Consider the following 56,301-nt stretch of genomic DNA (forward strand, 5'->3'; position numbering starts at 1 on the left):
GAGCGCGGCCGTCAGGCCGGCTTCCACGACTATGTCGCCAAGTTCGACCGTCCCGGCCTGATCGCGGCGCTGAAGGAGCAGACCGCGGGCGCCGCCGGCGCTTCCGAGCTGAGCCGGGCCGCGGCTTAAGAGCATGATCCGGAAAAGTGTGAAGCGGTTTTCCGACAAGATCATGCTCAACCAAAACGCAGGATCAGGAGACAAGCGATGACCAGCAAGACGCAAGTAAGCGAAGGCGCCATGGTGGAATACGTCACCGCGATGATCGGCGGCCAGCTGTTCGGCCTGCCGATCTCCCGCGTCCAGGACGTGTTCATGCCCGAGCGCGTCACCCGCGTTCCCCTGTCCTCGCGCGAGATCGCGGGCGTGTTGAACCTGCGCGGCCGCATCGTCACCGTGGTCGACATGCGCGCCCGTCTCGGCCTGCCCAGGGCCGAGGACGGCAAGGTGCCGATGGCGGTCGGCGTCGACCTGCGCGGCGAATCCTATGGCCTCTTGATCGACCAGATCGGCGAGGTGCTGCGCCTGCCCGAGGACGGCAAGGAGGAGAACCCGGTCAACCTCGACCCCCGCATGGCCAAGCTCGCCGGCGGCGTCCACCGCCTCGACGGCCAGCTCATGGTCGTCCTCGACGTCGATCGCGTCCTCGAGCTCGCACCCGAGATGATGGCGGCCTGATAGGGCGGCGCTGCCGCCGACGGACTTGCAACTGGAAGTGCCCCCGCAAAGGGGAGGAAGCAGAGGTTCACATGCGAACTTGTCTCGTCGTTGACGATTCCAGCGTCATCCGCAAGGTTGCGCGCCGGATCCTGGAGGGCCTCGACTTTCAGATCCTCGAAGCCGAAGATGGTGAGAAGGCGCTGGAGGCTTGCAAGCGCGGGCTGCCCGATGCGGTGCTGCTCGACTGGAACATGCCGGTGATGGACGGCTACGAATTCCTCGGCCATCTCAGGCGCATGCCCGGCGGCGACCAGCCCAAGGTGGTGTTCTGCACCACAGAGAACGACGTCGCGCATATCGCGCGCGCGCTGCACGCCGGCGCCAACGAATACATCATGAAGCCGTTCGACAAGGACATCGTGACGGCGAAATTCCAGGAAGTCGGCCTGATCTGAGCGATCGTCCGGAGGGCGAACGGATCCTTCGGAGCTAGTTTTCAACTGAACCGTTTCAGTCTGTGTTGGTGAGTAATGAGTGTTGCGTTCGCAGGTAATTCGACCACGGGCTCGCCGCGCGAAGCCGGGCCTCTGCGGGTGATGATCGTCGACGACTCCGTCGTCATCCGCGGTCTGATCTCGCGCTGGGTCGGTGCCGAGCACGACATGGAGGTCGCGGCCTCCTTGCGCACCGGGCTCGAGGCGGTCAACCAGCTCGAGCGCATCAACCCCGACGTTGCCGTGCTCGACATCGAAATGCCCGATCTCGACGGCCTTTCGGCGCTGCCGCAGCTGCTGGCGAAGAAGCGCGATCTCGTCATCATCATGGCCTCGACGCTGACCCGCCGCAACGCGGAGATCAGCTTCAAGGCGCTGTCCCTCGGCGCGGCCGACTACATCCCGAAGCCGGAGTCGACGCGCGAGGCATCGGCCGCCGATATCTTTCACCACGACTTGATTCAGAAGATCCGCCATCTCGGCGCGCGGCTGCGTCGCAAAGCTGCGGTTGCGAGCCCGCCGCTGGCGCCCGCAAGCCCGGCTCCGGCCGCGCGCGGTCCTGTTGCGCGGCCTGCCGTACCTGTGCCCGCTCCAGCCGTGCATGCCCCGTCAGGATCGCTGTCGACGCGTCCGTTCTCGACCCAGGCGCCGAAGGTGCTGTTGATCGGTTCCTCGACAGGCGGTCCTCAGGCGCTGATGTCGCTCGTCACCGAGCTCGGCCCGGTCATCGACCGCTTCCCGGTGCTGATCACCCAGCACATGCCGCCGACCTTCACCACCATCCTTGCCGAGCATCTGGCCCGCTCGAGCCGCCGGCCGGCGAGCGAGGCAGTCGACGGCGAGCCGGTGAAGGCGGGACGGATCTACCTGGCGCCCGGCGGCAAGCACATGCGCGTCGTGCGCAGCGGCGCGGATGTCGCGATCTCGCTCGATGACGGGCCGGCCGTCAATTTCTGCAAGCCCGCGGTCGATCCGCTCTTCACCTCGGCCATCGACGTCTGGCATGGCAATATCCTCTCCGTGATCCTGACGGGCATGGGCTCGGACGGCATGCGCGGCGGCAAGGACATCGTCGCCGCCGGTGGCAGCGTCATCGCACAGGACGAAGCCTCCAGCGTGGTCTGGGGCATGCCGGGGGCGGCGGCCAATGCCGGCATCTGCGCGGCGATCCTGCCGCTCAACCAGATCGGCGCCAAGGTCAACCGTCTGTTCGCGGGAGACCGCTCGTGACGCCGACGGATTACGACTATCTGCGCAAGTTCCTGAAGGAGCGCTCCGGCCTCGATCTCTCGGCCGACAAGCAGTACCTGGTCGAAAGCCGGCTGCTGCCGCTCGCCCGAAAGGCAAGCCTATCAGGCATCCCCGATCTCGTGCTGAAGATCAGGAACGGCGACGGCCGGCTTGCGACCGACGTGGTCGAAGCGATGACCACGAACGAGACTTTCTTCTACCGCGACAAGATTCCGTTCGACCATCTGCGCGAGACCATCCTGCCGGGCCTGATCCAGGCCCGCGCGGCGCGCAAGAGCTTGCGGATCTGGTCGGCGGCGTCGTCGACGGGGCAGGAGCCTTATTCGATCGCAATGTGCGTGAAGGAGATGGGCGCGGCCCTCGCCGGCTGGCGCATCGAGATCGTCGCCACCGATCTGTCGCAGGAGGTGCTGGAGAAGTCCAAGGCCGGCGTTTACAGCCAGTTCGAGGTGCAGCGCGGCCTGCCGATCCAGCACCTGATGAAGTACTTCACGCAAGTCGGCGAGCTCTGGCAGCTCAATGCCGACATTCGCGCGATGGTGCAGTTCCGCCAGCTCAACCTGTTGCAGGACTTCTCGCATCTCGGCACGTTCGACGTGATCTTCTGCCGCAACGTGCTGATCTATTTCGATCAGGACACCAAGGCGGTGATCTTCGAGCGGATGGCGAAGGCGATGGAGCCCGACGGCGCGCTGCTGCTTGGCGCTGCCGAGTCCGTCGTCGGCATCACTGATGCGTTCCGCCCCATGACCGACCGTCGCGGTCTCTATCAGCTCAATACCGCGCGCTCGGGCCGGCCGATGGGCGGATTGATGCCGCCGATATTGAAGGTGGCAGCGGCGAGGTGAGCTCTCCATCATTCCGGGCTCGCGACTTTGTCGCGCCCGGAACGACGAGCCCTCACAAAATCGCATGTGGCAGAAACCGCGAACCGTTTCCCGTGATCGGACTTTCGTCCTCGCGGATCGAGAGGCCGCACGGCTCGTGGTTCACCAGCCAGCTTCCCACCACCGGATAGAAGCCGGAGAAGTTCGGAAGCGGTGACAATGACTGGCGCACGAAACCTTCGGCGCCATAGGGACCCGCTTGCTCGTCGAGCGGCATTCCGCCGGACACCAGCGTGACGTTGGCGCCTTCGCGCGACAGCAGAGGCTTGCGGACGTAGGACGTTCCGAGCTCCGCGGCGCGCGGATCGTCCTCGAAGAAGGCCGGCAGCAGATTGGGATGGTTCGGAAACATCTCCCAGAGCAGCGGCAGGATGCCCTTGTTGGAGAGCACCGCCTTCCACGGCGGCTCGATCCAGCGCGTGGTTGCGTCCTTGAGCTTGGCACCGAACGCGTCCTGGAACATCCACTCCCAGGGATAGAGCTTGAAGGCGAGCGCAATGTCGCCATCGTCGAGATCGACGAAGCCGCCAGTCTCGTCGCGCCAGCCGACGTGCTCGATGTCAAGCAGCGTGGTCGAGAGCCCCGCCTGGCGCGCGGCGTCTTCGAGATAGGCGAGCGTGCCGGCGTCCTCGTCGTTGCCGGTGGTGCCGGTGAGGTGGACGTGACGGCCGGCCGCGATCTCCTTCCATGCCGCGATCAGCCGCTCGTGGATGGAGTTGAACTGATCGGCGCGGGCCGGGATGATGCGGCGTTCGATCGCCTGTTCGAGCCAGGTCCATTGAAACACCGCGGCCTCGAAGATCGAGGTCGGCGTGTCCGCGTTGTATTCGAGCAGCTTTGCCGGCGCCTTGCCGTCGAACTTCAGATCGAGCCGGCCGTAAAGGCTGCGGTCGTCGCGTTCCCAGCTCTCTGCGATCAGGCTCCAGAACGCTTCCGGGATCTTCAAGCGCCGCAACTGGCGCTCGTCGCCGATGACACGGCCGGCAAGCTCCAGACACATCGCCTCGATCTCGCCGGTCGGCGTCTCGATGCCGCGCTCGATCTCGTCGAGCGTGAAGCCGTAATAGGCGCTTTCGTCCCAATAGCGCTCGCCGTCGATGGTGTGGAAGGAAAAGCCGCATTGCTCGGCGGTCTGCCGCCAGTCGTCGCGCTCGGGGCAGGTGATGCGCTGCATGTTATTGCCTGCGCACGATCTCCGCGCAAACGCGTTTCGCGTTCGTCGCGATGGAAAACCGGTGGCCACTTTTCCGGATCATGCGCTAGCCGCCGCCGGAGAAGCCATGGCCGAACGAGCCGAAGCCGCCGCGGCTCACGCTATGGGAGCCCGAGTCGGACGACGTTCCCGTCGAGGAGTGGCTCGAGGAATCGCTGCTGAAGAAGCTCGATCGTGACGACCAGCGCGAGCTGCTGCCGCCTGACGAACTGCTGCTGCATGTCGTCGTCGTCTGGCCCGGTACGGCGCCGGGAGAAGGCTCGCAGGTCTGCCGCGGCATCAGCGTGTAGGCGGTGGTGCCCACCGCGATCGTGCCCATCACGAGGAGGGCGACATGGCCGGAGCGCTTCACCGGAGGCCGCGGCGGCGGCTCGGCCACCGGCCGGCGCTTGCCGAACTCCTTTTTGGCAGGTTTGTCGGCCATCTCAGTAGATCATGCTGGCGGCGTTGAGGAGCCCCGCGGCGAGCGAGGACAGGCCGAGCCAGATCGCCGGGGCAAGCTCGCCGGCGGAGATCCGCTCCGACAGGCTGGGGACCGGGACCTTGACGAGGAAGAACACGATGACCTGCACGACCAGCGCGATCGTCGCCCAGATCAGGCAGTCCAGCACGTTGGCCGAATGCGCGATGGCGCTCACCAGCGGTGCCACGAAGCCGAGAAGGCTGAGGCCGAGCGCGATGGCCGCGGCCGGTTCGTTGTCGCGGATGAGCTGGAACTCGTTATGTGCCGTGATGCGGGTGTAGACGAACAGATAGGCCACGATCGCGATCAGCCCGGTGCAGAAATAGACCAAGAAGGCGGGCAGGCCGGCGAGTGATTGCAGGATCATCGTTCCCCCATTGTGCAGCGACCATTCGTCGGCAGGGGAAGGGTAGTGGTTCAAACGTTAGAGAGGGATGAAGTCGTATCAGCAGCGGCTGCCGCACCGATTTCGCAAGCAAGCGGGAGAGGGAGAATACGCCCCAAAAACAAAAACCCCGCCATTCGCGGCGGGGTCCAGGCTGGGAGGAGCGAGCCTCATGGGCTCGCGACGTAACCCAGGAGATCAGGCGGGAATGCGCTCTTCGTGCTCGTGCGGCTCGCGCAGCACGTAGCCGCGGCCCCACACGGTTTCGATGAAGTTGCGGCCTTCGGAGGCGTTCGCCAGCTTCTTGCGCAGCTTGCAGATGAAGACGTCGATGATCTTCAGCTCCGGCTCGTCCATGCCGCCATAGAGGTGGTTGAGGAACATTTCCTTGGTGAGGGTCGTGCCCTTGCGGAGCGAGAGGAGCTCCAGCATCTGATATTCCTTGCCGGTCAGATGCACGCGCTGGCCGCCGACTTCCACCGTCTTGGTGTCGAGGTTGACGACGAGGTCGCCGGTCTGGATGACCGACTGGGCGTGGCCCTTGGAGCGGCGCACGATCGCGTGGATGCGGGCCACCAGCTCGTCCTTGTGGAAGGGCTTGGTCATGTAGTCGTCGGCGCCGACGCCGAGACCCTTGACCTTGTCCTCGATGCCGGCGAGGCCGGAGAGGATCAGAATCGGTGTCTTGATCTTGGAGACCCGGAGCTGCTTGAGCACGTCATAGCCGGACATGTCGGGCAGGTTGAGGTCGAGAAGAATAATGTCGTAATCGTATAGTTTACCGAGATCGACGCCTTCTTCCCCCAAATCGGTCGTGTAGACGTTGAAGCTCTCCGACTTCAGCATCAGCTCGATCGACTGCGCGACGGCGCTGTCATCTTCAATCAGCAAAACGCGCATGCCAGTTCCCCATAGTCGCCGCTCCTGGGCGTCAGGTCGGCCGCATTCGCGGCACTCAACAAAACGCCTTTGAACAACTGATTCGGATCCTGACGACAGATGGTTAACAAACTCTGATTCTGGAACGCAAGTCCCTACGGTGCAATTTTTGTCGAATCGCCCTAAGGTCTTGCGTATGAAGCAGCTTTCGTTACCCGATTCCGTTCAAGCTCCACTTTAAGAGACGGGCCTAACCGACTCCCGCGACTCAGCCTTCTTCTGAAGGGGAGTCACGCTCAGTCACAAAGACAGTGACGCAATGATTAATGATGCGGGTAAACACGAGGTTAAGCGCCGTTCAGAAATGTGGCGAAACTTAAGGCTTTCACCGTGAAGAAGGCGACCACGTCATGAAGGCCCCTCACATGAAGGCGCGCTCCCGATGAAGGCTCTTGCCGAACAGATCGGCGACATCGACGGCGTCAATATCTATGGCCGCGTGGTTGGCGTCCGCGGACTGATGGTCGAGGTGGCCGGTCCGATTCACGCGATGTCGGTCGGTGCGCGGCTCGTGATCGAGACCGGCGCCAACCGCACCATTCCCTGTGAGGTGATCGGCTTCTCCGGCAACAATGCTGTCGTGATGCCGTTCGCGGGTCTCGACGGTGTGCGCCGCGGCTGCAAGGCGGTGATTGCCAATGCCGCCAACCAAGTGCGGCCGTCCGCAGCCTGGCTCGGCCGCGTCGTCAACGCGCTGGGCGAGCCGATCGACGGCAAGGGGCCGCTGCCGCAGGGTTCTTCGCCGATGCCGTTCCGCAATACGCCGCCGCCGGCGCATTCGCGCAAGCGCGTCGGCGCCCCGCTCGATCTCGGCGTGCGGGCGATGAACACCTTTCTCACCTGCTGCCGCGGCCAGCGCATGGGCATCTTCGCAGGGTCCGGCGTCGGCAAGTCGGTGCTGCTGTCGATGCTCGCGCGCAACGTCGATGCCGATGTCAGTGTCATCGGCCTGATCGGCGAACGCGGCCGTGAGGTGCAGGAATTCCTGCAGGACGATCTCGGCGAGGAGGGCCTCGCGCGTTCGGTCGTAGTGGTCGCGACCTCCGACGAGCCCGCGCTGATGCGCCGCCAGGCGGCCTATCTGACGCTCGCGGTCGCCGAATATTTTCGCGACGAGGACAAGGACGTGCTCTGTCTGATGGACTCGGTGACGCGCTTTGCCATGGCCCAGCGCGAGATCGGCCTGTCCGCCGGCGAGCCGCCGACCGCCAAGGGTTACACGCCGACCGTCTTCACCGAGTTGCCGAAGCTCTTGGAGCGTGCCGGGCCGGGCCTGGGGGAGGGGGCCATCACCGCGATCTTCACGGTGCTGGTCGACGGCGACGACCACAATGAGCCGATCGCGGATGCCGTCCGCGGCATCCTGGACGGCCATATCGTGATGCAGCGCTCGATCGCCGAGCGTGGCCGCTATCCTGCGATCAACATCCTCAAATCCGTCTCGCGCACCATGCCGAAATCGGCGGATCCGCAGTTCTGGCCCGTCATCCAGCGGGCGCGCCAGGTGATGGCGACCTATGCCGACATGGAGGAATTGATCCGTCTCGGAGCCTACCGGGCCGGCTCCAGCCCCGAGGTCGACGAGGCGATCCGCCTGCATGAGCCCTTGGAGGCCTTCCTGCGCCAGCGCAAGGACGAAAATGCCTCGCTCGCGGACGGCTACGGCCAATTGGCGCAGATCCTCGGTAATTTGGAAACGGAACGCTAACTTTGTCAGGTCATCATCCGTTCCCACAGAGTAGCAGAGCCGGTCTTGGCCTCAATCGGGCCTCTGGGGCGACCGGTGCCGTCCCACGTGCAGCGAGGGGACTTCTGGGGAGTACGAGTCGATGAAGTCACGAGATACCCTCATCCGCCTGAAGAAGTTTCAGGTCGACGAGAAGCGCCGCCGGGTCACCCAGATCGAGACAATGATCGCCGATTTCCAGCGAATGTCGGTCGATCTCGAACGCGAGATCCAGACCGAGCAGGAGCGTGCCGGGATCAACGATCCCTCCCACTTCGCCTATCCGACCTATGCCAAAGCCGCGATCCAGCGCCGCGAGAACCTGACCCGCTCGGCCGACGAGCTGAAGGGCCAGCTCGACGAAGCCAAGGCCGCACTGGCCGAGGCCTTCGAGGAGCTGAAGAAGGTCGAGCTCCTGGACGAGCGCGACCAGGCTCGCGAGCGCGCCGAAGAAAACGCCCGTGAGCAGGCCGACCTCGACAGCATCGGCCTGATGCGTGCCCGCATCGGCGCGGTTGCCTGAGCCCCTCGCAGCCGGACCACATTGGAATGCGCCAAGCCCGGACCTGCAAGGTCCGGGTTTTCGTATGTGCTGTCCACAGCGTGGCGCCGCGCCCCTTGGTGGTCGGCTTTGCCGCGCGCTATGGTGGCAGCAATGAATGCTGTGCCAGCGAGGGCGGTGCCCACCTCTCCCTTGGGAGAGGTCGGCGTGGAGCGCCGGGTGAGGGGTGACGGTCCTCGTTGCCCTGCGCCCCTCCCCCGATTTGCTGCGCAAATCGACCTCTCCCCGTCGGGGAGAGGCGAAGACGGGGCCGCGCGTTGGGGGGCTGAATGCTGACGCCAGCAGAGCTGGTCGGGTTGATCGAGGCGGTGGCGAAGGGCGATCAGGCCGCGTTCGAACGCCTCTACGCCGCCACGCGCGCGAAACTCTATGGCGTCGTGCTCCGTATCTTGCGCCGACAGGATCTCGCAGAGGAGGTCATTCAGGAGACCTACGTCAAGATCTGGAACCGCGCCGGCCAGTTCAATTCCGCCTTGTCGTCGCCGATCACGTGGATGGCCTCGATCGCGCGCAACCGTGCAATCGACATCGTGCGCAAGAAGTCGGAAGTCTCCATCGAGGAAGAGCCTCAGGCGATGGAGGTCGCGGCCGAGAGTCCCGATCCGCTGGCGCGCCGCGAGATGACCGAGGAGCTGAAGCGGCTCCTGGAATGTATCGGCCGGCTCGAGCCGGACCGCCAGAGGCTCGTGCTTCTCGCCTATTACAACGGCTGGAGCCGCGAGCAATTGGCGGAGAAATTCGCCGCGCCCGTCAACACGGTGAAGACGTGGCTCCGGCGCAGTATGCTGGATATACGGGAGTGCCTCGGGCTTTAGAGGATGATGAGAGCGGCACGAACCAGGGCGGCAACGACAGTCCACCTCTCCCCGTTGGCGAGAGGTGAAGGAGCGTGATGGCCTACACGGAGGACCATATCGCGCTCGCCGCGGAATACGCGCTCGGTACGCTCGACGCCGATGAGCGTGCGCAGGTCGAGGCCATGATGGCGGAGGACGAGGCGTTCGCCGATATCGTGCAATCCTGGTCCTATCGACTCGGCGCGCTAAACCAGATGGTCGGCTCGGTCGAGCCCCGTCCGGTCGTGTGGGAGAACATCAAGTCCGAAATCGCGCGCACCGCGCTTGCGCAGGAGCCGCCTGCACCTGCCGAAGCTTCGCCGCCGCCTGCGCCCATGCCGGACCTGCCCGCGGAGGAAGCTGCGACGTCGGAATCTCCCGTGGAGAACGGGCCCCCGCAGACATCGCATCCCGCCGCGGAGCAGCCCGGGTCGTCGCGCCCCGAACCCGATGCCATCCCGGACATCGCGCCGCAATTCATTCCGCAGGTCCATGCTCCGGATATCAGTGTTTTGCGCGCACAGCTGACGCCGGTCGTCGATGGTGACGTGATCCGCCTCGAAGGGCGCGTGAAGCGCTGGCGCTATATTGCGTCCGGCGTCGGCGCGCTCGCGGCCGCGCTGCTCGTGACGCTGTCGCTTCAGATATTCCAGCCCGATGCGCTGCCGGGCGCCTTGCGTCCTGCGCCCCGCATCCAGACGGTGGAGGTGAAGACGCCGGCCGCCCCGCTCACCGCCTCCGCGCAATATGTCGCGCTGCTGCAGGGCCAGGGCGGCGGCCCCGCCTTCATCCTCACCATCGACGGCGCGACACGGAATTTCACGGTGCGGAAAGTCGGCGCAACCCCGGAGCCGGGCAAGAGTTTCGAGCTCTGGCTGATCTCGGACAAGCTGCCGCGTCCGCGCTCGCTCGGCGTCATCGGCGCGAGCGATTTCACCGCGCGTCCGCTGCTTGCCTCCTACGATGCCGAGGTCGTCAATGGCGCAACCTTCGCCGTCACCGTCGAGCAGGCCGGTGGCTCGCCGAATGGCGAGCCCACCTCGGCCCCGGTATTTTCCGGCAAGCTGATCGAGACCGTGCCGCCCACGCAGCCGCAGGCGCCCGCGACGAAGTAAGCATCGAAGCATCGTACCGGATGGAGCTGCGCTCCATTCGGTCAGGAAGGGCGCGCCTTGTCGCCGCGGTCCATCCGGTCGTCGCATTTCGACAAGTCTCCCCGAATCCGCCCTCGATTTGAACCTCTCCGCAATTCGCCGCGTCAAATCCCCAGAATTTGAAGTCGGCGATGCCGGAGAGGGCGAGAGAATCAGATGGATGCAGCGAGAACGCCGGGCATCTTCGTTCATCAATATGCCGGGCTGCCGCACGGCCCGGCGTTCGAAGATTGGCGCGAGCGGGCCTTTGGTCGCTGCGGCCTCGACATCGGGCCGAGCCATGGCGACAGCATCGATTGCCGGCTCCAGATCAGCGTCATCGACAACATCGTGCTCGCCATTCCCGAAGGCGCCTCCGCGCAATATTCCCGTACCCAGAGTCATCTTGCCGACGGCAGCGACGACTTCGTCCTGATCGCGGCACATGCGGGGCTCGTTCGCGTCGGACAGAACGGGCATACCGTGGAGCTCACGCCTGCCCAGATGGTGCTCGTCGACATGGGCATCACCGGCACCGTCGGCCACACCGACGAGAACCGCTTCACCAGCATTCGCATGCCGCGCCGTGCGCTGCTCGACATCAATCCGCGCGCCGAGGAGAAGCTCTCGCAGGTGCTCTCCGACGGCGCGATCGCCGAGACCATCTTCCGCTACCATGCGCTCGCCGCCAACCACGCGCCGCATCTCGATGCGGTGGGCCAGCGCCTGACCGCGCAGCATATGGTCGATCTCGTCGGTCTCCTGCTCGGTACCGATGCGGAGCATGCAAGCCGCGCACGCGGCCGCGGGCAGGCGGCGGCTCGCCTCGATCTGATGCGCGCCGACGTGATGGCCTCGCTCGGCCGCAACGATCTCTGCCTGTCCGAGGTCGCGACGCGCTCAGGACTGAGTCCGCGCCAGGCACAGCGCCTGTTCGAGCAGGCCGGCACGACCTTTACCGAATTCGTGCTGGAGCAGCGCCTGCTCCAGGCGCGCAAGCTGCTCAGTGATCCCCGCGCCAGGGCGCGCAAGATCAGCGACATCGCGCATTCCTCCGGCTTCTCCGATCTGTCCTATTTCAATCGCGCCTTTCGCAAGCGCTTCGGGGCGACGCCGTCGGAGCTGCGCGAGGCGTAAGTCGCGATTTCGTGCGGCGGCGCGGGCGCTGCCCCATTTGGTCGAGACCGGCCGTTGAGCTAGTCTGTCCAGGCGGGGAGGCCGCAGGATCCTCTGGAAGGTGCGCAGGCAGACATGGCGCGTATCGTCGTGCTCGGTGCCGGATTTGCAGGCCTGTGGGCGGCCATCGGCGCTGCGCGCAAGCGAGACGAGATCGGCGCGAGCGACCGCGACATCGAGATCCGTGTCATCGACCGCAACCCCTATCACAATATCCGCGTGCGCAACTACGAGGCCGATCTCGGGGAGGTCGCGCTGCCGCTGCCGCGACTGCTCGATCCGGTCGGTGTCAGCCACGGCCTCGGCGAGGTCGAAGCCATCGATCCGGCCCGGCGCGAAATCTCGCTCGTCACCAGCGCCGGTGCGGAGACGCTGCACTACGACCGCCTCGTGCTGGCGCTCGGCAGCGAGGTGATGCGCCCCGACATTCCCGGCCTTGCCGCGCACGCCTTCGACGTCGACACCTATGCCGCGGCGCTCCGCCTCGAGGATCATCTGGTTTCGCTCGGACGCAGTGCGTCGTCTCCGGGGCGTTCAACGGTGGCGGTGGTCGGCGCCGGCTTCACCGGCATCGAGGTCGCAACCGAGATGCCTGACCGGTTGGCGCGTGCGGGCATCACCGGCAGCCACCGCATCATCCTGGTCGATCCCAACCCAGCGGTCGGCGCCACCATCGGCGCGCACGCGCGTCCCGTCATAGAGACAGCGCTGGCTTCGCTCGATGTGGAGACCCGGCTCGGCGTGCGCGTCGCCTCGGTCGAGGCGGCCGGCGTGCATCTGAACTCGGGCGAGTTCGTTGCGGCGCAGACGGTGATCTGGTGTGCCGGCATGCGTGCAAGCCCCTTAGCCGCGAACTTTCCGGGCGGACGCGATCGCCTCGGGCGGCTCCTGGTCGATCCCTACATGCGGGTTGCGGATGTCGGCGGCGTGTTCGCGGCCGGCGACGTTGCCTCGAGCGTGATCGACGGGTTGCATCCGACCGTGATGTCCTGTCAGTTCGCCCGCCCCATGGGCCGCTTCGCCGGCCACAACGTGGTGGCCGATCTCGTCGGCCTGCCGATGCTGCCGCTACGGATCGACTGGTACGTCACCGTGCTCGATCTCGGCGGCTGGGGCGCGCTCTATACGGAAGGCTGGGATCGCGAGGTGAGGACGACCGGCGCGGCTGCCAAGGCGACGAAAGCGACCATCAACCGCAAGCGCATCTATCCGCCGCTGACCGGCAGCAGGGACGAGCTGTTCGCTGCCGCAGCGCCGACCGTGCAGGCACCGCCGCCGACTTATGGGGGGCGGTAGCTGCCAAAGATACGGTGTCATCGCCGGCGAAAGCGAGCGATCCAGTATTCCGGGGACGATAGTGGGATACGGAGAGGCCGCAGCGTACTGGATTCCCGCTGGAGCCTGTCATCGGGCTCGCCGAAGGCGAGACCGCGGTGGCGGGGCATGACAGCGGAATTTGTAGGACTGCTGGCCCCACACCGGCCACGCAAACACTATTCCAGACATGAGAAAGCGCCCGTGGGGGGCGGGCGCTTTCTGTAGTCGACTTGGGGTTGGGGTCGTCTACATATCCACGTGGCGACTTTGGGGGGCTGGTAAAGAGCCGCGTGAATTCCTGAAACTCTAGATCTCCTTATCGAACAAGGGATGCGTCCGAACTGGTGACAACGACCGGCTTGCCGGCCTTGATGACGCGGGCGGTCTGGGTCAAACCTTCATCGGAGCCCGAACGCGCCGTAATGCCGAGGCCTGCCACCGCGATCCCCGCGACGAGGGCTACGACCACGATTTTCAAATGGGTCGAGCGATCTGCGCTGTAGATCGAGTGGTTCATGGAAGCCTCCTGCCGCCATCTACCCGAAGTAGTCGCCAGCCAGTTCAGGCAGGTTCATGCTTCCGGTGCCCAACAACGTAGTATTGGCGGGATTCGTTCCCAAGGGGCGATCACAAGGGCGTGACGCGACGTGAAAGCTCGCGAGCAAGAATGATCGTCGATCGTTAAATCACTTAATTATTTCAAGTGCTTGGCCTGCAATTCGGGTGCCGCGCCAGCATTGGGTCGACAAGGCGCCAGGAACTCAAAAACCATTTGCCTGTGGCTGAAAAACACACGGCTTCTTAAGGCAAATCAGATGCTTCCGACCGTTTTCAGCCTCGCCCTGGGGTGGATTTCTGCCTGCGACAGCACGGTCGTCTGGGCCCTGAAGCGCTCCACCAGAGAGCGGACGAACGGACGAATTGCCGCAGACGTGACCAGCACCGGGGCCTCGCCTTCGCGGGCGGCGCGCTCGAACGCCTCGCGCACAGCGGTCATGAACTCCGACAGTTTCGAGGGCTGCATCGCGAGGCTGCGCTCCTCGCCCTGGCCGATGATGGATTCGGCAAAGGCCTGCTCCCACCGCGCCGACAGCGCGATCAGCGGCAGATAGCCGTTGTAGGAGGTGTTCTGCGCGCAGATTTGCCGCGCCAGGCGGGCGCGGACGTGCTCGACCATGGTGGCGGGGTTGCGCGAGAAGGCGAGCGAATCGGCGATGCCTTCGAGGATGGTCGAGAGATCGCGGATCGAGATGCGCTCGGCGAGCAGCAGTTGCAGCACGCGCTGGATGCCGGAGACCGTGACCTGTCCGGGGACGATGTCCTTGACCAGCTCGCTCTGCTCCTTCGGCAACTCCTTGAGCAGCTTCTGCACCTCGCCATAGGAGAGCAGGTCCGACATGTTGGCCTTGAGCAACTCGGTGAGGTGGGTCGAGAGCACGGTCGCTGCGTCGACCACGGTGTAGCCCTTGAGAGAGGCTTCTTCCTTGAGGCTGGCGTCGACCCAGGTCGCGGGCAGGCCGAAGGTCGGCTCGGTGGTGTGGATGCCGGGCACCTGCACCTGGCTGCCGCCGGGATCCATGACCATGAACTGGTTCGGCCAGATCTTGCCGGTGCCGGCGTCGACCTCCTTGATCTTGATGATGTAGGTGTTGGCCTCGAGCTGGACGTTGTCGAGGATGCGCACCGCCGGCATCACGAAACCCATTTCGATCGCGAGCGAACGGCGCAGCGCCTTGATCTGCTCGGTGAGACGGTCGGTGCCGTCGGGACCGTTGACGAGCTGCAGCAGTGCATAGCCAAGCTCGATCTTGAGGTCGTCGATCTTGAGCGCTGCCGAGATCGGCTCTTCGGTCGCAGCGGCCCCCGGTGCACCGGGCTGACCTGGCGCGGGCGCGGCCTTGGCGGCTGCCTCGGCCTTGGCGGTGACCCGGTTGCGGTTGCGGGCGTTCCAGGCCAGCGCGCCGGCGCCGGCGCCGAGCGCCAGGAAGGGTAGGGTCGGAATGCCCGGCAGCGCCGCCAGCACCAGCATCACCGCCGAGGACATCGCGAGCGCCTGCGGATAGCCGGAGAACTGCTTCATCAGCGCCTTGTCGGCGGCGCCGGACACACCGGCCTTGGAGACGAGCAGGCCGGCCGCGGTCGAGACGATCAGCGCCGGCACCTGGGTGACGAGACCGTCGCCGACCGTCAGGAGCGTGTAGGTGCGGCCGGCGTCGGCGAAGGACATGCCCTGCTGCGCCACGCCGATGATCATGCCGCCGACGACATTGATGAAGACGACCAGCAGGCCGGCGATGGCGTCGCCCCGGACGAACTTGGAGGCACCGTCCATGGCGCCGAAGAAGCCGCTCTCGTCCTCCAGCTCCTTGCGTCGCTCCTTGGCGACCTTCTCGTCGATCAGGCCGGCGGAGAGGTCGGCGTCAATCGCCATCTGCTTGCCGGGCATGGCGTCGAGGTGGAAGCGCGCGGCGACCTCGGCGATGCGGCCCGAACCTTTGGTGATGACGACGAAGTTGACGATGATCAGGATGGCAAAGACGATGATGCCGATGACGAAATTGCCGCCCATCACGAAGTTGCCGAAGGCTTCGATGACGTGGCCGGCAGCGGCCGTGCCCTCGTGCCCATGCGACAGGATCAGGCGGGTCGAGGCCATGTTGAGCGACAGGCGCAGCATGGTCGAGATCAGCAGGACGGTTGGGAAGGCCGAGAATTCCAATGGCGCCTGGATGAACAACGATGTCATCAGGATCAGGATCGAGAGCGTGATCGAGATCGCCAGGAACAGATCCAGCACGATCGCGGGCAGCGGCAGGATCAGCACCACCAGGATGGTGAGGACGCCGAGCGCCAGCGCGATATCTCCGCGCTTGAGGATGGTGACGATCTCGTTGAGGGAGGGAATGCCGGGCTTCGCGCTGCCTACGCCCTGTCCCGCCGTGACGTCGACCATGGTAGCTGCCTCCCCGCGGGACTGCCGTCCGCGCGCCCCAAACGTCTGCGCGGCGGCCGATGGGCCGCCGTTCCGAAAGTGAGGCACCGCACTGGCGTCCACGGGAGCTCCCGTTCTAAACGCGGCCGACGACACTCGACTTCACCCGGCAATTCTTGCCGGGTGTATGGTTAGCAAAGGGTTAACGGAGGGGGTGGGAAGGGGAGCTGGCGTTTTGCCCGTCATTCCGGGGCGGTGCGAAGCACCGAACTACGGTGCGCAATTGCGCACCTGAGAATCTCGAGATTCCGGGTCTGGTCCTGCGGACCATCCCGGAATGACGGGGCAGGGGGCAAGGCCCTACTTCGCCTTCTGCATCTTGGTCACGGTGTACCCCGACGCCGCTTCCTCGGCCTCGAAGGTGATCTTGTCGCCGACCTTCACCTGCTTGAGCATGGCGGGATCCTTGACGCGATAGACCATGGTCATCGGCTCCTCCATGCCGAGGCTCTTCGCCGGTCCGTGCTTGAGCGTGATCTTGCCGGCGCCCTCGTCGATCTTCTTGACCTCGCCGCTGATCACGGCGCCCTCGGCTGCGAGCGTTACGGTCGCAAGGCCAATGCTCAGTGCCAGTGCAGCAACGATACCAATGATGCGGTTCATGAGAGTCTCCATTGCTTACTTCACGGTGACCTGGCCGACCATGCCGTATTCGCGATGGTCGGGAATGAGGCACGAATATTCGAAGGTGCCGCGCTTGCTGAACTTCCAGAGGATCTCGGCCGTCTTTTTTGGAGCAAGCCGCGCCGCATTGGGCTCGTCGTGCTCCATGTGCGGATGCTTCTTCATCTGATCCGCATGCGCGAGGTTCTCCTTGGTCGTGGCCAGCAGGAATTCGTGGTCCTCCTTGCCGACGTTGCGCAGCACGAATCGGATCTGCTCGCCGCGCTTCACCTCGATTTTCGCGGGCGTGTAGTCCATCTCATTCATCAGAATTTCGATGGTGCGTGCGGGCTTCTTGGGATCGCCGGGCTCGCCGGCCGAAAAGGTCGCGTGCCCGTGCTTGTCATGGGCAAGGGCCGGCGCGGTCGAAAGCGCAGCCAGTGCGAGGCCGAGCGTGATAGTGGTCTTCATCCTGGTCTCCGGTTGTTCGTTCATTGAAACGCTCACATCTTCATGTTCTTCATCGGCGCTCCCGGCTTCTGCCGAGCCGGCTCGATGGCGGGTGCGGCCACTTCGTAGGCGACGGTGCCTCGCGGGAATTTGTACGGCCCGGGATCGCGGTAATCGTCGCGCGCGAGGTCCTCGCGGATCTTCATCACCGTGAACATGCCGCCCATCTCGATCGGCCCGAACTGGCCGGTGCCGGTCATCATCGGCAGCGTGTTGTCGGGCGCAGGCATCTCCATGTTGCCCATGGCCATGCCGGTCGAGCCCATGGCCATGCCGTCAGGCGCAAGCTTGCCGACGGCCTTGGCGAGGTCTTTGCGCGACACGCCGATGAGATTGCGCACATCGTGTCCCATCGCGTTCATGGTGTGGTGCGACTTGTGGCAGTGGAACGCCCAATCGCCGGGATTGTCGGCGAGCACGTCGAACACCCTGACAGCGCCGACCGGCACGTCGGTGGTCGTTTCGGGGATCTGTGCGCTCTCCGGGATCCAGCCGCCGTCGGTGCAGGTCACCGCAAAGCTGTGGCCATGCAGATGGATCGGATGGTTGGTCATGCTGAGATTGCCGATGCGCACGCGCACCTTGTCGCCGAGCCGGACCGGCAGGGAATCGATGCCGGGAAATACCCGCGCATTCCAGGTCCACATGTTGAAGTCGGTCATCTCGTTGACATGCGGCAGATAGGTGCCGGGGTCGACGCGGTAGGTGCTCATCACGAAGACGAAGTCTCTGTCGACCGGTCGGAAGCTCTGGTCGCGCGGATGCACGACGACCATGCCCATCATGCCCATCGCCATCTGCACCATCTCGTCGGAATGCGGGTGGTACATGAAGGTTCCGCTTTTCTTCATCTCGAATTCGTAGACGAAGGTCTTGCCCGGCTGGATGTGCGGCTGGGTCAGTCCGCCGACACCGTCCATGCCGCTCGGAATGATCATGCCGTGCCAGTGCACGGTGGTGTATTCGGGCAGTCTGTTGGTGACGAAGATGCGGAGCTTGTCGCCCTCGACCGCTTCGATGGTCGGGCCCGGCGACTGGCCATTGTAGCCCCACAGATTCACCTTCATGCCCTCGGCGAATTCCCGCACCACCGGTTCGGCGACGAGATGGAATTCCTTCCAGTCGCCGTTCATGCGGAACGGCAACGACCAGCCGTTCAGCGTGACCACTGGCCGGTAGTCGGGCCCGCTGATCGGATGCAGCGGCGGCTGCATCACCACCTTGTCCATGGTGGGCGCTTCCGGAATCGAAGCGGCTTGCACACGGCCGCTGATGGCCGACGCGCCGGCAAGCGCCGCGCTGCCTAAGAATCCTCGCCGGGAAAACATGCTGGCCTCCATCTCAGTGGCCGCCGGCGGCAGGCGCTGCCGCGGCGATGGTGGTTGGACTGTCGCCGCCGGCCGTCGGCACGCCGCCGCCGTTGACGGCAGTCTGCAAATCGGCCTGGGCGAGAAAGAACCGTTGCCTGGCATCGATCGCGCCGCGCAGCGACGCCAGGCGCTGTCGCGCCTCGGTGAGGAGCGCGAAAATGTCGACCTGCATGCTGGAGAAGCGCAGCTGCATCTCCTCGGTGATGATCTTCCGCAAGGGGATGATCTCGCGCTGGTAATGGCCGGCGATGTCGTAGGTGGAGCGATAGACACGATAGGCATCGCGCGCTTCGGAGCGAACATTCACCGCGCGCTCGGTCAGGCGGTTGAAGGCGAGATTGTAGGTTTCGGCGGCCTGCCGCACCCGCACCTCGCCGCCGTCGAAGATCGGGATCTGGAACTGCACGTCGAAGCCGCGTTCGCGGAACGGCGGCCCTTCCGGATCCTGGGTGCGCCGGGAGATGCCGGCGAGATCGAGCAGTGTCACGAAGCGCGTCGCCTCGGTGAGGTTCAGGGCTTTCGCCAGCGCCGCCAGCTCAAGCCGTGCAATCTGCAGGTCGATGCGGTGCGCCACGGCATCGACCTCGATCGAGGGCAAGGCCTGCGGCCGACGCGGCAGCGGCGGCATTTGATCGGGGAGGCGGAAGTCGAGACCGTCGTCCCACAGCCCCATCAGGCGCGCCAGCCTTTCGCGCGCGCTCGTCGCCGCCTGACGCGCTGTTGCGAGGTCGGCGGTGGTTTCGGCATAGAACACCTGCTCGCGGGCCTGGTCGAGCTTGTTGAGCGAGCCGGTTTCGCCGAGCTTGACCGCGAGCTGCGCGGTGGATTCCGCCGTGGCCTTCGCGTCCGTCAGCAGCGCGACCATCTCATTGGCGGCAACAGTGCGGATATAGGCGCGGCGGACGTCGGCGGCGAGTCGCAGCGTCGCCAGGGCCGCGCGTAACTGCGCTCCGCGGAAGCGGTCGCGGGCGATATCGGAGCGGAACGGCAGGGTGGCCAGCGCGAGGATGTCGCCGACCACCTGGCGCTCGATCTCGCTGGCGCCGTTGCCCGTGATGCGCGAAACCGCGAACACCGGATTGGGCGGCAGGCTCTGCTCGACGAGATCGGTCTCGGCCAGCGCCAGCTCGTTATAAACGGCTTGCAGTCCCTTGTTGTTGAGCAGCGCGATCTGCACGGCGGCATCCGCGCTCAGCGTCCGCGACAACAGCTGGCGAACGCGCGCGTCGACCGCGCTGGCGCCCTCGGCCGTTCGCACGAAGGCGACGTCCTTGTTGATGGTCTGGCTCGTCAGATCCGAGACGGCAGTCATCCCGCCGTCGGGCCAGAACGCGGCGCAGCCGGAAACGCTGAGCGCAATGAGGACGAGCAGGCCCGGCGCAAGATGGCGTGTCATGGCGCGTTCCTACCGGTCTTGCTTCGGCTGCGGCGTCACAGCGTCGTTGCGGCCTCGCCATGGCGCCGGCGTCGCAGGGCGCAGGCTGGTATAGGGCGCAATGGTCGAGCGGTAGCCGATGCGTGCCACTTTTGCCGCCGGATCTGCGGGATCGGCGCTGGCGACTTGTGTCGTTGCCGGCATGCAGCCGGACAGCCCCAGCGCAGCAAGGGCCAGCAGCAGCGAATTCAATCGAAACTGGCGTCCACCCACCGCAGATGCGGCGGACTTCGCCCCCGAAAGCGTGAACATCACTCATCCCTGATCTGGAGACCACAGGTTCGCGCGCGCAAAAGCGCGCTCGGCCCGAAATCGTCGCGTCAGATCAGGCGATGGGGGGGCGGTAGTGCACGGGCGGCGCCGCGCTGTGCAGGCTGGCCACGAGTTCGGGCGCACAGGCGGAGACGGGCAGCATCGGCGTGGCGACGCCGGGCAGATCGGCCGGCAGCGCGCTCACGCACATCATGGCGCAGCACGGTCCCACTGTTCCCGCGTCGCCGTGATGATGCGGAGCAGGCGCGTCCTGCGCGGCCGTCTGGTGGTGAGCGTGGGTTCCCGCGTGTTCGTGCGAGGCATCGCCATGCAGATGGCTGGTCGGCATCTGGTGATGCGCCGGCACGCGATCTGCGAGGAGTGCGTCGTCAAGGCACGGCGCAGGACCATCGCCCCAGGCAAGCGCCGCAGCCGGCGCGAGCACGCAGAACAGGTAGGCGAGGGCGATGATCCGCCCCACCCTGATCCGCATCGATCGCGTCAATCGCAGCAACATTCCGCCGGCATGGCTCTCCGCGCGGCAAAGGTGCACACGCGAATTGCAAACTAGTGGCAAATTGCGCGGTCGCCAAGCGCCTTCTTACCGCAGTGCACCGCGCATGCCCAATATCGCGCCACAATGCTTGACCCTGCGGCGATCCGCGGGCCATGTTCCGGCCCGTGCACGCGCCAAATCATCCAGGACAGACGCCTCAATCATTCAGCCCTGATTCCCGTCAGGCCTGGATGCGGCTCGTCATTGCACTTGTGATCGGCTCGATCGGCGCCGTCGGCATGTGGGCGGTCGTGGTCGTGATTCCCGTAGTGCAGGCCGAATTCGGCGCCACGCGCGGCGCGGTGTCGCTGGCCTTCACCCTCATGATGTTCGGCTTCGGGCTGGGTGGCGTGATCGCCGGCAAGATCACCGACCGGTTCGGCATCGTGCCGGCCATGGCGATCAGCATCGCCTTCCTCGGCGTCGCCAACGTGCTCGCGGGCCTGTCCAGCCACCTCTGGCAGTTCGTGGCGGCCTACTTCCTCATCGGGCTCGGCACCTCCGCGACCTTCGCGCCGCTGATGGCCGAAGCCTCGCACTGGTTCGAGCGCTATCGCGGATTGGCGGTGACCATCGTCGCCAGCGGCAACTATGTCGCCGGCACGATGTGGCCGCCGATTGTGAGTTGGGGCACGCAGGAGATCGGCTGGCGCTACACCCATATCGGCATCGGCATCGTCTGCGCCGGCCTGATGACGGTGCTGGTGCTGATTCTGCGGGCGCAGATGGGGCGCGACACCCTCCACGATCATGCCAACGCACCGCCGCCGCGGGTCGATCTCAGGCTGTCGACCAACACGCTGACCGTGCTGCTCTCGATCGCCAGCATCTCCTGCTGCGTCGCCATGGCGATGCCGCAGGTGCATATCGTGGCCTATTGCGGCGATCTCGGCTATGGCGTGGCGCGGGGCGCCGAGATGCTGTCCTTGATGATGGGCTGCGGCATCATCAGCCGGATCGGCTCCGGCTATCTCGCCGACAAGATCGGCGGCATCCGCACGCTGCTCGTCGGATCGCTGGCGCAGGGGTTCGCGCTGGTGTTCTATCTGTTCTTCGACAGCCTGACCTCGCTGTATCTGATCTCCGCGATGTTCGGCCTGTTCCAGGGCGGCATCGTGCCGAGCTACGCCATCATCGTGCGTGAGGCGATGCCGGCGAGCGAGGCGGCGACGCGCGTCGGCATCGTGATCTTCGCCTCCGTGTTCGGCATGTCCTTCGGCGGCTGGGTGTCGGGCGTCATCTTCGATGCCACCGGCTCCTATGCCGCGGCGTTCGCGAACGGCGTGGCGTGGAATGCGCTGAACATCGGCATCGTCGTTCTGCTGCTGATTCGCGCGCGGATGAGCGCGACGAAGACCGGCCCGGGTTTTGCGACTTAGGCCGCCTGCCCGGCCTTAGGCTGTGGTGACCTTGCCGCCGCCGGTTATCGCTTTTGCTTCGCGACCTTCTTCCCAGGTTTGGCGATGGCGCGCGGCCTGGCTTTCATAGCGGCCTGCACCCTCAAGCCGTCGACGAACACGTCGAGCAGGCGCAGCGCCGTCGCCTGCCAGCCGGGCTGGTCGTGCACGTAGCACATGCCGAAGAAGGCGCGCAGCAGATCCTCGGGGTTGATGTCGGCGCGCATCTCGCCGGCTGCAACCGCACGGTCCAGCAGCGAGCCGATCGCCTTGGTCAGACGCTCGAAGGAGAAGGCATGCAGCTCCGACCCGCTCTGCACCGCGAGCGCCAGTGCCGCCATCATCCCCTTCTTGGTCGCAACAAACTCGACTCCCGAGCGCAGCCAGCGCCGCAGCGCCTCGACCGGATCCTTCGCATTCTTCAATTGCTCGGCGAGCTCGCTGAGCTGCTCGACCTCGCGCCGGTACACCGCCTCGAACAATGCCTCGCGCGTCGGGAAATGCCGATACAGCGTGCCGATGCCGACGCCGGCGCGCTTTGCCACTGCTTCCAGGCTCGCCTCCGAACCGCCCGCATTGAACACCAGCTTCGCCGCTTCGAGCACGCGCTCGCGATTGCGCACGGCGTCGGCGCGGGGCTTTCGGGTCTGGTCGGTCTGGTCGTCCATGGCGCGCAATGTAGATCACGAATTGGTTAGATTGAACCCTTCTTGAACCCTTGGGGCGCTGCATCGCGTTGGTGACGCACGCGCTTTTGACGAATTCCAGATTTTTCCGGGCGGCCCTTGTTAAGCGGAGGCCGCCTCCGTATCTTCGTTCGAGCGCCGGCCGCATCATGTTCGGGCGGCGCTATTCGACAGCGGTCACGGCGGTGGCGCGCTGGGCGATGACTCATGTCCATATCTGATGGGAGCCTTGTATGAACCACTCCATCAGCCTCACCGTGAACGGTGCGCGGCGCGATTTCGTTCTCGACGATCCGCGCGTCACGCTGCTCGATCTCCTGCGTGAGCGCCTCCATCTGACCGGAACCAAGAAGGGATGCGACCGCGGCCAGTGCGGCGCCTGCACCATCCTCGTCGACGGTAAGCGCATCAATTCCTGCCTCGCGCTCGCGATCAGCCACGACGGCGCCGACATCCTCACCATCGAAGGTGTCGCACGCGGCGACCAGCTTCACCCGGTACAGGCTGCCTTCATCGCCCATGACGGCTTTCAGTGCGGCTTCTGCACGCCCGGCCAGATCATGAGCGCGATCGGCATGATGCGCGAAGGCCAGACCGGCAATGACCCTGAACGCGTCCGCGAATGCATGAGCGGCAATCTCTGCCGCTGCGGCGCCTATGCCGGCATCGTCGATGCCGTGCTCGACGCCCAAGGACAGATGGACGAATCCAACCAGAGGCGCTCCGCATGAAACCGTTCGATTATGTCAGGCCGGCCTCGGTTGCAGAAGCGGTCGCCGCCGCCGCTCAGCCCGGCGCTGTCTTCCTTGCCGCCGGCACCAATCTGCTCGATCTGATGAAGGGCGGCGTCAGCCGTCCGGATCGGCTGGTCGATGTCACGCATCTCGATGGCCTCGACCAAATCGAGACTCTCGCCGACGGCAGTGTGCGTATCGGCGCACTCGTCAGCAACGCCGATCTCGCGCATGACGCGACCTTTGCAAAATCCTATCCGGCCGTCGCCGAAGCCCTGCTCTCCGGCGCGTCAGCTCAGTTGCGCAATGCCGCAACCGTCGGCGGTAATCTGTTGCAACGGACACGCTGCGCGTATTTCTACGACACCGCCAGCCGCTGCAACAAGCGCGAGGCCGGGAGCGGCTGCGACGCCCGCGACGGCGAGAACCGCAGCCATGCCGTGCTCGGCTGGAGCGAGAGCTGCATCGCCACGCATCCGTCCGACTTCTGCGTCCCGCTGGTCGCGCTCGACGCCGTCGTCGAGATCGAGGGCAGCAATGGCCGGCGCGAGATCGCGCTGGATCAACTGCATCGCCTGCCGGACGATGCGCCCGAGCGCGAGTCCGCGCTCGAGCCCGGCGATCTCATCGTCGCGGTGCGCCTGCCGCCGGCGGCGCGCGCGTTTGCGTCGCATGCGCGCTATCTGAAGGTGCGCGAGAGAACGTCTTATGCCTTCGCCATCGTCTCGGCGGCCGCCGCTCTGCGGATCGAGAACGGCAAGATCGCGGAGGCGCGGCTTGCACTCGGTGGTGTCGCCGCAAAGCCCTGGCGCGCTCGCGCGGCGGAGGACGTGCTCAGGAATGTCGCGCCCACGGCAGACGCGTTCCAGGAGGCGGCCTGGCGGGCGCTCGAGGGCGCAAAACCGTCCGGCGACAATGCCTTCAAGATCGAGCTCGCGCGCCGTATCGTCGTGCGCGCGCTGCTACTCGCGGCCGCCGGCACGCCTGCGCGTATCCCCGCGCTGCCGGCCTCTCCCTTTGCCTCGATCTCCGGAGCCATCCATGCCTGAGCTCAACCTCACCAGCGCGCCCGCCCATCTCAGGCACGGCTCGAATATCGGCCAGCCGCTGACCCGCCGTGACGGCATCCTCAAGGTCACGGGACAGGCGACCTATGCCGCCGACAATCATCCGCCCGGCATGCTGTTCGCGGTGATCGCCGTATCCAGCATCGCGCGTGGCCGCGTGACTTCGCTTAATGTCGCCGCGGCCAAGCGCCATCCCGGCGTCGTCGACGTCATGACGCCGGACCACAAGCCGCAGCTCGCGATCGATCCGGAGATCAAGACCAATCCGTTCGTGTTCCGGATGGAAGCGTTGCACAGCAACGAAGTCCGTTACGCCAACCAGCCTATCGCGGTCGTGATCGCGGAGACGCTGGAGGCGGCCACGGAAGGCGCGGCGCTGCTGGCGCCTCGCTACGAGACCCTGCCTCCGCTGGTCGGCCTCGACGCCGGCGAGAGTTTCGTGCCGCCCGTTGTCGGCGTCGGAAACCCCGCCGAAAATCACCGCGGCGATGTCGAGGCGGGCCTTGCCTCGGCCGAGAAGCGGATCGACGCGACTTACGAGACGCCGCCGCAATATCACAACGCGATGGAGCCGCATGCGATCGTGGTTCAATGGGATGGCGACAGGCTGTCCGTGGACATGCCGACCCAGGGTCTGATGCTGTCGCTGGCGCGCATTGCCGAACTGTTCGGCATCGCGCACGACAAGATCCACATTCGCAGTCCCTTCCTCGGCGGCGGCTTCGGCTCCAAGGGGCTGATGGGCGGTCCGCCGGTCCTCGGTATCATGGCCGCCAAGCTCGTCGGCAAGCCGGTCAAACTGGTGCTGCGCCGTGAGCAGATGTACGGCCCGGTCGGCCATCGCGCGCCGACGCGTCAGAGACTACGCATTGGCGCCGATGGCGAGGGACGTCTGACCGCGCTCGATCACCATGCGCGGACCGTGTCGAGCACGTTCGACGATTTCTACGAGCCGGCCGCCGATGCCTCGCACACGCTCTATGCGGCGCCTGCGATCCGCACCTCGCATGACGCCGTGCGCGTCAACACCGGCACGCCGCTGTTCATGCGCGCGCCGGGTGAGGCGACCGGCTCGATCACGCTCGAAAGCGCGATCGACGAGATGGCCTGGGCCTGCGGCATGGATCCGCTGGCCTTCCGCCTGAAGAACTACGCCGAGGTCGAGCCGATGACGGGCAGACCGTTCTCCTCCAAGGCGCTGCGAGCCTGTTACGAGCAGGGCGCAGCGCGCTTCGGCTGGGCGAAGCGGTTGCTGCAGCCGCGGCAGATGCGCGACGATGCCGGCCTTCTGGTCGGCTGGGGCATGGGGACCGCGACCTTCCCGGCGCTGATGTTCCAGGCCGAAGCCCGGGCGGCGATCCGCCGCGACGGCTCCGGCGTGATGGAAATCGGCGCGCACGATATGGGGCAGGGCGCCTGGACGGCGCTCGCCCAGATCGCCGCCGACGGTCTTGGCCTCGATGTCGACCGCGTGGAGTTCAAGGCGGGGACGTCAGACCTGCCGGATGCCGGCATTGCCGGTGGCTCGGCGCACACGGCCACCGCCGGTGCGGCGATCCACAGTGCCGGAGCGGCCGTGATTGCCAGGCTCGCCGATCTCGCCACCAATGACGAACGCTCGCCGTTGTTCGGCGCCGGCAATGCCGGCGTGATCGCGCGCGATGGCAGGTTGATCCGTCGCGACGACGAGAGCCGCAGCGAGAGCTATTCCGAGATCCTGGCGCGAGCCGGCGTCGCCGAGGTCGAGGCGCGCGGCACCGGCGCGCCGAACCCTGCCGCGATGGAGGAATATGCGATGCACGCCCACGGCGCGGTGTTCGCGGAAGTGAAGGTCGATCCCGAGCTCGGCCAGGTCCGCGTCACCCGCATGGTCGGGGCCTTCGCGGCCGGGCGCATCGTCAATCCGCGCATGGTGCAGAGCCAACTGTTCGGCGGCATGATCTGGGGCATGTCGTTCGCGCTGCACGAGGAGGCCATCACCGACCGGCGCAGCGGACGGATCATGAACGCCAATCTCGGTGAGTACCACATCCCGGTGAATGCCGACGTGCCGCCATTCGACGTGATCACGGTCGAGGAGCACGATCCGCATGTGAATGCGCTCGGCATCAAGGGCGTCGGCGAGATTGGCATCACCGGCAGCGCCGGTGCGGTCGCCAACGCGGTCTGGCACGCAACCGGCGTGCGCGTCCGCCGCTTTCCGATCCGGATCGAGGAGTTGCTGACGCAGCTTTGAGGGATAGGGCGGGGCGGAATCTTCTCGCTCCGCCGCGTCTCGTTAATGCAGCTTCTTGCGGATCGCCTTGAGCGCCTCTCGCTGCGTTTCGATGTATTCGGCGATGGCCTTGCGCAACTCGCGCGAATGGAGCTTGTCGGCGTCGCGCTGGACTTCGTCGAGCGCAGCTTCTGCATTGGCGAGCGTGATCTTCATCTGCGAGCCCTGTTACGAAGCGGCCCCGGAGTGCCTCGGCATCCGGGCGATAACCTCAGCACCTTTTGCGCCAGGCTGCTCGGCTATGGTTCGCAATATATAGCGGTGCGGCCCGCGGAAATTGAGATGGCTCAAGCTCCGTAAGAAACCGGTGAGTCCGTAAGAGTCCGGATATCTTGTCGCGCCTTCAGAACGTCGGCGGCGTGCAGGCCGAGATCACCTCGCACGGCTTGCCGCCGACGCAGCGGAAGCGATGCGGACGGCGGCTCTCGAAATAATAGGCATCGCCGGGATTGAGGATGCGGCGCTCGTCCTCGACGGTGACCTCGAGCTTGCCAGAGATCACGATGCCGCCTTCCTCGCCCTCATGGACGAGGTGGACGCGGCCGGTGTCGCTGCCGGGCTCATAGCGCTCCTTCAGGATCTGCAGGCTACGGCCGAACAGATTGTCGCCGACCTGCCGGTAGGAGATCGGCTTCTTGCCGACCTCCGTCAGCTCCTCGGCACGGTAGAAGATCTTGCGCCTGGACTCCGGCTCCAGCGCGAAGAACTCGGCGAGTCCCATCGGGATGCCGTCGAGGATGCGCTTGAGCGCCCCGACCGAGGGGTTCATCTGGTTGGATTCGATCAGCGAGATCGTCGAATTGGTGACGCCCGCGCGCTTGGCCAGCTCGCGCTGCGACAGCTTGTGGCGCGCCCGGATGAATCGCAGCCGTCCACCGATGTCGACGCTCATAGCCCAAGCCCTGTTGCAGGTGTTGCGGATCGCGCAAATATGCACCGGCAGCCCCAGTCGAATCAATGGCTTGCAGGTCGCCAGAAAAGGACTTGTTGCGGTTCCGAAACCGTGGCTCAGCTATGGGGTCAGCAAAGGAGCGCGGCCGTGACCCTTCATCAGATTCCGAACACCATCAAGACCGATTCGTACTGGATGCCGTTCACGGCCAACCGGCAGTTCAAGAAGTCGCCGCGTCTGTTTTCCTCGGCCGAGGGCATGTACTACACCAGTGTCGACGGCCGCCAGGTGATCGACGGCTCGGCCGGCCTCTGGTGCGTCAATGCCGGCCACGGCCGCAAGCAGATCGCTGCCGCCGTCGAGCGCCAGCTGATGACGCTGGACTTCGCGCCGTCGTTCCAGATGGGCCATCCGCTGGCATTCGACTTCGCCGAGCGTCTCGCCGAGATCGCCCCGAAGGGTCTCGACCGCGTCTTCTTCACCAATTCCGGCTCCGAGTCGGTCGACACCGCGCTGAAGATCGCGCTCGCCTATCACCGCGCCAACGGACAGGCGAGCCGCACCCGCCTGATCGGCCGCGAGCGCGGCTATCACGGTGTCGGCTTCGGCGGCACCTCGGTCGGCGGCATGGTCGCCAACCGCCGCGCCTTCACCACCCTGCTGCCGGGCGTCGATCACATCCGCCACACCCATGATCTCACCCGCAATGCCTTCGCTAAGGACCTGCCCGAGCATGGCGCCGAGCTCGCCGACGATCTCGAGCGTCTGGTCGCCCTGCACGGCGCCGAGACGATCGCCGCCGTCATCGTCGAGCCGGTGCCGGGTTCGACCGCGGTGCTGCCGCCGCCCAAGAACTATCTCCAGCGCCTGCGCGCGATCTGCGACAAGCACGGCATCCTCTTGATTTTCGACGAGGTCATCACCGGATTCGGCCGCCTTGGCACGCCGTTCGCCGCCAACTTCTTCGGCGTCACGCCGGACCTGATGACGACCGCCAAGGGCATCACCAACGGCACCGTGCCCTGCGGCGCGGTGTTCGCCAGCCGCAAGATCTACGACGGCATGATGAACGGCCCGGAGAACCAGATCGAGCTGTTCCACGGCTACACCTATTCGGCGCATCCGGTGGCGTGTGCCGCCGGCATCGCGACCCTCGACATCTACAAGGACGAGGGCCTGCTCACGCGCGGTGCCTCGCTCGCCGAATACTGGCGCGATGCGCTGCATTCGCTGAAGGGGCTGCCGAACGTGGTCGACATCCGCAACTGCGGCCTGATGGGTGCGGTCGAGCTCGCACCGCGCGACGGCGCGGTCGGCGCGCGCGGCTATGACATGCTGGTCGAATGCTTCAACAGCGGCCTCTATCTTCGCACCGGCGGCGACTCCGTCGCGATGTCGCCTCCGCTCATCGTCGAGAAGAGCCACATCGACCAGATGGTCTCGATCCTCGGCGACGCCATCAAGAAGGTGGCCTGATAATTGCTCTCGCCGTTGCGAGTTGTTTCCTTGCAGCGGCGAGCGTGATGCCGCGGGAGTTTGACGAAGCGTGAAAGTTCTGATCCTCGGCAGCGGTGTCATCGGTGTCACCTCTGCCTACTACCTCGCACGTGCCGGTCATGACGTGACGGTCGTCGACCGTCAGCCCGAGCCGGCACTGGAGACCTCTTTCGCCAATGCCGGCGAGGTGTCGCCGGGCTATTCCTCGCCCTGGGCCGGCCCCGGCGTGCCGGTGAAGGCGGTCAAGTGGCTCTTGATGAAGCACGGCCCGCTGGTGATCCGGCCGAAGCTCGATCCTGTCATGTGGGTCTGGCTGCTCAAGATGCTGCGCAACTGCACCAGCGAGCGCTACGCCGTCAACAAGAGCCGGATGATTCCGATCGCGGAATACAGCCGCGATTGCCTGCGCGACCTGCGCCGCGACATCGGCATCCAGTATGACGATCGCGCGCAAGGCACGCTGCAGCTGTTCCGCTACCAGGCGCAGCTCGACGGCACCGGCGAAGACATCGCGGTGCTCAAGCAATACGGCGTGCCCTTCGAGGTGCTGAGCCGCGAGGGCTGCATTGCTGTCGAGCCGGCGCTCGGCGGCGTGAAGGAAAAGTTCGTCGGCGGCCTTCGTCTGCCGCAGGACGAGACCGGCGACTGCCACATGTTCACGCAGTCACTCGCCAAGCACGCCCAGGCGCTCGGCGTGCGCTTCATGTTCAACACCGGCATCGATCGCATCGTCACCGACGGCGCGCGCGTCAGCGGCGTCGCGACCAGTGCCGGCCTGTTGCAGGCAGATAGTTACGTGCTCGCGCTCGGCAGCTATTCGTCGCAGATGGTCGCGCCGCTCGGCATCTCGCTGCCGGTCTATCCGGTGAAGGGCTATTCGATCACGGTGCCGATCAACGACGCCTCCGGCGCGCCGGAATCGACCGTGATGGACGAGAGCTACAAGGTCGCGATCACCCGCCTCGGCGATCGCATCCGCGTCGGCGGCACCGCCGAAATCTCGGGCTTCTCGGACAAGCTCTACGATGCGCGCCGCGCCACGCTCGATCATTCGCTGACCGACCTGTTCCCGCGCGGCGGCGATCTCGCCAAGGCGACGTTCTGGAGCGGCCTGCGCCCGATGACGCCGGACGGCCCGCCCGTGATCGGCCCGACGCACTACGCCAATCTCCTCCTCAACACCGGCCACGGCACGCTCGGCTGGACCATGTCCTGCGGCTCGGGCCGCGTGCTCGCCGACATGCTGTCGGGCAGGAAGCCGGACATCGACGTCAGCGCGCTGACGGTGGATCGGTACAAGCACCGGTTCGGCTAGACTCTATCCACGTCATTGCGAGCGCAGCGAAGCAATCCAGTAACTGTCCGCGGTGACAGTCTGGATTTGCTTCGTCGCAAGGGCTCCTCGCAATGACGGGTGGTTACGTTGCGAACAGCGCTACCCGGCCCCCGTCACGCAATTCACCCACAGCACCACGGACTTCGCATCGTTCGCCGGATTTGAAAACCGGTGCGGCCTTCGGCTCGCGAAGCGAAAACTGTCGCCGCTCTTCAGCGACCACGTCTCGCTGTCGACCGTCAGCATCATCTCGCCTTCGAGCACGAGGCCGGCTTCTTCACCATCATGAGTGTAGAGTTCGTCCCCGGTGGAGCCGCCGGGCTCCAGATGCACCAGGAACAGGTTGAGCTTGTTGTCGGCGCTGGCCGGGCTCAGCAACTGTTTTGACACGCCGGTGCGCCAGAGCTTCAACTCCGGGCGTTGCAGGCCGCGCGTCACCACCTGGTCGGATGCGCCGTCGGCGCTCGGGCTCGCGCCGAACAGCGCGGCGATCCCGACGCCGAGCATGTCGGCGAGCGTTGCCAGCACGCGCAGCGACGGCGAGGACAGCCCGCGCTCGATCTGGCTGAGGAAGCCGATCGACAGGTCCGTCCGCGCAGCAACCGTTTCCAGCGAGAATTGCCTGACCCGCCTGAGATCCCTGATGCGGCGGCCGACGGCGACGTCCATCGCCGGCTCGGCCACTTTGGCGACGGCTTTCACCTTGGCCGGCTTTTTCCTGGCCGGCTTTGCGGCGGCAGGTTTGCGCATTCTTTTGCCACCGCTCACGCCAACCGCTTCCTTCATGTGCATGAAAACCGCTTGCATCGATCGCGAAAGTGTGACCAAATTTTCATATTGGTGAAAATAGGCCGAAATGGCTTGGCTCGCAACGTCTGATCACGACAATCGCGAGCGCCGCCACCGGCCGGACCCAAAGGGGGAATGCGATGAAGCGTTTTGTTCAGGCCGCAGTCGCGGCGCTCGCGATTGCCGCAGCAGTGCCGGCTTCGGCGCAACAAGTGCTGAAGGTCGGCTCGACGCCCACGGGCATTCCCTTCACCTTCCTCGACACCAAGACCAACACCATCCAGGGCATCATGGTCGATCTCATCACCGAGGTCGGCAAGGATGCCGGCTTCAACGTGCAGATCGAGCCGATGCAGTTTTCGGCACTGATCCCGTCGCTGACATCGAGCAAGATCGACATCATTGCGGCTGCGATGTTCATCACGCCGCCGCGCAAGGAGGTCGTCGACTTCTCCGACCCGATCTACAGCTACGGCGAGGGCCTCGTGGTGCCGAAGAGCGACACCAAGGCCTACGCCACGCAGGACGATCTGAAGGGCGAGACGGTCGGCGCCCAGGTCGGCACCGCCTTCGTCGACGCGCTGAAGAAGACCGGCCTGTTCGCCGAAGTGAAGGCCTACGACACCATTCCCGACATCCTGCGCGACGTGAACACCGGCCGCCTCAAGGCCGGCTACGCCGATTATCCGATCCTCGCCTACAATCTGAAGCAGGGCGGCTTCCCCGAGGTGCGCCTGGTCGACGGCTACAAGCCGGTCACGGTCGGCTCGGTCGGCATCGGCGTGCGCAAGGGCGAGACCGCGCTGCTCGGCAAGATCAATGTCTCGCTCGCGAAGCTCAAAGCCAACGGCACCATCGACAAGATCCTCGATAAATGGGGCCTGAAGGCGCAGGGTTGATCGTCAGCGTCTGATCGATGAAGGCTGCCCGATGAAAGGCTTCTGGCACGACGCCGTCGAGTTCTTCCCGATCCTGATGAATGGCGTCGCGCTGACGATCGTCGTCACGATCGGCTCGCTGCTGCTCTCGACGGTGCTGGGCCTCGTCTGGGCGATGATGCGGGTCTCCGGCATCAAGGCGCTGTCGATGCTCAGCGCCAGCCTGATCAACGTGATCCGCGGCATCCCGATCATCGTGCTGTTGTTCTACCTCTATTTCGTGATGCCCGATCTCGGCGTCACGCTGTCGGCGCTGCAGGCCGCGATCCTCGGGCTCGGCATCGCCTATTCGGCCTACCAGGCCGAGAATTTCCGCGCCGGCATCGAGGCGATCGACAAGGGCCAGATCGAGGCGGCGCAGTCGATCGGCATGGGCTGGTGGCTCACCATGCGGCGCGTGGTGCTGCCGCAGGCCGTGCGCATCGTGCTGCCGCCCTACGGCAATGTCATGATCATGATGCTGAAAGACTCCTCGCAAGCTTCGACCATCACGGTCGCCGAGCTCGCGCTGCAAGGCAAGCTGATCGCGTCCTCGACCTTCAAGAACACCAGCGTGTTCACGCTGGTGGCGCTGATGTATCTCACCATGAGCATTCCGCTGATCCTCTTGGTCCGTCACTTCGAGAAGCGGGCCGGCAAGCGATGATCGAGCTGAACGACGTCCACAAGAGCTTCGGCAAGGTCGAGGTGCTCAAGGGCATCACGGACTCTGTCCAGAAGGGCGAGGTGGTCTGCATCATCGGGCCCTCCGGCTCCGGCAAGTCGACCATCCTGCGTTGCATCAACGGACTGGAGAGCTATGACCGCGGCGAGATCAGCGTCGAGGGCCTGAAGGTCGACCGTGAGTCGCCCTCGATCGTGAACATCCGCACCCAGGTCTCGATGGTGTTTCAGCGCTTCAATCTGTTCCCGCATCGCACGGTGCTGGAGAACGTGGTCGAGGGACCGCTCTACGTGAAGAAGGAGCCGCGCGCCGCCGCATTCGAGCGCGGCCGCGCGCTGCTCGCCCAGGTCGGACTCGCGGAAAAGGCCGACGCGCATCCGCCGCAGCTCTCCGGCGGCCAACAGCAGCGCGTCGCGATCGCGCGTGCACTTGCGATGCAGCCCAAGGCAATCCTGTTCGACGAGCCGACCTCGGCGCTCGACCCCGAGCTCGTCGGCGACGTGCTTGGCGTCATGCGCAAGCTCGCCGACGACGGTATGACCATGGTCGTCGTCACCCACGAGATGGGCTTTGCCCGCGACGTCGCCGACCGTGTGCTGTTCATCGACGGCGGCGTCATCGTCGAGCAGGGGCCGGCCAAGGCGCTGCTCAATCAGCCGCAGCATCCGCGCACGCAGGACTTCCTGCGCCGTGTGCTGCATCCGCTCTGACCGGACCTCGCCATGACGCGCCTGCCTCTGCCGCCCTCGCTCTATGCCGACACCGCCGTCGCGCCGGTTGCCACGCCGCCGCTCGACGTCGACAAAAATGTTTCCGTCGCGATCGTCGGCGGCGGCTACACCGGCCTGTCCACCGCGTTGCATCTCGCCGAGCAGGGTGTCGAGGCGATCGTGCTGGAAGCGCAGGAGCCCGGCTGGGGCGCGTCGGGCAACAACGGCGGCCACACCAATCCGGGCCTGAAGCACGACCCCGATCAGATCGAAGCCGATTTCGGCGCGGAGCTCGGTCGCCGCATGATCGAATTCGCCTACGGCACCACCAACTTCACGCATGATCTGATCCGCCGCTTCCAGATCCCGTGCGAGGCGCGCCAGAACGGCACGCTACGCGCGGCCTACAACGAAGCGAGCGCCGCCGCGATCGAGAAGACCGCGCAGCAATGCATCCGCCGCGGCATGCCGGTGACATATCTCAATCGCGAGCAGCTCCGCGAGATGACCGGCACCGATCGTTACATCGGGGCCATGCTGGATAGAAGCGGTGGTGACCTGCATCCGCTGAGCTACGCCCGCGGTCTCGCGCGCGCGGCAATCTCCGCCGGCGCAAAGGTCTTTGGCGAGACACCGGCATTGTCGCTGCGCCGCGACGGCTCGCGCTGGCGCATCGAGACGCCACGCGCGGTGGTGCACGCGGAAAAAGTGCTGCTCGCCACCAACGGCTTCACCGATGATCTCTGGCCGGCGCTCCGCCGCACCATCGTGCCCATGTTCTCCTCGGTCGCCGCCACCGCGCCGCTGCCTGACGCTGTCGCCCGCTCGATCATGCCGACCCGTCCCGTGCTCTACGAGAGCGGCCACATCACGGTCTACTACCGCATCGATCAGCAGAACCGCCTGTTGATGGGCGGGCGCGGTCCGATGCGCTGGATCAAATCGCCCGACGACGTCGCCTATCTGATGCGATATGCCGAGAGACTGTGGCCGCAGCTGAAGGGCGTCGCCTGGACGCACGGCTGGAATAGCCGCCTCGCTATCACCGCGGATCATTACCCCCACGTGCATGAGCCCGCGGAAAACATCCTGATCTCGCTCGGCTGCAACGGCCGCGGCGTTGCGCTCTCGACCGCGATGGGCGCGCAGCTCGCCCGCCGTCTGATCGGCGGGCCGAAGGCGGAGATCGATATGCCCATCACCGGCATCAAGCCGATCCCGATGCACGCGTTCTGGCCCGTTGGCGTGACGACCGCAGTGATCGCGGGCCGCGTGCGCGACCGGCTCGGCATATGAAGAAGGCGCCGCCCGCTTCTAGGGCGACGCCTTGCTGCGTTTCGGATCAAGCCTCAGCAGCGAGCCTGCTTCCACAGGCCGGGCGGGCAGCCGTAACCGCGCCAGCCGACCTTGCGCCCATGGTGCCATCCGGGCGGCGTGCCATGGTAATGATGGCCCATCTTATGACCATGACCATGACCGCCACCATGGCCGCCCTTGGCCAGTACAGGGCTTGTCAGTGTGAGGCCAGCCGCAACGATCAGCGACGCGGCGAGCGCAAGTTTCTTCATTGTGTCCTCCAGTGGGGCGAGCGCACTTGTCCATTCAATGAACGAACGATGTGCAGCTAGGTTCCCTGCAAATGTGGAGGAGTCGTGACGCTCGCGCTGATGCGCAAGCGCGCATCGGCTCAACGCGCGCTGGCATTATCTCGCAGCGGTGCGTCCCTCAGCCTTCCGCCACCGCATCGGCCCAAGGCTGGAAGATCTCGACCGCGCCGGAATTCGTGTCGCCCTCGCGCATCACCACGCTCGGGCAGGCGAATTTCTGCGGCAACGTCTGCACGCGGCTCTCTTCATAGTCGAAGCGTGCGGCCAGGGCTTTGCGCACCTCAGCCGGCAGCCGCGCATCGCCAATCACGATTGCGCCCTCGCTGGCGTCAATGCGCGGCTGGTGAATGGCGGCATCGAGATCCATGCCGAAATCCATCGCAAAGGACACGAGCTGCGTCACCGCCGGAAGGATGCGGCGGCCGCCGGAGGCGCCGACCGCGAGCCGCTTGCCATCCTTCGTCTCCGCGATGACGGGCGTGTAGTTGCAGAGGCAGCGCTTGCCGGGCGCAAGCGAGTTGGTCGTGCCCGGCGTCGGATCGAACCACATGATGCCGTTGTTCATGGCGATGCCGGTGTGCGGCGTGACGTATCTCGAGCCGAACGACGAGAGCAGCGTCTGCGTCACCGCGGCGATGTTGCCGTGGCGGTCAACCACGGAGAAATGCGTGGTGCAGGCGGGCGCCAGATATTCGGCACCGAGCGAGCGCTTGCCGTCGGCATCGCCCATGTCCTTGAGCCGCTCGCGGAAGGCAGCCTGCAGGGCGAGCGCATATTCGGCATAGGCGGCCGCGTCCGGCGTGCCTGCCGGCTTCAAATTCTGCTGCAGCAGGCGCAGCGCATGCGCCATGGTCGGGCCGGCCGTGAGCTCCGGCGTCGCAAACACCTTGCCGCCGCGATACGGGATCGCCAGCGGCTCGCGCAGTTGCGCGCCGAAGGCGGCGAGGTCCTCGACCGACAGCGAACCGCCGTCGGCCTTGATGTCGGAGGCGATGCTCCTGGCGAGATCACCCTGATAGAAATCGCGCGGTCCGGCGTCGGCGAGATGCGACAGCGTTGCCTTCAGCGTATCCTGCGGCAGCCGCGTCTCGGCCTTGATACCCCATGGCGCGCTCGGTGGCAGCCCGTCCTTCAGGAATGCCGCCGCGCTCGCGGGATAGCGCCTGAGATCGGCGGCCGAGCCCGAGATCGTCACCGTGGTCCACCAATCGACCAGCAGGCCTTCGCCGGCGAGACTGGCTGCCGGCGCGACCAGATCCTTCCACGGCATTCTGGCGTAGCGGCGATGCGCCTCTTCCATCCCGGCGACGACGCCAGGCACGGCGATCGAACCGGGGCCGTGGATGTTGCGATCGTCCTTCACCCGCGGCCAGGGAAAGAGATCGGAGGCTGCGCCTTCGCCGCTGAGCGGGTAGTCGGCAGCACGCAGACTCTGTGGCGCACACATGCCGTAGTCGATCACCTCATAGCGATTTTCCTTGGCGCGGTAGAGCACCATCGCACCGCCGCCGCCGATGCCGCTGTTCCAGGGCTCCAGCACGTTCAGCGCCATGGTGGTTGCCACGATCGCGTCCACGCAGTCGCCGCCCGCCGCGAGCACCTGTGCCCCCACTTCGGCCGCTCGCCGCGATTGCGAGGCGACGATGCCGCCCTTGGAGGTGACGGCGAGCTTGCGGACGTTTTGGTTCAGGCTGAACTGATGAGGCATGATGTCGTCTTGATGTTCTGTGCTGTATTTTATGATGGCTTCGTTGCGCTGACTTGCTCCGCAATTGGCGAAGCGCGCGGACCATGGCACATTGCGGTCAACGAGAACATCAAAAGGGAGGCGCGGCATGGCTGGTGTGAAACAGGCGCGGGATGGCGCGGTCGGGATATTGACCCTCGACGAGCCGGCGAGCCTGAACGCAATGACGCCGGACCTGCTCGGCGCGCTCGCCGCCGCCGTCGCGGAGATGACGACGAAGGAGGACGTCCGCGCCCTCATCCTGACCGGAGCCGGGCGCGGCTTCTGCTCGGGCCAGAACCTGAAGGCCTCGGAGGCGCTCGGCGAGGATATCGCCGCTGGCGTCATGCGCTTCTACTGGCCGGCCTTCAAGGCCTTGCGCGAGTGCCGCGTGCCCGTCGTGGTCGCCGTCAATGGCGTGGCGGCGGGCGGCGGCTTTAGCCTGGCGATGGCCGGCGACATCATCGTTGCGGCGCGGTCGGCGAGCTTCATCCAGGTGTTCAGCCGTATCGCGCTGGTGCCCGATCTCGGCTCGACCTGGCTGCTGCCGCGGCTGGTCGGCCGGCAGCGCTCGCTCGAACTGATGCTGCTGAACGAGCCGCTGACGGCGGAACGCGCCCAGGAGATTGGGCTGGTGCGGCAGGTCGTCGACGATGCCAAGCTGATGGACGAGGCGCTGGGTCTGGCCCGCCGCCTCGCCGAGGGACCGACGCGCGCCCTGGTCGCAACGCGCGCGCTGATCGAGGAGAGCGAGCATGCGACCTACGAGGCGCAGTTCCGCCGCGAGATCGAACTCCAGGCCACGATCCGCAAGAGCGCAGACGCCGTCGAAGGCCGCAATGCCTTCATCGAGAAGCGCAAGGCGATGTTTACGGGGAGGTGAGGGAGGGGCTGCTCCGCAATCTCGTCATGCCCGGGCTTGACCCGGGCATCCACGTCTTTGCATCCCAGAACGTGGATGGCCGGGACAAGCCCGGCCATGACGATGCTAGGAAGATCGGTGGGAAAGCGGTGAACCCGACAGCGCTCAGCGCATGCGGTCCAGCCGGCCGGCCTGATGCTTGGCGTGCCATTTCGGACCAGGCCCGCGCATGTAGTGCAGCTCGGGGCGGTAGGGGTTGCCCGCGACACGGATCAGCGTCTGCCATTTGACGGCGACGAAGCTCAGGGGCTGGCGGAGGAGGCTCAGGGAAGCGATCAACATGGCATCACCTCAATGCGGCTTGCCGAGCATGGCGGTGAAGGGGAGATCGAAAATCTCCTCGCCATCGTCGTCGCTGACATGGATCACCCAGTCGCGCCAGTCTTCGGCACCGGGGGTCTGGATCATCGAGTTCATGATCTGGGCGGCGTGGTCGCGCGCCTCGGTCAGATTGGCGACGACGGCGCCATAGCGGTCGATCAGCGTGCCCTCGGTGTTGGAGCAGTGAAAATAGACCTGGACCATGAACGCCTCCTGTAGAAAGCGATTGGGATGGCAGATTGATACCACCTCTGGCATTCGCGAAACATTCGGGTCGAGCCCGGTAAGGGAATTTACGGAGGTTGGTCGCCACCAATGCCGCAACGGGTTTGATCACAGGCGGGTGATGACTGGACGCAGCACGGTCGTCATGGAACAAGCGTCCCGGGAAGAGGGGAGCCACCGTGAACCAGTTTACATTCGCAGGCGAACGGCGAGATCTGCGCTTGGTTGCTGCGGTGTTGGCCGGCGTGCTGCTCGGCTTCGTTCCGGCTTCGTCCGAACCGATCAGGAAGAGCGGCTATGCGATCGGCGCGGACGTTTGCGGCAGCGGCGATCTCGCTTTTCCCCGGATCCAGATCGACATGAAGGCGGAGTTTTGCGCCGGCCTCGTCGCCAGCGAAGAGGATCATCTCAAATTTCCGCGTGCGATCGTCCAGGTGCCGGGCCGCGACCTGTTCGTAGTGGCCGACATGGGCGGCTGGGGTCACGCCGATGGACGGCTGCTGCTGCTCGACCCGCACGCGCCACAGGGTCGGCGTTTCAACGAGCTATTGACCGATGTCGAATATCCGTTCGGGCTGGTGATCGGCCCCGACCGGAAGCTCTATGCCTCGACCGCGGAGACGATCTTCCGTTTCGATCCGCTCGCCGACAATCCGCGCGGCACGGTAGAGACCATCATCCGCCACATGCCCGGCCGGCGGATCAGCTTGCCCGACAGGACCAGGATCGACGAGAGCGCGCACCCGCTCAAGCCGTTCGTTTTTGACAGGAATGGGCGGCTCTTCGTCAATATCGGCTCGCATAGCGACGACTGCGTTACGCCCGCACCGATCACGAGGCCTTGCGCGGCCGCCGAGGGCGCGTCGGCGATGGCATCGATCTGGCTGTATACGCCGCCCGCAGGCGGCGTCTTCCCGGCATTGAAGCCTGGCGATCCCGATCCGCCGCACACCGTCTATGCGCGCGGCTTGCGCAATTCGATGGCGCTGGTGCTGCACCCGATGTTTCCGGATGCCGGTTACGCCTTCCTGCAGGCCGAGAACGGTCGCGATCTGCCTGACATCTTAAAGCCGAACGAGGAGATCAACGCGGTCGAGCAGGGCAGGCATTATGGCTGGCCCTATTGCTACGACCTGTCGACGCCGAGTCCCGAATTCAGGCTCGTGCTGCAATCGGGGATCTACAAATCGCTCTGCACGGCCAACGCGCTCTACAAGGCGCCGCTCTCGCTGCTGCCGCCACACGGTGCGCCGCTCGCGATGATGTACTATCACGGCGGCAAATTCCCGGAGCTTGATGGCAAGCTGCTGGTCGGCCTGCACGGCTATCGGCCGACCGGCAGCCGCCTGCTCGTCTATGACATCGACGATCACGGCTTTCCCAAACCTGCCCCGGCACCGGTGCGCTATCACGTCAGTTGCGCAGCCGACCCGACCCGCAGCTTCCAGACCGATACCGGCGAGGTCGCCGCTGCGCCGTTCCAGGAACTGATTGCAGGTTGGCATCGTGTCAATGGCGCGCGGCCGCAAGGCGCCCCGGTCGGCATGACGGTGGCCGAGGACGGCGCGATCTGGCTGGTCGAGGACAAGAACAAGACCGTGATCCGCATCGACCGCGCCGCGGGCGATGGGCCTCAGCCGCTCCCCTGCGACATGCGCAGCCAGGCCATGATCGACCAACTCGCGGCGTTCGTCGCCGGGGACGCGCAGAACAGCGCCCGGCTCACAATGCTGCGCAAGGGTCTCGTCGAGAAGCATTGTGTCGGCTGTCACTCCGATTTCGGTCTGACGCCGGGCCAATCGGAGACGGAGAAGGACGGGGCCGTGCTCCGCTTCATGCTGTCGCAAGACGGCTGGATCTATCCGGGCGATCCCGACGCCGGCAGGCTGCGCACGCGCCTGCGCGGCCTTGGCGCGGAGAAACTGATGCCGCCAGGCGGCGAGAGCCTGCCGAAGACCGAGCCCGGCTACAAACGTCTGCTGGATGCGGCGGATCTGCTCGTTGCGAAAATGGTTCCGGGCACGCGGATGCGGATCAAATCCGGTCCGCCGCAGCGCAAATTCTATGGCAGGACGAACAAGGAATGCGGCGAAATACCGGCCGCCAAGGTCGTTGTCGTGACACAAAAGCGCGCTGTAGACAAACCCGGCTTCAGCCGCTTCTTTCGGCCGGCCGATCCCTATCTGAATGGCGAGTGCACCGACGGCGATGGCTATTACATCCGGCAGGAATTTCTGGTGCCTGTGCGGTAGCGTTGTTCTCGTCATTGCGACCGCGTCCGCCCGGGCCGACACCAAGCTGTTCGAAAGCGTGCAGGTGACGCCTGCGGGCGAATACACGTTCGGCATCGAAGGGCCGGCCGCTGATCTCGACGGCAACCTCTACGTGGTCAATCTCGGCAAGCCCGGCACCATCGGCAGGCTGCCGGCCGGCGGCGCGGCGTCGGAGCCATTCACGGTGCTGCCCGAAGGCAGCGTCGGCAATGCCATCCGTTTCGATCGGAACGGCACCATGTTCATTGCCGACTACAAGAAGCACAACATCTTCGCGATTCCGAAGGGCGCGACCGAGCCGGCCGTCTGGTTTCACGCCGGCGACATGAACCAGCCGAACGACATCACCATCGCGCGCGACGGCACGATCTATGCGAGCGATCCGAACTGGAAGGGCCGCCAGGGACACATCTGGCGCATCGCCAAGGAAGCCGACGGTACGGTGCAGGGCCGGGTCATGGCTGCGCCGCGCGCGATGGGCACCACAAACGGCATCGATCTCAGCCCGGACGGCAGGACGCTCTATGTTGGCGAGTCCAGCAGCGGCCAGATCTGGTCCTATGCGATCAACGGCAACGAGCTCACCGGGGCAAAACTCGTCAAGTCGTTTCAGCCCGACACCGTCGACGGTCTGCGCACCGACGTTGCCGGCCGTCTCTATGTCGCGCGCATTCTCAAAGGCACGATCGCGCTGATGAAGCCCAGTGGCGCCGTCGAGCGGGAGGTCGCGCTGAAGGGCAAGGAGCCGACCAACCTCGCCTTCGGCGGCAGCGACGGCAAGACCGTCTTCGTCACTCAGCGCCAGGGTGGCTTCATCGAGTCCTTCCGCACTGACCAGCAGGGGCGCGAGCACTGCCTCCAGCGCGGACGCTGCTGAGCCCGGCCGTTCAAAGGCGGTCTCCTTGGCGTGCAGAACGGTGGGGGTGAGGGCGGCATTCTTCTTGCTTGCATCCGGCCGCCGCAGGGATCAAGAAATCTGTGGCAACCCTTAGAGCATGCGATCACGGAGTGTTTGAGTGAAAGCCGTCCATACCGAACTGCACCGCAGCCACGATCCGCAATTCTTCCTGGTTCGCGGTGTCGTCAAGCGCACCACCGAGCAGCCCGAGCGCGCCGACCGCCTGCTCAAGGGATTGAAGGACGGCAAGCATCAGCTGGTCGAGCCGACCAAGTTCGGGCAGGGGCCCCGCGCGCGCATCCACAGCCCGGAATATCTGTCGTTCCTGAGCGAGGCCTGGGACGCCTGGACGGCGCTCGGGGATTCCGGCCCGGAGATGATCGGTAACATCCATCCGGTGCGCCATGCCGCAACCTATCCCACCCACATCGTCGGCAAGCTCGGCTGGCACACTGCCGACACCGCGGCGCCGATCGGGCCGGGCACGTGGGCGGCGGTCTGTGCCGCGACCGATGTCGCAGTCACGGCCGCGCAGATGGTGATGGACGGCGAGGACGCGACCTACGCGCTCTGCCGTCCGCCCGGCCATCACGCCTATCGCGACATGGCCGGCGGCTTCTGCTTCCTCAACAACAGCGCGATCGCGGCGGCGCATCTGCGACAGAAGCACGAGCGCGTCGTGATCCTCGACGTCGATGTCCATCACGGCAACGGCACGCAAGGCATTTTTTATGCTCGGCCCGACGTCTACACGATCTCGATCCATGCCGACCCCGTTGCGTACTATCCTTACGTGTGGGGCTATGCGCATGAGCGGGGCGAAGGGCCCGGTCTCGGCACCAATCTCAACATTCCCCTCGCCATCGGCACCGGCGATGACGGCTACATGCAGGCGCTGGACCTCGCGCGCAGGGCGATCGAGTCGTATGCGCCCGGAGCGCTCGTCATCGCGCTCGGTCTCGATGCCTCCGAGCACGACCCGCTGAAGGGATTGGCCATCACCACGCCCGGCTTCCGCCGCATCGGCCAGGCCATCGCGAGGATGGGCCTGCCGACCGTGTTCGTACAGGAAGGCGGCTATCTCTCGGATATCCTTGGCGCGAACCTGACGTCGGTGCTGGCGGGATTCGAGGAAGCAAGGTGAGGCGTCCGCCTCTCCCCGCTCGCGGCAGGACAATCGCATATGGCAGTGGGGGCCGCCGGACGAGCCGGGCCCGCATGGTTCGAGACGCCCGCTTTGGTGGGCTCCTCACCATGAGGCTCTGATATCTCGCCGCAAAACGCGCGCTCATCCTGAGGGCCCGCCGGAGGCGGGCGTCTCGAAGGATGGCCACAGGCGAGTTTCCCGCCGCGTTTCCCATATGCGATTGCCCTGCCGCTCGCGGGGGAGGGAGAAGGCTTCAAAACATCCCGCTCGCCGCGAGCGCCTTGCCGACATGCCGCATCTCGGTCTCGTCCGCGACCATGTCGAGCATGATCGTGGTCAGGCCGTTCGCCGCAAACTCCTTCAGCTTCGCGCCGATCTCCTCGTAGCTGCCGACGAGATATGGGCAGTCGGCCTGGAAAGTCAGGAACGGCAGCAGCCAGTAGCCGTTGTCCTGAAGCTCGCCGCTCTGGCCCTCATAGAGCCGCCGCTTCCACACGGAGTCGCTGTTCTCTACGGTGAGCGCGAGCAGCTCGCGATCATCTGGATTGTCGCGGAAGCGCGCCTTTGCGGCCTGCCGAGCCTCGTCCCGTCCCTCGCGCGCGAATATTCCAAAGTTCAAGCCTGATACGTCGAGCCCGCGATCGAGATCGGGCGGCAGCATCTGCATCTTGATGCAGCCGGTCTCCTTCGCGATGCGCTGGGCCGCCTCGGATTGGCCGGCGATCAAGAACTCCGGCATCAGCTCCGCGGGCAGGCGCGGACGAAGTTGCAGATTGCTGGCGCGGTAGAACCGGCCTTCGAAATTCACCGGCCGCGGGCTTGCCAGCAACTGGCGCATCAGCGCGACGAATTCACCGAGCCGAACGTAACGATCGGCATGCGACTGGTCGTCGCCCAGTCCCTGCAAGTCGCTGATCGCCGTCCCCGTGATCATGTTGAGATAGACCTTGCGGCCATAGAGCTGCGCAAAGGACGAAACGAATTTCGTGGCCGTGAACGGGTGCATATAGACCGGATTGACGGCGATCAGCGGCGAGCTCCGCGTCGTCTCTGCGATGATGTGCTGGGCCATCGCCCAGGGCTCGACGAACACGTCATTGCCTTCGAACAGCAGGATGCCTTCGAAGCCGTTGCGGTCGGCGAATCGGGCCACCCGCATCAGCTCGCCGATATAGGCCTTGGGATCGCGGTTGCGTGAAATCGCGGGAAACACGCGCAGCCGCGGCGGCATCATTCAGCCGCTTGCTGGAGCGGCCAGGCGTGGCGGCTGATGGGAAGGCCGCCGGCCGCACGGGAGCCGTCGGCGATCGCGAGGCGGTGCGAGGGCGATGGCGAGCACAGCGAGAAGCGCCAGCCGTCCGGATCGTCGACGATGTCCGGCTTGAAGCTGATCTCGATGGCCTTGCCCGACACCTGCATCGCGAAGGCGTCGAGCGGCAGATTGAGTCCAAAGCCCCTGGCCTTCAGATAGGCCTCCTTGAGCGTCCAATAGTCGAAGAAGCGCTCGATGGCCGCGGGCTCCGGCAGTCCGCGCAGCGTTTCGACCTCCTCCGGGGCAAAGAAGCGGAGCGCGGTGGACAGCGGGGCGACGCGCCGCGACACGGCTTCGACGTCGACGCCGACGGCCTCATGCCGCGACACCACGCAGGCGACGCAGCCGTCGGCATGCGACAGGCTGAAATGCAGCGCGGTCGAGGTGACAGGCGCTGCGACAAACGGCCGCCCATAGCGGCCCGCGGCAAAGGACCAGTCGGAGGGGGCGACGTTGCGGGCGACCTGCGATAGCGCGAGGCGCAGCATGGCGTGTGCGAAGATGTATTGCCGTCGGTGCCGCTCGAACATGAATCGATCGGCCCGGGCCCGTTCGTCGACCGAGAGCAGGCGCCGGCACGCCTCGGCCGCGCCCGGGGCGTCAAAGGTCTCGATCAGCCCGACAAAGAGTTCAATTCTGTCGTCCGCCATCAATTGGGCCCATGGCGTCAGGCGAGGCCAATCCCCGGTCCCGACGGAAAATTCAACTGAGCAAGAATCACCAAGTGGACTGTTCCTAACGATCCACCCAGGCGAATTCTTGTCGATCTGCAGGCCGGTTTACAGGCGCAAGCTTGTGCGAGACCCCAACTCGACCAGCGAGCGGCCACGACCGAAAACTAAAAATCGAAAACTAAAGACCGAAAGTCAAAGTCCGAAAACTGAAAGCCGAACATTGAAGTCTGGAGATTTCTGCAGCGTCCCGGCCGGCGAATTTTACTTCTTCTTCTTCTTGGCCTTCTTCGACTCACCCAGGATGGAAAGACTGGCGTCGACCTCCTTCAGTGCCGACTGCAGCTTCTTCTTCTCGTCGGTCAGCAGCTTCTGGAGGGCCTTGCGGTCCTTGTCGCTCAACGAGGTGCCCTTGGTAAATTTGATGAAACCCATAATACTCCCCCGGTTGAAAATAGTCGTCCAAATCAAAACCGCGGGAATAATCTTGCGCGGCGACACCAAATAATCAAGACGCAACTTGATCATTCACAGGCTTGGCCGTGAATCCGTACAGCCGGCCGAGCGGTGTGTTGGGTTGAGCGATGGCCGCCGTCAGCAGCGCGACGAGATCCTCCATCCACTCGCCGACCACTCGGCCCTCGAGCAACTCGCGCTTGTAGTTGCATGAGCCGGTGATGCCGGTCGGCCGCTCCTTGAGCATCAGCGACAGCCGGGTCTGGTCGATCGGCAGCACCGGCTGGCCTTCGCGCGCGATGTTGCCGATCGACGCTGTTGCGAGATCCGGCAGATCGAGCGGCTGGCGCAGCGGATTCTGCAGCGTGAAGTAGACCTGCAGCAGCGAGGCCGGATCGATCCCCTCCTGCTCCAGATGGTCGGCCAGGATGTTGAACGGCAACTCGTGCCGCGCATGCGCATCGAGCACGCTCTGGCGCACCCGCATCAGGGCTTGTGCGAACGACAGCTCCGGCGTGATTGTCGTACGGACGATCACCGTGTTCTCGAACGGGCCGATGATGCGGTCGGTGTCCGGCTGGGCACGATTGGCCATGGAGGTCGCGACCGCGATGTCGGTGCGGCCCGTCCGCGCCAGCAGCATGCCCTTCAGGCCGGTGAGCAGGCACATGAACAGCGTGCAATTGTGCCGGCCGGCGAACGCCGTGAGCCGGCCGACCAGTTCACGCTCGAGGCTGACCGGATGGTGGCCGGTGGATGCGCCCGGGCGCGCTTCGCCGTCGAAGACGGGGCCCGCTCCGCGCAAATTCTCCGTCCAGTCTGACGCCTGGGTTGGCGATCAGCGATCCCGTCGCGACGTCCTCATGCGAGGTGTGGCGGAACAACAGGCACTGGAAGGCGGCCAGCAGCGTCATGAACGGTGTGACGCCCTGGGTCTGGCTCAGTGCGCGCAGGTCACCCGACAGCGTCTTGGAAAGTTCGAGATAGTGGCGCGCGCCGTGACCGCTCCAGATCCGTGGCCTAGGCCTGTCGGTTCGCAGCGGCAGTGTGGTGACGCCGTGGAGCTGGGCCCTCCAATAATCGAGCTGCTCCTTCGCCGCCGGCGTCTGCGCCCAGCTCTGCTGCCAGAGCGCGAAGTCGCGATACTGGAAGGCAGGCGAAGGCAGCGTGACCGGACGCTTCATGCGCGCCGCGGCGTAATGGACGGCGAGATCCTCCCAGAACAGCCGCTGCGACCAGCCGTCGGTGACGAGGTGATGGACGTTGACCACCAGCGCATGGCTGTGCTCGTCGAACGACAGCAGTGCGACCTTCAGCGGCGGCTCGTGGGACAGGTCGAACGGATGTTGTGCGAGCTTGAGCGCCTCGCGCCGGACAGCCGCGAGCCGCTTGTCCGCAGGGCAGGGCTTGAGCTCGATGCGCTCGAACTGCGACGGCGATGACTGCACAAGCTGCACCGGCTCGCCCAGACGTTCGATGAAGACCGTGCGCAGCGCCTCATGGCGCGCACAGATCGCAGTGAGGCTCGCAGAAAGCGCGGCGACGTCGACCGGGCCGCTGAGAAGCGCCACTTCGACGACATTGTAATTGTAGCGGGTCGGGTCGAGCCGCGAGAGCACGTACATCCGCTGCTGCTAGAACGACAGCGGTGCATCTGCGCCCGCAGCGCGGTGCCAGGCCGGCAGCGCCGTCTCGCGCCGGCTTGCGGCGGTATCGATCCGGGCCGCAAGTGCTGCGACCGTGGTGCAATCGAAGATGTCCTCGAACGAGAAGTCGACATTGAAGCGTTCGCGCAGGCGCGAGCGCATCTGCGTCACTGCGAGCGAGTCGACGCCGAGCGCGAAGACGTCCTGGTCGACGCCGACCTGCGGCAACTCCAACAGGCCCGCCCAGATTTCGGCGAGCTGGGTCTCCAGCGCATTGCGCGGCAGCCGGGTCTCGTCCCTGCCGTCAACTGCTGCAATGAGTCCGGCCAGCACATTGCGTTGAACCTTGCCGCTGGCGCCTTTCGGCAGCGCCGCGACGCTGCGGATCAGGCTCGGTACCTTGTAGGCTGCGAGCCGCTTTCGTGCGAACTGGCGTAGCTGTTCGGAGGTGGCCTCGGAATTCGGCCGCAGCACCACGACGGCGGCGACGTTCTCGCCGAGCTTTTGGTGCGGGATGGCGAATACGCCGGCCTCCAGCACCGCCGGATGGCCGAGCAGAACTTCTTCCACCTCCAGCGGCGATATCTTCTGACCGCCGCGGTTGATGACATCCTTGATGCGGCCACGATGAAGAGATAGCCGTCGGCATCGAGATAGCCGAGGTCGCCGGTCCGAAACCAGCCATGGCGGAACGCAGCCTGCGTCGCCGCCTCGTCATTGCAATAGCCGCGGCTCATGTTTGGCCCGCGCAGCATGATCTCGCCGCGCGCGCCGCTCGCAAGCGTGCGGCCCGTCTCGTCCATGATCGCGATCTCGGGGCCGGCGGCGCGGCCGACCGATCCGACCTTCCGCAGCTCGAACGGATTGGCCGCGATCTGCGAGGCCGCCTCCGTCATCCCGTAGGTCTCGAGCACGGGAACGCCGAACGTCGCCTCCAGCCCTCGAAGAATCGCAGGCGCGAGCGAGGCCGAGGCCGAGCGGATCACGCGCAGCGACGACGGTCGGGCATGGTCCGGGTTCGCCTCCGCCGCCGTCAGCAATGCGCGATGAATGGTCGGCACCGCCGTGTACCAGGTCGGTTGCAGCTCCCGCATCCAGCCGAAGAAGGACGAAGAATCGAAGCCATCGGTGCAGATCACGCTGGAGCCAGCGGCCAGCGCAGTGAGAAGGCCGGAGATCAAGCCATGGCATGAAACAGCGGGAGGACGTTGAGCAGGCGATCGCGCGACGTGAGCGACAGCACATGGCCGGCATTGTAAGCGGACAGGCAGACATTGCGATGCGTCAGCGGCACCATCTTCGGCCGCGCCGCCGTTCCCGACGTCAACAGGATGAACGCATCGTCGTCCCCGCGCGAGGGGCCGCTCGTGCTCGCCGGCCCGACCGACGGGCCGATGAACGCGCAGCCGCCGAGATCGTCTTGCGGCCCCGGCACGAAATCGATCACCGCGATATCGAACGCCCTGGCGACGTCGCGGCTCGCGGAGTTCATGTCGGTCTGGGTCACCAGCGCCGCCAGCTTCAGTTCGCTGAACTAGCGTTGCAGCTCGTCCGCCGTCAGATCCGGGTTGACGGGGACGCAAACGGCGGCCGACGCGACCGCGATCAACGCCAGTGCGCTGTCGGCGCCACGCGGCAGCGCAACTGCAATGCGGTCCGCGGGCGCGATGCCGAGCCCGCGCAGCGTCCGGATCAGATACTGCGTCCGGTTGCCAAGGGCGCGGTAGTTGAGAACCGGCCGGCCAGGGGCGAGGAGTGCGGGCGCCGCCGCTGTCCTGCGCGCGTAGAATTCGAGAAGGCCGCTGATATGCGCGAATATTTTCGTTTCGGCCGTCGTACCGGCTGATCCTTCGTTCGCTCCGGATGCAATGTCCGACAACGCCATTCCCTTTTGATCCGATTGAGCTATTCTTCCAAGAAGTTGGGGAACGGGTCCAGTCTGAGGTGAAGTTTGAGCCCCAAAATCTGTGGTTGAGGGGCATCGGAGCCCTTCGACGGAGTGATGGTCGGGCAGAATCACCATGCTGGAGAATGAACCGGGCACGGGGACGGAAGGCGAGCTGAAGCGCTGGCTCGACGGTATCGGCCTCGGTCACTACACCGATCTCTTCGCGCAGCACCGTCTCGATCTCGACGTGATCGGGGACCTGACCGAATCCGACCTGGCCGAACTCGGATTGCCGCTCGGCGATCGCAAGCGGATCCAGCGGGCGATGGCGGCGCTGTTTCGAGCGGAAACGGCGGAGGCGCCAACCGAGGCGGTGCGTCCGCAAGCACGGGCGGACGTCGGAGCCGAACGGCGCCAGCTCACCACGATGTTCTGCGACATGGTGGATTCCACCTCGCTGTCCGCGCAGTTCGATCCCGAAGACGTCCGCGACATGATTGCGGGCTTCCGCGAAACCTGCGTCCGCGTGGTCAAGCATTATGAGGGCTTCGCCGCCCGTTTCGTCGGCGACGGTATCCTGGTCTATTTCGGCTATCCGACCGCACATGAGGATGATGCCGAGCGCGCGGTGCGCGCCGGGCTCGAGATCGTGCGCGTGCTGTCGATGGCGCACGCGGTCGAGCCGCGCGGTGCGCTCGGCCACTCACCCGCCGTCCGCATCGGAATCGCGACCGGCCTCGTCGTGGTCGGCGACCTCGTCGGACAGGGCACCGAAGAACGCGACTCCGCGGTCGGGGAGACCGTCAATCTCGCTGCGCGCCTGCAGGCCCTGGCGCCGCCAAACGGTGTGGTGATCTCCGCTTCGACGCAGTCATTGCTGAAGGGGAAGTTCGATTACCGCAATCTTGGCGTCCATGTCCTGAAGGGGATCGCCGAGAAGGCACAGGCCTGGCATGTGGTGCGCGCCTCGCGGATGGAGACCCGCTTCGCCGCCGCGATGGGCTCGCGGTTGACGCCGCTCGTCAACCGCGAGGAGGAGATCTCGCTGTTGATGGGGCGCTGGCAGCAGGCCAAGGACGGCGACGGCCAGGTCGTGGTCAAGTTCGGCGAGCCCGGCATCGGCAAGTCGCGCATCATCCAGGAAATCTTCGAGCGGATATCGGGCGACCGCCACGGACAAGTTTCGCTCCAGTGCTCGCCTTACTACACCTCCACGGCGTTCCATCCGTTCGTCGATCAGCTCAAATTCTCGCTCGGCCTCGATCGTGAGGATCCGTCCGCGCTGTCGCTGGCGGGCCTCGAGACCGCGATCGCCGCCGCTCATGGCGACATCCAGCAGGTCACTCCGCTGTTTGCCGCGCTGCTGTCGATACCGACCGGAGACCGCTATCCGCCGCTCGAACTGTCGCCGCAGCAGCAGAAGGATGCGACGGTTGTGGCGCTGGTCGACCATTTCCTCGGTCTTGCGCGCGAAATGCCGCTGGTGATCGCGTTCGAGGACCTGCACTGGATCGACCCGACGTCCCGGAAGGTGATCGATCTTCTGGTCGACCGCGTGCAGAATCGGCCGATCCTGGTCATCATCACCGCGCGCTCCGAATTCCAGCCGAGCTGGAGCGCGCATTCGCACATCACCACCGTGGTCCTGAACCGCCTGAGCCGGCAATTGCGCACGACGCTGGTCGAGCGCGTGGCAGGACGCGAGCTGCCCAAGGAGGTCGTCGAGGAGATCATCGTCAAGACCGACGGCGTGCCGCTGTTTCTGGAAGAGCTGACCAAGACAGTTCTCGAATCCGACCTCCTGACCGAGCGGCACGGGCGCTACGTGCTGTCCGGGCCATGGCGGCAGCTCGCAATCCCGGCAACCCTGACCGACTCTCTGATGGCGCGGCTCGACCGGATGGGACCGTTCAAGCGCATCGCGCAGATCGGCGCCACGGTAGGCCGCGAGTTCTCCTACGAGACGCTGCACGCCGTCGCCAACACGCCGGCCGAGCAGATCGTGGCGGCGCTCAATCATCTGGAGGACGCAGGGCTGATCATGCGCCGCGGCCACCCGCCGGACGCGCTCTACTCCTTCAAGCACGTGATGATCCAGAACGCCGCGCATGCGAGCCTGTTGCACAGCGAGCGGCGCAAGCTGCATTCCCGGATCGCCCAGGTGCTTTCCGAAATGTATCCGGAGAAGTCCGAGCGCGAGCCGGAGCTGCTCGCCTATCACCTGACCGAATCCGGCCAGAGCGAGGGCGCCGCCGGCTTCTGGCTCAAGGCCGGCAAGCAGGCGGCGAGGAACGGCGCCAATCTGGAGGCGATCGGCCATCTGCGCCGCGGCCTCGGCGTCGTGCACGCCAACGCGGGCATACCGGGGGCCGACGAGATGGAGCTCGAGCTGCGCATCGCGCTGGGCAACGCGCTGATTGCCGCCAAGGGCTATGCGGTGCAGGAAGTCGAGGAGAACTACATCCGCGCGCTGGAGCTCGGTCATCAGCTCGATGACGACGAAAAGGTCTTCGCAGCCACTCGCGGACTCTGGGTGTGCCACTTCATCCGCGCCGATCTCACCCGCGCGCACGATCTCAGCGTCGAGCTGTTGAAATTCGCCAAGCGGCAGCGGCTGAACGAGCGCTCGCGGCCGGCGCAGCAGACCGGATATTTGATCGAAGCGCACCGTTCGATCGCGATGACCATGCTCTATCGCGGCCGCTTTGCCGCCTCGCAGCATCATCTGCACCGCTGCATCAATCTCTACAGCCCCGATTTGCACTCCGACCTCATGGTGCGGCACGGCACCGATCCCGGCGTCGTCTCGCTGTCCTATCTCGGTTATCTGCTCTGGTTTCTCGGACGGCCCGACGCGGCGCGCGAGCACAGCGAGCAGGCGATCGCCAATGCCGAGAAGATCCGCCATCCCTTCACGCTCGCCTTTGCGCTCGTGTTCGGCGCCTATCTCTGCCAGCATCTGCGCGACGTCGAGGGTACGCGCGACCACGCCAACCGCGCCATGATCATCGCCAGCGAGCACAATTTCCTGCACTGGAAGCAGCAGGCGACGATCCTGCGCGGCTGGGCGCTGACGCAGCTCGGCGAGACCGACGAGGGCCTCAGCCAGATGCGCTTGGGCCTCGACGAGTACGAGGCGATGGATTCCTGGCTCGCCGGCTGCTGGTTCCGCTGCCTGCTCGCGGAAGCCTATGCCAAGGTTGGGATGCGGGATGCCGCCTTGCGCGCGCTGGACGGCGCGCTTGCAACCGCGCGGCGGACCGGTGATCATTCCTATCTCGCCGAGGTCTATCGCCTTCAAGGCGAGATTACCCTGTCGGATGGCGATCCGGCCTCGGTGCAGGAGGCCGAGGAGCTGTTCGCGCAGTCGCTTGCGACAGCGCGCAAGCAGGGTGCGCTGTCCTGGGAGCTTCGTACCGCCGTCAGCCTCGCGCGCTTGTTGCTCGAGGCCGGCAGGCGCGAGCACGCAAGTCTTCTGCTCGTGCCCGTCGTGGGCAAGTTCAGCGAAGGTCTTTGCACGCCGGACCTGACGCAGGCGATGCAGCTGGTGGCCGAGCTTGGGACCGACGCGCCCGTGGGCGAACAGGCCGATCTGTGACATGCGCGATCTTGCCGCCGCGCGTGCGCGCTACGTGGAGAGGATTGCCAGGCGCGAGCGGATTTCCTCGCCCCGCCTGCTCGAGGCGCTTGCCACTGTTCCGCGCGAGGATTTTCTGCCGAGGGGGCCCTGGCGCATCAAGAGCGAGGCGGCGCGCAGCTACCGGCTGACGCCCGACGCGGATCCGGTTCATCTCTACGACAATGTGCTGGTCGCGATCGACGCCCGCCGCAAGCTCGACACCGGCTTGCCGAGCCTGTGGGCGCATCTCATCGACGTGCTCGACGTCAGCGAGAAGGAGCGCGTCGTGCAGGTCGGCTGTGGTCTTGGTTATTTCTCGGCGGTGCTGTCGGTGATCGTCGGCCCAAAGGACGACGTACATGCGGTCGAATGCGACGGGCGGCTCGCAGCCCGGGCGGCGAACCACTTGCGCCGATATCGCAACGTCACGGTCGTCAACGGCGACGGATGCAAGGACGTCGGCGAGCCCGCCGACGTCATCATCGTCCATGCCGGCTTCCCGCAGCCGCACCTGCTCTGGCTTCAGTCGCTCCGCCCGCGCGGCCGCCTCCTGGTGCCGCTGACGCGGCGGGATCGCGAAGGCGTCGCCCTCAGGATCGCGCGCAGGGGCAGGGGGTTCGAAGCTGAGGCGATCCAGCAGATCCGGATCTTCCCCGGCCATGGCCGCGGCACCACCGGCCTCGACGACCGCGTCGCCGACTGGTGGCAGCGAGCATCAGCGCTGGCACCGCTGCGCTTTCGTAGGCTGGAGCAGGGGCTGCCGGCGGATGGCTAATACTTCGTTTCATTTTACCTTGATTGCGATCGCAAGTTTCCAACGCCCCACATTGGCGCTATGAGTGCGGCCTGATTGCCATTCGAGCGCGCGCCATGCATTCCGTCGCCCTGCTGACTGCCAGCTACGCCAAGGATATCGAGCGCTTTTCGCTGCTCAGCGAGAGCATCGACACCTGGCTCTCGGGATATAAGCGGCATTATGTTCTCGTTAACGATGAGGACGTTCCGCTGTTCGCGCGGTTCGCCTCCGACAAGAGGGTCATCGTTCCGGCCTCGCACTACCTGCCGAAATGGCTGTTCGCGGTGCCGCCGGCCCTCCAGTTCCTCAGCAGCCGGCGTGTCTGGCTCTCGCTGCTGTCGTCGCCCGTGCATGGCTGGCACATCCAGCAGATCCTGAAGATCGCAGGCGTTCTCAATGCGTCCGAGCAGCGCGTCTGCATCCTGGATTCGGACAATCTGTTCTTCCGCGAATTCGACGTCAGCCGATATGCCGGCGACGAGAAGGCGCCGCTCTACGTCACGCGCAAGGCGATCGGCGCCGACCACCCGGTGCATGGCGTGTGGCTCCGCACCGTGGATCAACTTCTGGGGATCGAGCAGCGCTCGTTCCCGGCGGACGATTATGTCGGCAACGCGCTGGTCTGGGACAAGGACACCGCGCGCGCGATGACCGACGCCATCAAGTCGGCGACGGGCTTGAGCTGGGCTCTGGCGCTGTGCCGGAAGAAGAAGTTCTCCGAATATCTGCTTTACGGGAACTTCGTCGCGAACTCGCCGGAACATCTGGCGAGGCATCGGGTCACTGAAGACAGCATCGCAGCCTCGCACTGGGACGATACGCCACTCGACCGTCCGGCCATCGAAGCGATGATGCGGGCTGCTTCGCCCGAGCAGGTGGCGCTCTGCATCCAGTCCTATTCGTCGACCTCGGTCGACGACATTCGTGACGTGTTCCGCCTCTCTTCGCGCGACCGTCGCAGTCCGGGCCTTGCTCCCGATCACATCGGAGATGCGCCCGCGTTCGAAACGCCGAGGACACGCTGAGGACCAGCGCCTCAGGCGTCCCTCGTGAACTTGCCGATAACGTCCATGAACGGCTTCGGCTTGAACTCGCCGTCGAGCGGCAGCGGACGGTTCGGCTGCTTGTCCTTGCGGGAGAAGGTGCCGTTGATCCAGCTGTAACGGTCCGAGATGCCCCAGGTCAGGATCGAGCGCACCGGGCCGCTGGCCGAGATCGCCGTCAGCAGATCGTCGACGCGCTTGGCGACGATGGCGTCGCGCTCTGCCGGATTGCCCGCCAGCTTCTGGTCGTCGACGTCGAGCTCGGTGACCAGCACCTCGAGCCCCCAGGAGCGCAGCTCGGCCACGAACGCGGCGAGCCCGTGCGTGTCGATCTCGAGCTCGGCGTGCAGATGCGATTGCAGCCCCACCGCGTGCAGCGGAACACCCTGATCGAGCAGGTCCATGATGAGGTTGCGGTAGGCTGCCCGCTTGGCGATGAACGAGTCTTTCGCCGACTCGATGTCATATTCGTTGATCGCGAGCTTGACCGAGGGGTCGGCGGCGGCCGCCGTGCGGAACGCCAATGGAATCCAGCCTTGACCCAGATGCTGTGTCCAGAACGTGTCGCGCCGGTCCTTCGTACCGCGGGGATTGTCCGGGATCGGCTCGTTGACGACATCCCACGACGTCAGCTTGTCCTTGTAGTAGGACACCACGGTGCCGACGTGGTCGCGATACGCGCGCTCGACGCCCTTGGTGGTCTTGATCTGCTTGGTCCAGTCCGGAATGTCGTGATACCAGGCGAGCGCGTGGCCGCGCATCGTCAGATCGTTGTCTCGCGCGAAATCCAGGATCGCGTCGGCGCGTTCGAAGGCAAACGTATGCGCGTCCGGCCGCAACATCGGCCATTTCAGCTCGAGCACCGGCACCACCTGGGTGCAATAGGTGCTGATGGCCTCGCCGAGCCTGGGATCGGCTTGCAGGTCCCAGAGCGTCGCCGCAGCGCCAAAGCCGGGACGGCGCTGGGCGCGTCTCGACGCCGGCACTGCGGACGCCGATGCGCCCGCCGCGAGGCTCGCCGCGCTGCCGAGGAGAAATTCGCGTCGGTCGATCCTGGTCACGCGTGACGCTGCATCGCCGCTTCGGCGATCTCGTAATAGTGAAGCGCGCCCTTCTCGAGCGTCAGGTGGTCCAGCACATAGTCGCGCGGCGCGAAGTCCCCCGCGCCGACGTGCGACCAGAAGCGGTCCCAGCCCGCGGCGAACCCGCTCGCATCGGTGAAGGTCATGCCACAGCGTCCGTCGAAATAGGGAACGGAGGACACGTCGCCTTCGAACCTCACCTTGTCCGGAAAATATTTCGGATCCTGCCACGGTCCGCCACGGTCCCAGGCAAAGACAGGAACGCCGCTCGACAGCGCCTGCTGGCAGGCGATGCCCTGGCTTTCGTGCTCGCAGAGGAAGACCATGCTGCGGCAACGCGCCAGCGCGGCCTTGTAGTCGTCTTCCTTGTAGTGCCCGTAGCGGATCACCTCGACGGTACGGCCGCTCGCCGCGAGATGCCTGCGGATCGGCTCGATCAGCTCTCGCTCGTACCGTGCTTGATCCCAGCGGACCTTGTCGTAGAGCAGCACGTCGACGCTCTTCTGATCCGCCGGCGCGGGTGTCCATAGATCGGTCTCGATGCCGACGGGCCAGGCACCGACGTGGGGCCAGTGCGGACGGAACATGTCGGCATACCACGCGCACGGCACCAGCACGCACCTCACATCGAGGTCCTTCAGGCTCTCCGGCGCATCGATCGGATGGTCATACATGGCGACGCCGAGCAGGAGCGGGTTCTTCCACTTGAACCAGTCGAGCACGAACGGCCGGCCGATGATGCAGGCAAGTTCCTCGGGATGCTTCCGGATGTAGTGATAGTCGTTGACGCGGTAACGGATGCCGAGCCGATCGAGGCCCGCGCACAGATTGAGCAGGACGCGCCGCTGTCCGCTGATGAAGGACTTGCCCAGCAGCAAACGCCGCAGCAGCGGCCGGAGATGACGGTCGCCGGGAAACCAGCGG

General features: G+C 65.5%; 53 protein-coding genes and 1 pseudogene (1 of these 54 only partly in view). 27 read left to right on the forward strand and 27 right to left on the reverse strand.

All coding sequences use genetic code 11. From position 1 onward, the window contains the following. The first annotated feature begins 207 nt into the window (after window positions 1-207). From EHH60_RS19300 to EHH60_RS19315, 4 genes are all read left to right on the forward strand, one after another. Window positions 208-678, forward strand: a complete 471-nt coding sequence (locus tag EHH60_RS19300) for a chemotaxis protein CheW (RefSeq protein ID WP_124161037.1) — start codon at window positions 208-210, stop codon at window positions 676-678. A 71-nt stretch (window positions 679-749) separates the two neighbouring features. Continuing rightward, window positions 750-1,115, forward strand: coding sequence for a response regulator (locus EHH60_RS19305; protein ID WP_007600538.1), 366 nt, complete (start codon window positions 750-752; stop codon window positions 1,113-1,115). 75 nt (window positions 1,116-1,190) lie between these two features. Then, entirely contained in the window at window positions 1,191-2,384 is a 1,194-nt protein-coding gene (locus EHH60_RS19310) for a protein-glutamate methylesterase/protein-glutamine glutaminase (protein WP_124161038.1), read from the forward strand. Next, window positions 2,381-3,253: a CheR family methyltransferase gene (locus EHH60_RS19315; RefSeq protein WP_124161039.1), complete on the forward strand. Its 873-nt coding sequence runs from the start codon at window positions 2,381-2,383 to the stop codon at window positions 3,251-3,253. The genes EHH60_RS19310 and EHH60_RS19315 overlap by 4 nt, the downstream gene beginning before the upstream one ends. Window positions 3,254-3,305: 52 nt before the next feature. Here the strand turns inward: EHH60_RS19315 and EHH60_RS19320 are convergent, their stop codons facing one another. From EHH60_RS19320 to ctrA, 4 genes are all read right to left on the reverse strand, one after another. After that, entirely contained in the window at window positions 3,306-4,466 is a 1,161-nt protein-coding gene (locus EHH60_RS19320; protein ID WP_124161040.1) for a glutathionylspermidine synthase family protein, read from the reverse strand. An 85-nt stretch (window positions 4,467-4,551) separates the two neighbouring features. Continuing rightward, window positions 4,552-4,929, reverse strand: coding sequence for a hypothetical protein (locus EHH60_RS19325; protein WP_124161041.1), 378 nt, complete (start codon window positions 4,927-4,929; stop codon window positions 4,552-4,554). Window position 4,930: 1 nt separating this feature from the next. Further along, window positions 4,931-5,335 carry a DUF350 domain-containing protein gene (locus EHH60_RS19330; RefSeq protein ID WP_124161042.1) on the reverse strand — a complete coding sequence of 135 codons (405 nt, stop codon included), beginning with the start codon at window positions 5,333-5,335 and terminating at the stop codon, window positions 4,931-4,933. A 216-nt stretch (window positions 5,336-5,551) separates the two neighbouring features. After that, a complete protein-coding gene (gene ctrA / locus EHH60_RS19335; RefSeq protein ID WP_008138878.1) occupies window positions 5,552-6,253 on the reverse strand; it encodes a response regulator transcription factor CtrA in 702 nt (233 codons plus the stop codon). A gap of 421 nt (window positions 6,254-6,674) precedes the next feature. Between ctrA and fliI the strand changes: the two genes are divergently transcribed. The 6 genes from fliI (at window position 6,675) to EHH60_RS19365 (ending at window position 13,021) form a co-directional block, all read left to right on the forward strand. Continuing rightward, window positions 6,675-8,000 (forward strand): flagellar protein export ATPase FliI, encoded by a 1,326-nt coding sequence (fliI, locus tag EHH60_RS19340; protein WP_124161043.1) that lies wholly within the window; start codon window positions 6,675-6,677, stop codon window positions 7,998-8,000. Window positions 8,001-8,121: 121 nt separating this feature from the next. Further along, complete coding sequence (fliJ, locus tag EHH60_RS19345) at window positions 8,122-8,541, forward strand: flagellar export protein FliJ (RefSeq protein WP_011084990.1); 420 nt, start codon at window positions 8,122-8,124, stop codon at window positions 8,539-8,541. A 308-nt stretch (window positions 8,542-8,849) separates the two neighbouring features. Then, entirely contained in the window at window positions 8,850-9,395 is a 546-nt protein-coding gene (locus EHH60_RS19350) for a sigma-70 family RNA polymerase sigma factor (protein WP_124161044.1), read from the forward strand. Between the two features lie 77 nt (window positions 9,396-9,472). Then, a complete protein-coding gene (locus EHH60_RS19355; protein ID WP_124161195.1) occupies window positions 9,473-10,531 on the forward strand; it encodes an anti-sigma factor in 1,059 nt (352 codons plus the stop codon). A 195-nt stretch (window positions 10,532-10,726) separates the two neighbouring features. Continuing rightward, window positions 10,727-11,686 (forward strand): helix-turn-helix transcriptional regulator, encoded by a 960-nt coding sequence (locus EHH60_RS19360; RefSeq protein ID WP_124161045.1) that lies wholly within the window; start codon window positions 10,727-10,729, stop codon window positions 11,684-11,686. 114 nt (window positions 11,687-11,800) lie between these two features. Then, window positions 11,801-13,021, forward strand: coding sequence for an NAD(P)/FAD-dependent oxidoreductase (locus tag EHH60_RS19365; RefSeq protein ID WP_124161046.1), 1,221 nt, complete (start codon window positions 11,801-11,803; stop codon window positions 13,019-13,021). Between the two features lie 337 nt (window positions 13,022-13,358). Here EHH60_RS19365 and EHH60_RS19370 read toward each other — a convergent pair whose 3' ends face one another. From EHH60_RS19370 to EHH60_RS19410, 8 genes are all read right to left on the reverse strand, one after another. Beyond that, window positions 13,359-13,559 carry a hypothetical protein gene (locus EHH60_RS19370; RefSeq protein ID WP_061879401.1) on the reverse strand — a complete coding sequence of 67 codons (201 nt, stop codon included), beginning with the start codon at window positions 13,557-13,559 and terminating at the stop codon, window positions 13,359-13,361. Window positions 13,560-13,853: 294 nt separating this feature from the next. After that, a complete protein-coding gene (gene flhA, locus EHH60_RS19375; RefSeq protein ID WP_199751603.1) occupies window positions 13,854-15,995 on the reverse strand; it encodes a flagellar biosynthesis protein FlhA in 2,142 nt (713 codons plus the stop codon). A 339-nt stretch (window positions 15,996-16,334) separates the two neighbouring features. After that, window positions 16,335-16,637, reverse strand: coding sequence for a copper-binding protein (locus EHH60_RS19385; protein ID WP_124161048.1), 303 nt, complete (start codon window positions 16,635-16,637; stop codon window positions 16,335-16,337). Window positions 16,638-16,652: 15 nt separating this feature from the next. After that, on the reverse strand, window positions 16,653-17,108 hold the full coding sequence (locus EHH60_RS19390; protein WP_199751605.1) for a cupredoxin domain-containing protein: 456 nt from the start codon (window positions 17,106-17,108) through the stop codon (window positions 16,653-16,655). Between the two features lie 32 nt (window positions 17,109-17,140). Further along, complete coding sequence (locus EHH60_RS19395) at window positions 17,141-18,475, reverse strand: copper oxidase (RefSeq protein WP_124161050.1); 1,335 nt, start codon at window positions 18,473-18,475, stop codon at window positions 17,141-17,143. Window positions 18,476-18,488: 13 nt separating this feature from the next. Continuing rightward, window positions 18,489-19,913: a TolC family protein gene (locus EHH60_RS19400; protein ID WP_124161051.1), complete on the reverse strand. Its 1,425-nt coding sequence runs from the start codon at window positions 19,911-19,913 to the stop codon at window positions 18,489-18,491. A 9-nt stretch (window positions 19,914-19,922) separates the two neighbouring features. Further along, on the reverse strand, window positions 19,923-20,204 hold the full coding sequence (locus tag EHH60_RS19405) for a hypothetical protein (protein ID WP_124161052.1): 282 nt from the start codon (window positions 20,202-20,204) through the stop codon (window positions 19,923-19,925). Window positions 20,205-20,277: 73 nt separating this feature from the next. Further along, entirely contained in the window at window positions 20,278-20,721 is a 444-nt protein-coding gene (locus EHH60_RS19410) for a hypothetical protein (RefSeq protein WP_124161053.1), read from the reverse strand. A gap of 152 nt (window positions 20,722-20,873) precedes the next feature. Between EHH60_RS19410 and EHH60_RS19415 the strand changes: the two genes are divergently transcribed. Next, complete coding sequence (locus tag EHH60_RS19415; protein WP_124161054.1) at window positions 20,874-22,139, forward strand: MFS transporter; 1,266 nt, start codon at window positions 20,874-20,876, stop codon at window positions 22,137-22,139. 44 nt (window positions 22,140-22,183) lie between these two features. Here the strand turns inward: EHH60_RS19415 and EHH60_RS19420 are convergent, their stop codons facing one another. Beyond that, the gene (locus tag EHH60_RS19420) at window positions 22,184-22,825 is read right to left on the reverse strand and encodes a TetR/AcrR family transcriptional regulator (protein ID WP_124161055.1); all 642 of its coding nucleotides are present in this window, start codon (window positions 22,823-22,825) and stop codon (window positions 22,184-22,186) included. A 251-nt stretch (window positions 22,826-23,076) separates the two neighbouring features. On the opposite strand from EHH60_RS19420, the gene EHH60_RS19425 reads away from it, so the two are divergent. From EHH60_RS19425 to EHH60_RS19435, 3 genes are read left to right on the forward strand one after another with little or no spacing between them, the layout of a single operon-like run. After that, a complete protein-coding gene (locus tag EHH60_RS19425) occupies window positions 23,077-23,574 on the forward strand; it encodes a (2Fe-2S)-binding protein (RefSeq protein ID WP_124161056.1) in 498 nt (165 codons plus the stop codon). Further along, window positions 23,571-24,626 carry an FAD binding domain-containing protein gene (locus EHH60_RS19430; protein WP_124161057.1) on the forward strand — a complete coding sequence of 352 codons (1,056 nt, stop codon included), beginning with the start codon at window positions 23,571-23,573 and terminating at the stop codon, window positions 24,624-24,626. The genes EHH60_RS19425 and EHH60_RS19430 overlap by 4 nt, the downstream gene beginning before the upstream one ends. Then, window positions 24,619-26,880, forward strand: coding sequence for a xanthine dehydrogenase family protein molybdopterin-binding subunit (locus EHH60_RS19435; RefSeq protein ID WP_124161058.1), 2,262 nt, complete (start codon window positions 24,619-24,621; stop codon window positions 26,878-26,880). The genes EHH60_RS19430 and EHH60_RS19435 overlap by 8 nt, the downstream gene beginning before the upstream one ends. A gap of 42 nt (window positions 26,881-26,922) precedes the next feature. Here EHH60_RS19435 and EHH60_RS37600 read toward each other — a convergent pair whose 3' ends face one another. Both EHH60_RS37600 and EHH60_RS19440 read right to left on the reverse strand, forming a co-directional pair. After that, window positions 26,923-27,075 carry a hypothetical protein gene (locus tag EHH60_RS37600; RefSeq protein WP_199751607.1) on the reverse strand — a complete coding sequence of 51 codons (153 nt, stop codon included), beginning with the start codon at window positions 27,073-27,075 and terminating at the stop codon, window positions 26,923-26,925. Window positions 27,076-27,262: 187 nt separating this feature from the next. Continuing rightward, window positions 27,263-27,811: a cupin domain-containing protein gene (locus EHH60_RS19440; RefSeq protein WP_028180135.1), complete on the reverse strand. Its 549-nt coding sequence runs from the start codon at window positions 27,809-27,811 to the stop codon at window positions 27,263-27,265. A 147-nt stretch (window positions 27,812-27,958) separates the two neighbouring features. Between EHH60_RS19440 and aptA the strand changes: the two genes are divergently transcribed. Continuing rightward, a complete protein-coding gene (gene aptA, locus EHH60_RS19445; RefSeq protein WP_124161059.1) occupies window positions 27,959-29,287 on the forward strand; it encodes an omega-aminotransferase AptA in 1,329 nt (442 codons plus the stop codon). 70 nt (window positions 29,288-29,357) lie between these two features. Then, entirely contained in the window at window positions 29,358-30,623 is a 1,266-nt protein-coding gene (locus EHH60_RS19450) for a D-amino acid dehydrogenase (RefSeq protein WP_124161060.1), read from the forward strand. A gap of 120 nt (window positions 30,624-30,743) precedes the next feature. Here EHH60_RS19450 and EHH60_RS19455 read toward each other — a convergent pair whose 3' ends face one another. Beyond that, complete coding sequence (locus EHH60_RS19455; protein WP_199751608.1) at window positions 30,744-31,394, reverse strand: helix-turn-helix domain-containing protein; 651 nt, start codon at window positions 31,392-31,394, stop codon at window positions 30,744-30,746. Between the two features lie 179 nt (window positions 31,395-31,573). Here EHH60_RS19455 and EHH60_RS19460 point away from each other — a divergent pair, with 179 nt between their 5' ends. Genes EHH60_RS19460 through EHH60_RS19475 form a run of 4 tightly spaced genes read left to right on the forward strand, consistent with a single transcriptional unit; the run spans window position 31,574 to window position 35,041 of the window. Then, window positions 31,574-32,332 (forward strand): ABC transporter substrate-binding protein, encoded by a 759-nt coding sequence (locus EHH60_RS19460; RefSeq protein WP_124161062.1) that lies wholly within the window; start codon window positions 31,574-31,576, stop codon window positions 32,330-32,332. Between the two features lie 31 nt (window positions 32,333-32,363). Further along, a complete protein-coding gene (locus EHH60_RS19465) occupies window positions 32,364-33,017 on the forward strand; it encodes an amino acid ABC transporter permease (RefSeq protein ID WP_061879382.1) in 654 nt (217 codons plus the stop codon). Continuing rightward, complete coding sequence (locus EHH60_RS19470) at window positions 33,014-33,745, forward strand: amino acid ABC transporter ATP-binding protein (RefSeq protein WP_124161063.1); 732 nt, start codon at window positions 33,014-33,016, stop codon at window positions 33,743-33,745. Before EHH60_RS19465 ends, EHH60_RS19470 begins: the two co-directional genes overlap by 4 nt. 12 nt (window positions 33,746-33,757) lie before the next feature. Continuing rightward, complete coding sequence (locus tag EHH60_RS19475) at window positions 33,758-35,041, forward strand: NAD(P)/FAD-dependent oxidoreductase (protein ID WP_124161064.1); 1,284 nt, start codon at window positions 33,758-33,760, stop codon at window positions 35,039-35,041. A gap of 53 nt (window positions 35,042-35,094) precedes the next feature. Here the strand turns inward: EHH60_RS19475 and EHH60_RS37605 are convergent, their stop codons facing one another. Together EHH60_RS37605 and EHH60_RS19485 are read right to left on the reverse strand one after the other, a co-directional pair. After that, window positions 35,095-35,313 carry a hypothetical protein gene (locus tag EHH60_RS37605; protein WP_199751611.1) on the reverse strand — a complete coding sequence of 73 codons (219 nt, stop codon included), beginning with the start codon at window positions 35,311-35,313 and terminating at the stop codon, window positions 35,095-35,097. A 157-nt stretch (window positions 35,314-35,470) separates the two neighbouring features. After that, window positions 35,471-37,060 (reverse strand): gamma-glutamyltransferase family protein, encoded by a 1,590-nt coding sequence (locus tag EHH60_RS19485; RefSeq protein WP_124161066.1) that lies wholly within the window; start codon window positions 37,058-37,060, stop codon window positions 35,471-35,473. 127 nt (window positions 37,061-37,187) lie between these two features. Here EHH60_RS19485 and EHH60_RS19490 point away from each other — a divergent pair, with 127 nt between their 5' ends. Then, complete coding sequence (locus EHH60_RS19490) at window positions 37,188-37,961, forward strand: enoyl-CoA hydratase-related protein (RefSeq protein WP_124161067.1); 774 nt, start codon at window positions 37,188-37,190, stop codon at window positions 37,959-37,961. A gap of 144 nt (window positions 37,962-38,105) precedes the next feature. On the opposite strand, the gene EHH60_RS37610 is transcribed toward EHH60_RS19490, so the two are convergent. Together EHH60_RS37610 and EHH60_RS19500 are read right to left on the reverse strand one after the other, a co-directional pair. Further along, on the reverse strand, window positions 38,106-38,282 hold the full coding sequence (locus EHH60_RS37610; protein ID WP_199751614.1) for a hypothetical protein: 177 nt from the start codon (window positions 38,280-38,282) through the stop codon (window positions 38,106-38,108). 9 nt (window positions 38,283-38,291) lie between these two features. Continuing rightward, window positions 38,292-38,525 (reverse strand): DUF6894 family protein, encoded by a 234-nt coding sequence (locus EHH60_RS19500; RefSeq protein WP_124161069.1) that lies wholly within the window; start codon window positions 38,523-38,525, stop codon window positions 38,292-38,294. A gap of 200 nt (window positions 38,526-38,725) precedes the next feature. Between EHH60_RS19500 and EHH60_RS19505 the strand changes: the two genes are divergently transcribed. The 3 genes from EHH60_RS19505 to EHH60_RS19515 all read left to right on the forward strand — a co-directional run bounded on the left by EHH60_RS19505 (window position 38,726) and on the right by EHH60_RS19515 (window position 42,861). Then, window positions 38,726-40,798, forward strand: coding sequence for a PQQ-dependent sugar dehydrogenase (locus EHH60_RS19505; protein ID WP_124161070.1), 2,073 nt, complete (start codon window positions 38,726-38,728; stop codon window positions 40,796-40,798). Then, window positions 40,755-41,696, forward strand: coding sequence for an SMP-30/gluconolactonase/LRE family protein (locus EHH60_RS19510; protein ID WP_199751617.1), 942 nt, complete (start codon window positions 40,755-40,757; stop codon window positions 41,694-41,696). The genes EHH60_RS19505 and EHH60_RS19510 overlap by 44 nt, the downstream gene beginning before the upstream one ends. Before the next feature lie 139 nt (window positions 41,697-41,835). Next, entirely contained in the window at window positions 41,836-42,861 is a 1,026-nt protein-coding gene (locus tag EHH60_RS19515; protein WP_124161072.1) for a histone deacetylase family protein, read from the forward strand. Between the two features lie 256 nt (window positions 42,862-43,117). Here EHH60_RS19515 and EHH60_RS19520 read toward each other — a convergent pair whose 3' ends face one another. The 5 genes and pseudogenes from EHH60_RS19520 to EHH60_RS19530 all read right to left on the reverse strand — a co-directional run. Continuing rightward, a complete protein-coding gene (locus EHH60_RS19520; protein WP_124161073.1) occupies window positions 43,118-44,098 on the reverse strand; it encodes an LLM class flavin-dependent oxidoreductase in 981 nt (326 codons plus the stop codon). After that, a complete protein-coding gene (locus EHH60_RS19525) occupies window positions 44,095-44,826 on the reverse strand; it encodes a 4'-phosphopantetheinyl transferase family protein (RefSeq protein WP_124161074.1) in 732 nt (243 codons plus the stop codon). Before EHH60_RS19525 ends, EHH60_RS19520 begins: the two co-directional genes overlap by 4 nt. A 285-nt stretch (window positions 44,827-45,111) precedes the next feature. Continuing rightward, window positions 45,112-45,282 carry a hypothetical protein gene (locus tag EHH60_RS37615; protein ID WP_199751620.1) on the reverse strand — a complete coding sequence of 57 codons (171 nt, stop codon included), beginning with the start codon at window positions 45,280-45,282 and terminating at the stop codon, window positions 45,112-45,114. 73 nt (window positions 45,283-45,355) lie between these two features. After that, the gene (locus EHH60_RS38795) at window positions 45,356-45,973 is read right to left on the reverse strand and encodes a condensation domain-containing protein (protein ID WP_502697413.1); all 618 of its coding nucleotides are present in this window, start codon (window positions 45,971-45,973) and stop codon (window positions 45,356-45,358) included. Window positions 45,974-46,097: 124 nt separating this feature from the next. Next, window positions 46,098-48,834, reverse strand: a pseudogene (locus EHH60_RS19530) (AMP-binding protein); the annotation flags it as partial. 136 nt (window positions 48,835-48,970) lie between these two features. On the opposite strand from EHH60_RS19530, the gene EHH60_RS19535 reads away from it, so the two are divergent. The 3 genes from EHH60_RS19535 (at window position 48,971) to EHH60_RS19545 (ending at window position 54,277) form a co-directional block, all read left to right on the forward strand. Further along, window positions 48,971-52,435 carry an ATP-binding protein gene (locus EHH60_RS19535; protein ID WP_124161075.1) on the forward strand — a complete coding sequence of 1,155 codons (3,465 nt, stop codon included), beginning with the start codon at window positions 48,971-48,973 and terminating at the stop codon, window positions 52,433-52,435. A gap of 1 nt (window position 52,436) precedes the next feature. After that, a complete protein-coding gene (locus tag EHH60_RS19540) occupies window positions 52,437-53,231 on the forward strand; it encodes a protein-L-isoaspartate O-methyltransferase family protein (protein WP_124161076.1) in 795 nt (264 codons plus the stop codon). Window positions 53,232-53,326: 95 nt separating this feature from the next. Beyond that, window positions 53,327-54,277, forward strand: a complete 951-nt coding sequence (locus tag EHH60_RS19545) for a DUF6492 family protein (protein ID WP_199751623.1) — start codon at window positions 53,327-53,329, stop codon at window positions 54,275-54,277. Between the two features lie 11 nt (window positions 54,278-54,288). Here EHH60_RS19545 and EHH60_RS19550 read toward each other — a convergent pair whose 3' ends face one another. Together EHH60_RS19550 and EHH60_RS19555 are read right to left on the reverse strand one after the other, a co-directional pair. Then, a complete protein-coding gene (locus EHH60_RS19550; protein ID WP_124161077.1) occupies window positions 54,289-55,356 on the reverse strand; it encodes an endo-1,4-beta-xylanase in 1,068 nt (355 codons plus the stop codon). Beyond that, window positions 55,353-56,301, reverse strand: the 3' portion of a protein-coding gene (locus tag EHH60_RS19555; protein WP_124161078.1) for a glycosyltransferase. Its footprint extends 140 nt past the window's final position; only the last 949 of its 1,089 coding nucleotides appear in the window; the start codon falls outside the window, past its right edge; it ends in the stop codon at window positions 55,353-55,355. Before EHH60_RS19555 ends, EHH60_RS19550 begins: the two co-directional genes overlap by 4 nt.

This window comes from Bradyrhizobium sp. RP6, assembly GCF_003837805.1.
Lineage (GTDB): Bacteria > Pseudomonadota > Alphaproteobacteria > Rhizobiales > Xanthobacteraceae > Bradyrhizobium.

Bases quoted from the DNA above. Each gene is read 5' to 3' on its own strand.
- EHH60_RS19435 (WP_124161058.1), top strand. From the start codon at position 24,619: ATGCCTGAGCTCAACCTCACCAGCGCGCCCGCCCATCTCAGGCACGGC.
- EHH60_RS19415 (WP_124161054.1), top strand. From the start codon at position 20,874: ATGTTCCGGCCCGTGCACGCGCCAAATCATCCAGGACAGACGCCTCAA.
- EHH60_RS19485 (WP_124161066.1), bottom strand. From the start codon at position 37,060: ATGCCTCATCAGTTCAGCCTGAACCAAAACGTCCGCAAGCTCGCCGTC.
- EHH60_RS19300 (WP_124161037.1), top strand. From the start codon at position 208: ATGACCAGCAAGACGCAAGTAAGCGAAGGCGCCATGGTGGAATACGTC.
- EHH60_RS19490 (WP_124161067.1), top strand. From the start codon at position 37,188: ATGGCTGGTGTGAAACAGGCGCGGGATGGCGCGGTCGGGATATTGACC.
- EHH60_RS19460 (WP_124161062.1), top strand. From the start codon at position 31,574: ATGAAGCGTTTTGTTCAGGCCGCAGTCGCGGCGCTCGCGATTGCCGCA.
- EHH60_RS19440 (WP_028180135.1), bottom strand. From the start codon at position 27,811: ATGAGCGTCGACATCGGTGGACGGCTGCGATTCATCCGGGCGCGCCAC.
- EHH60_RS19455 (WP_199751608.1), bottom strand. From the start codon at position 31,394: ATGCGCAAACCTGCCGCCGCAAAGCCGGCCAGGAAAAAGCCGGCCAAG.
- EHH60_RS37600 (WP_199751607.1), bottom strand. From the start codon at position 27,075: ATGAAGATCACGCTCGCCAATGCAGAAGCTGCGCTCGACGAAGTCCAG.
- EHH60_RS19395 (WP_124161050.1), bottom strand. From the start codon at position 18,475: ATGTTTTCCCGGCGAGGATTCTTAGGCAGCGCGGCGCTTGCCGGCGCG.
- EHH60_RS37615 (WP_199751620.1), bottom strand. From the start codon at position 45,282: ATGGGTTTCATCAAATTTACCAAGGGCACCTCGTTGAGCGACAAGGAC.
- EHH60_RS19310 (WP_124161038.1), top strand. From the start codon at position 1,191: ATGAGTGTTGCGTTCGCAGGTAATTCGACCACGGGCTCGCCGCGCGAA.
- EHH60_RS19540 (WP_124161076.1), top strand. From the start codon at position 52,437: ATGCGCGATCTTGCCGCCGCGCGTGCGCGCTACGTGGAGAGGATTGCC.
- EHH60_RS19465 (WP_061879382.1), top strand. From the start codon at position 32,364: ATGAAAGGCTTCTGGCACGACGCCGTCGAGTTCTTCCCGATCCTGATG.
- EHH60_RS19320 (WP_124161040.1), bottom strand. From the start codon at position 4,466: ATGCAGCGCATCACCTGCCCCGAGCGCGACGACTGGCGGCAGACCGCC.
- fliJ (WP_011084990.1), top strand. From the start codon at position 8,122: ATGAAGTCACGAGATACCCTCATCCGCCTGAAGAAGTTTCAGGTCGAC.
- EHH60_RS19520 (WP_124161073.1), bottom strand. From the start codon at position 44,098: ATGATGCCGCCGCGGCTGCGCGTGTTTCCCGCGATTTCACGCAACCGC.
- EHH60_RS38795 (WP_502697413.1), bottom strand. From the start codon at position 45,973: ATGTGCCTGCTCACCGGCCTGAAGGGCATGCTGCTGGCGCGGACGGGC.
- EHH60_RS19500 (WP_124161069.1), bottom strand. From the start codon at position 38,525: ATGGTCCAGGTCTATTTTCACTGCTCCAACACCGAGGGCACGCTGATC.
- EHH60_RS19420 (WP_124161055.1), bottom strand. From the start codon at position 22,825: ATGGACGACCAGACCGACCAGACCCGAAAGCCCCGCGCCGACGCCGTG.
- flhA (WP_199751603.1), bottom strand. From the start codon at position 15,995: ATGGTCGACGTCACGGCGGGACAGGGCGTAGGCAGCGCGAAGCCCGGC.
- EHH60_RS19510 (WP_199751617.1), top strand. From the start codon at position 40,755: ATGGCTATTACATCCGGCAGGAATTTCTGGTGCCTGTGCGGTAGCGTT.
- EHH60_RS19400 (WP_124161051.1), bottom strand. From the start codon at position 19,913: ATGACACGCCATCTTGCGCCGGGCCTGCTCGTCCTCATTGCGCTCAGC.
- EHH60_RS19390 (WP_199751605.1), bottom strand. From the start codon at position 17,108: ATGAAGACCACTATCACGCTCGGCCTCGCACTGGCTGCGCTTTCGACC.
- EHH60_RS19525 (WP_124161074.1), bottom strand. From the start codon at position 44,826: ATGGCGGACGACAGAATTGAACTCTTTGTCGGGCTGATCGAGACCTTT.
- EHH60_RS37610 (WP_199751614.1), bottom strand. From the start codon at position 38,282: ATGTTGATCGCTTCCCTGAGCCTCCTCCGCCAGCCCCTGAGCTTCGTC.
- EHH60_RS19365 (WP_124161046.1), top strand. From the start codon at position 11,801: ATGGCGCGTATCGTCGTGCTCGGTGCCGGATTTGCAGGCCTGTGGGCG.
- EHH60_RS19545 (WP_199751623.1), top strand. From the start codon at position 53,327: ATGCATTCCGTCGCCCTGCTGACTGCCAGCTACGCCAAGGATATCGAG.
- EHH60_RS19410 (WP_124161053.1), bottom strand. From the start codon at position 20,721: ATGTTGCTGCGATTGACGCGATCGATGCGGATCAGGGTGGGGCGGATC.
- EHH60_RS19470 (WP_124161063.1), top strand. From the start codon at position 33,014: ATGATCGAGCTGAACGACGTCCACAAGAGCTTCGGCAAGGTCGAGGTG.
- EHH60_RS19535 (WP_124161075.1), top strand. From the start codon at position 48,971: ATGCTGGAGAATGAACCGGGCACGGGGACGGAAGGCGAGCTGAAGCGC.
- EHH60_RS37605 (WP_199751611.1), bottom strand. From the start codon at position 35,313: ATGAAGAAACTTGCGCTCGCCGCGTCGCTGATCGTTGCGGCTGGCCTC.
- EHH60_RS19325 (WP_124161041.1), bottom strand. From the start codon at position 4,929: ATGGCCGACAAACCTGCCAAAAAGGAGTTCGGCAAGCGCCGGCCGGTG.
- EHH60_RS19370 (WP_061879401.1), bottom strand. From the start codon at position 13,559: ATGAACCACTCGATCTACAGCGCAGATCGCTCGACCCATTTGAAAATC.
- EHH60_RS19350 (WP_124161044.1), top strand. From the start codon at position 8,850: ATGCTGACGCCAGCAGAGCTGGTCGGGTTGATCGAGGCGGTGGCGAAG.
- EHH60_RS19430 (WP_124161057.1), top strand. From the start codon at position 23,571: ATGAAACCGTTCGATTATGTCAGGCCGGCCTCGGTTGCAGAAGCGGTC.
- EHH60_RS19405 (WP_124161052.1), bottom strand. From the start codon at position 20,204: ATGTTCACGCTTTCGGGGGCGAAGTCCGCCGCATCTGCGGTGGGTGGA.
- EHH60_RS19385 (WP_124161048.1), bottom strand. From the start codon at position 16,637: ATGAACCGCATCATTGGTATCGTTGCTGCACTGGCACTGAGCATTGGC.
- EHH60_RS19425 (WP_124161056.1), top strand. From the start codon at position 23,077: ATGAACCACTCCATCAGCCTCACCGTGAACGGTGCGCGGCGCGATTTC.
- EHH60_RS19330 (WP_124161042.1), bottom strand. From the start codon at position 5,335: ATGATCCTGCAATCACTCGCCGGCCTGCCCGCCTTCTTGGTCTATTTC.
- ctrA (WP_008138878.1), bottom strand. From the start codon at position 6,253: ATGCGCGTTTTGCTGATTGAAGATGACAGCGCCGTCGCGCAGTCGATC.
- EHH60_RS19475 (WP_124161064.1), top strand. From the start codon at position 33,758: ATGACGCGCCTGCCTCTGCCGCCCTCGCTCTATGCCGACACCGCCGTC.
- EHH60_RS19360 (WP_124161045.1), top strand. From the start codon at position 10,727: ATGGATGCAGCGAGAACGCCGGGCATCTTCGTTCATCAATATGCCGGG.
- fliI (WP_124161043.1), top strand. From the start codon at position 6,675: ATGAAGGCTCTTGCCGAACAGATCGGCGACATCGACGGCGTCAATATC.
- EHH60_RS19305 (WP_007600538.1), top strand. From the start codon at position 750: ATGCGAACTTGTCTCGTCGTTGACGATTCCAGCGTCATCCGCAAGGTT.
- EHH60_RS19355 (WP_124161195.1), top strand. From the start codon at position 9,473: ATGGCCTACACGGAGGACCATATCGCGCTCGCCGCGGAATACGCGCTC.